Origin of the sequence: Methylocaldum sp. (assembly GCF_035627495.1) — a bacterium.
GTDB lineage: Bacteria > Pseudomonadota > Gammaproteobacteria > Methylococcales > Methylococcaceae > Methylocaldum.
Map to the genome: position 1 here is coordinate 1 of NZ_DASPLO010000159.1, position 57,671 is coordinate 57,671.

The window sequence follows — 57,671 nt, forward strand, 5'->3', positions numbered from 1 at the left end:
GGACTCGAACCTGCGACCCTCGGCTTAGAAGGCCGATGCTCTATCCGGCTGAGCTACAAGCGCTTGGTCGGGGTAGAGGGATTCGAACCCCCGACATTCTGCTCCCAAAGCAGACGCGCTACCAGACTGCGCTATACCCCGCACGACCTTCTTTAACGAGAAGCCGTTCGGCTAACCATCAAGATTCACAATAATACCCGTGCTGATTTAAATCGTCAATCAACGTGCTGGATCGCAGGTCAATGGGGATAAGCCGTCGTCTTATAGCTTGCTTTTCACGCTTTGAAAAATTTCCTCATTCAAGTCGTCCATTCCGTTCAGAATTCCGCCCAATTCATCTAAACGGGAAGATACGAACCCCTCGTCCTTGATGGCACCGGCATTAACGTAAACATTTAGTGCAGCGCTTTTCAACGCAGCATAACCTGCGACCACGGCAACGCCCGCATCGCTCACGACGTTTCGGTTTCCTTTTTCGGTCACCGCCTTGCTCAATCTGATCACTTCGGCACAGGCTTTCGCACACTCGATGGGTACATCGGTCGCTTCCCGCAATGCCGATTGTATCTGCTGGCTTCTAGCGGCTTTTTGTTCATCCGTTTCCTTGGGCAATCCGTAGGCGCCCATGACTTTATCGAATACTTCGACGTCGGCCCTGATCATATCCATCAACCGTGCGCGCAAGCTTTCTGCCTGTGTCAGTATTTCTTTCATCTCGGGTTCGACGGCCTCGTAGTTTTTCTTTCCTATAGTGAGATTGCAAACCATGCTCACCAATGCAGCACCCATGGCCCCCATGATAGCCGCTGCGCTGCCGCCGCCCGGAGTCGGCGACTTGCTGGCCAAGTCGTCCAAAAACTGATGGATTGTCTTGTCTTTGATCATGCCGATTCGCTCCATGAGTTTTGTAGTATGAAAAACGGCCGGAGAGTATAAAACACTAGACGTTGCGGGTTAAAATTTTCCAGTTTTTCAGGTATGTGCGGCTGCGGCGACCGAGGTTCAATCTTTTCGCAGGCGCAAATTCGAGAAAAAAGCCGCCAGACACGATAAAGGTTAAAGGCCATCCCAAGGACAAAGAATGAAAAAGCTGCTATTCCAGTTTGATACCGATTTTTATCCATCCGTGTTCGACACCGTTGTGGCCTATGACGGCGGTGCGGATCACGTTATCGGTCACGGCGGCCTGACGCCGGAGAATGTTGGAGCGTTAGTGGACGGTACGATCTTCACACGAGCTCCCAAGGACAAAAAAGATACGGCGATTTTCATCGGGGGCAGCGATTTGATAGCCGGACAGGAACTCCTGAAGGCGGTACAAAAGAAATTTTTTGCCGGTTTCCGGGTATCCGTGATGCTCGATAGCAACGGGAGCAATACGACCGCCGCGGCCGGGGTCGCCAAGCTCGTCTCCAGTGGAACGGTTGCCGGAAAACACGCGGTGGTTCTTGCCGGTACCGGACCGGTCGGTCAGCGTGCGGCGGTGATGCTGGCCAAAGAAGGCGCCCAGGTCTCGATCACCTCGCGTCAAATGCCTCGCGCCGAAAAAGCATGCCAAGACATGAAGCAGCGGTTCGGTGTCGACCTGACCCCCGTAGAGGCCCCCGATAGCGATGCTCGCGCGAAAGCCATACAACACGCTCAAATTGTGTTCGCGGCCGGCGCGGCCGGTGTAGAGCTGTTGGAAGCTCGCCACTGGCAGGACAATTCGTCAATCGAGCTGATGGCGGATGCGAACGCAACGCCGCCTATCGGTATCGGCGGAACGGATATGATGGATCGGGGAGCGGAGCGGAACGGAAAGATTGTTTGGGGAGCCATCGGTTTCGGCACCTTGAAATTAGCGCTACACCGCGCCTGTATCGCGAAGCTTTTCGAGAGTAACGATCAAGTTTTGGATGCCGAACAAATTTTTGAAATCGGGAAGACGATGGCCTGAAAAACTGAATCGCCGGCGTTGCCCGGCGATTTAAATGCGGGAGCAGCAAGACACCGTGGTTTGCTTTCACGGAATGCCTATATCTCCAGTACTTTTCCGGGGTCGAATTCGCTCACGAGTTGATTTGGGAAATAGCCACGGGGATTACAGAGAATTCGCGTGCCCGCGCAGCGATAGTCCGAAACGGCATGGGTGTGGCCATGGAACCAGGCAGCGATCTCAAAGCTGTGCAGAACTTCTTTCAGATCGTTGCAGTAGGCATAGCGTTTGAGATGGCCGGGATTATCCCGCCAGCTCCAAGGCGTCGGGGCATGGTGGGTAACCACCACCGTTTTCCCCGGAAACGGCTTCGCCAGTTCGTCGAAGAGCCAGTGGCGGGATTCCCGATGCAACTGAAGATAGCTCTCCGCGCTCAACGTGTCCGCGCGGTACCGGATCTTCCGGAAATCATTGACAATAGAAACCAGTTCCTGCAATTGGTCGTTATCCTCGCCACCGAGGTCGCTCCACAGGGTGCAACCCAAAAATCTCACGCCGTTATACTCCCAGGCCCTCCGTTCCAGGAATTGCACGTTGCTTCCGCCGGCGCCGCCACTTAGGTTTGCCAGGGTGGACAGGTGCTCTTGACTGTAAAACTCATGATTGCCCGCTACGTAAACGACAGGCTTTCGAAACGATTTAAGCCAATCCAAACCTTGGCGGCCGATGCCGATATCTCCGGCGGCGACGACTACGTCCGCATCCGTCGGCACGACTTCCAAAGAACCGAATTCGAGATGAATGTCCGAGAAATACTGAATACGCACGACTTTATCTGATCTTTGGCCGGAGCTTCTCCTGAGAACTCACCATTCCGGCACCTGGTTTAAGTTCCATAATTATAACTTGACACCCAAGTAAAGAACTCGGAAATTACCGCAGGCGTGCGATAGGCTCGATCTGTGTCATTGATAGAATAGCGGACTCGCGAAGTATCCCAGTAGGTTTTTAAGCATGATAAATAGAAGAAATTCGGTCGGTGTGAAAGTAGGTAAGATTCAGATCGGTGGCGATGCCCCGGTCGTCGTTCAGTCCATGACCAATACCGATACCGCGGATGTTGGAGGTACCGTCAAACAGGTGATGGATCTGGCGAAAGCCGGCTCGGAGTTGGTCCGCATTACCGTAAACAACGAAGAATCCGCACAGGCCGTACCCCAGATACGCGAACAATTGGATAGAAACGGCTGCTTTGTTCCCTTGATCGGCGACTTTCACTTTAACGGCCACAAGTTGCTGGACAAGTTCCCGGGCTGCGCCGAATCGCTGGGCAAATACCGCATCAACCCCGGCAATGTGGGCCGCGGATCGAAACGTGACCCTCAATTCGCCCAGATGATCGAATTTGCTTGCCGATACGAAAAGCCGGTGCGGATCGGGGTCAACTGGGGAAGCCTCGATCAATCCGTACTTGCCCGCTTGCTGGATGAAAATGCGCAGCTTACCGAAGCCAGACCACTCGCCGAAGTGATGCGCGAGGCGGTTATCACCTCGGCTTTGGAGAGCGCCGAACGCGCCGTGTCGTTAGGACTGCCCAAGGGCCGTATCGTGCTGTCATGCAAGATGAGCGGCGTTCAGGAGTTGATCGCCGTTTATCAAGCACTCGCCGAACGCTGCGATTACGCCTTGCATTTGGGGCTCACCGAAGCCGGCATGGGGTCCAAGGGTATCGTGGCATCCACGGCGGCTTTGGCGGTACTGCTGCAACAAGGCATCGGCGACACGATCCGTATCTCTTTGACACCGGAACCCGGCGCCGATCGTATCCACGAAGTCATCGTCGCCCAGGAAATTCTCCAAACCATGGGCATCCGCTCGTTCACGCCGATGGTTATCTCATGTCCCGGCTGCGGCCGCACAACCAGTGACTACTTTCAGAAACTGGCCCAGCAGATTCAAAGCCATCTCCGCCACAAAATGCCGGAATGGCGCAAGAAATATACGGGCGTCGAGGACATGCACGTTGCCGTGATGGGCTGTGTGGTCAACGGTCCCGGCGAAAGCAAGAACGCCAATATCGGGATCAGCCTGCCCGGCACGGGTGAGCAACCGGTCGCGCCGGTATTCGAGGACGGGGTAAAAACCGTAACTTTGAAGGGAGAGCACATCGCCGAGGACTTCCAGGAACTAGTCGAACGTTACGTCGTATCCCACTACGGCGCGAAGCAGGAACAGCAAGCCATCGCCGAATAAGGAACAGAAAACTCCCGGCCCGTGGCTGCTCACTCGATACGGGCCGGACTCTCCGTAGCCATCGCCTCTAAACGTTCCAGCTCGAAGTCGGTGAATCCCGCCGCTCGACGCAACTCCGTATTGAAGGGTCCGCGAACCGCACCCCGGAGATAGCGTTCAACAAGGCTGAAGTACTCCGCCATCGGATCCACTCCCTGTTCGTTGCACACGTATTGGAACCACCGGGTGCCGCGTGCAACATGACCAACTTCGTCCCTCAGGATAATTTTGAGAATGTTCGCGGTAGAGTCATCGCCCACTGCGTCCAGCTTCGCAATCATGGAGGGGGTCACATCCAAACCCCTCGCCTCCATCACTCGCGGAACCAGTGCCAAGCGGGCTTTCACATCATGTGCCGTATCCTCGGCCAATTCCCATAGTCCTCTGTGCGCCGGGAATTGGCCGTAGTCGGCATCGAAGTCCCGGAGCCGCCCGCGAAGCAAAGAAAAATGGAATGCCTCTTCGATTGCCACTTCCAGCCAGTCGTCATAAAACGCCGGCGGCATTCCGCGAAACCGATAAACCATATCCCAGGCCAACTGAATCGCGGTGAACTCGATGTGGGCAATCGCATGAAGAAAAGCAATTTGTCCCGCGGCGGTGGTTAATTTCCGCCGTGGTAGGTGCTTGGGATCGACCAGCTTCGGATGCTCCGGAAAGCAGACCTCCGAAGCCGGCTTTGGCAGCGAGTGATCGTCCACGGAAAAGCCTTTTTCTCGGTATATCCGCGCGGCCTGCTCGGTTGCTTCAAGTTTGGCTTCGACCGACGACGCGTAAAGGCATGATTCCGCAATCTCGAACAGATTGGCCGGCATGACGTTCTTAAGCCGTCTCGTCTAAGACGGCCTGTTCCGCCTTCTTCACATAATCCGGAATCCGGTCGAAGTTGAGGTAGCGATAAATGTCCGGAGCGTCCTTCTCCAACTCGCTCATGAAATTCATGTACTCTTCATGGGACGGAATCCGGTTCAATATGGAACACACGGCGGCCAGTTCCGCCGAGGCCAGGAAGACCTTGGCACCCGCGCCCATGCGGTTCGGGAAATTTCGCGTAGAGGTCGACACCACGGTGGCGTTGTCCGCCACCCGCGCCTGATTGCCCATGCACAACGAACATCCGGGCATCTCCATGCGAGCGCCCACTTTACCGTAGGTGCCGTAATAGCCTTCCTCGGTCAATTCCAATTGATCCATCCGGGTCGGCGGGGCGATCCATAACTGTCCCGGAATTTGCTTGCCGAATTTCTCCAGGATTTTACCGGCCGCGCGGAAATGGCCGATGTTCGTCATGCAGGAACCAAGAAAAACCTCGTCGACCTGCGTTCCCGCCACGACCGACAACGGCTTCACATCGTCGGGGTCGTTCGGACAGCACAAGAGCGGCTCCTTGATCTCATTCAGATCGATCTCGATTACTTCGTGATACTCCGCGTCCGCATCAGGCTCAAGCAGCACGGGATCGGCCAGCCAGGCTTCCATGGCTTTGATGCGGCGCGTAAGAGTTCGCACATCGCCATATCCTTGCTCGATCATCCATTTGAGCAGGACGATATTCGAGCGCAAATATTCTTCGATCGGTTCCTTATTCAGACGCACGGTGCAGGCGGCGGCCGATCGCTCGGCCGAAGCGTCCGCCAGCTCGAAAGCCTGTTCTATCTTGAGATTCGGCAACCCTTCGATTTCCAGAATACGTCCCGAAAAAACGTTCGTCTTGCCCTTTTTCTCAAGCGTCAAAAGCCCCCGCTGCAGCGCGACATAGGGAATGGCATGCACCAGGTCCCGCAGAGTGATACCCGGCTGCATTTCGCCCTTGAACCGGACCAGTACCGACTCCGGCATGTCCAAAGGCATCACGCCGGTGGCGGCGGCGAAGGCCACCAATCCCGAGCCGGCCGGAAACGATATGCCGATCGGGAACCGCGTATGGGAATCGCCCCCGGTCCCGACGGTATCGGGGATCAACATCCGGTTGAGCCACGAATGAATGATGCCGTCGCCGGGACGGAGCGAAACGCCGCCACGGTTCATGATGAAGTCGGGCAAGGTGTGGTGGACATCGATATCCACCGGCTTGGGATAAGCCGCCGTGTGACAGAACGACTGCATCACCAGATCCGCCGAAAATCCCAGGCAGGCCAAGTCTTTCAGCTCGTCGCGAGTCATCGGTCCCGTGGTGTCTTGGGACCCCACCGTCGTCATGTGGGGTTCGCAGTAGGTGCCGGGGCGTACACCCTTCACCCCGCAGGCTTTTCCGACCATCTTTTGCGCGAGGGTATACCCTTTTCCGCTGTCGGCTTTGGCTTCAGGACGGCGGAATACCGGGGAGATATCGAGATTCAAAGCCTTGCGGGCGCGGTCGGTGAGACCCCGTCCGATAATGAGCGAAATACGCCCCCCCGCTTGCACCTCGTCCAGCAGAATCTCGTTCTTCAAGGCGAACGTGCTGAGCGTCTCGCCGGTATCGTGATGCTTGATGATTCCTTCATAAGGATAGATATCGATGACGTCGCCGGTATTCAAATGCGCTACGTCGCACTCGATGGGCAAGGCACCGGAATCTTCCATGGTATTGAAGAAGATGGGCGCGATCTTTCCGCCGATGCACACTCCCCCGGACCGCTTGTTCGGTACGTATGGGATATCGTCGCCGACATGCCACAGCACCGAGTTGGTCGCGGATTTGCGGGAAGAGCCCGTACCCACGACGTCCCCCACGAAAGCGACCGGCCAGCCCTTTGTCTTAAGCTCCGTTATCTGGCCTTCGGCATTGGTAACGCCGTCGCGCGGCACTTTCAGCATGGCCTTGGCGTGCAGCGGGATGTCGGGCCGCGACCAGGCGTCCTGGGCGGGAGACAAATCGTCGGTGTTGATTTCGCCGGGTACCTTGAATACGGTCGCCGTAATGACTTCAGGCACTTTAGGGCGGCTGGTAAACCATTCGGCCTCCGCCCATGAACGCATGACCGCCTGGGCATTCGCGTTGCCGCTTTCGGCCTTTTCGCAAACGTCGTGAAACGCATCGAACATCAGCAAGGTTTGCGACAAGCCCTTGGCGGCTAGCGCTCCCAGGGCCGGATGATCGAGCAGATCGATGAGCGGAGCGACGTTGTATCCGCCCAGCATGGTACCGAGGAGTTCGGTTGCGCGATACGGATCGAGTATCGGCGAGACTGCCTCCCTCTTGACGACGGCCGCCAAAAAACCTGCCTTGACGTAGGCGGCTTCGTCCACACCCGCCGATACCCGGTTGGTCAGCAGGTCAAGCAAGAAGTCTTCCTCGCCTTGAGGCGGATTTTTAATAAGCGATACCAGCGCGGTGGTCATTTCCGCGCTTAGCGGTTTCGGCGCAAGCCCTTGCACCGCCCGCTCGGCAACGTGTCTGCGATATTCTTCCAGCATGGTTTCCCCTAAAGTTTGCAATTCTGCTCGAATCGAGTTCCGAGCACCATTCGAGCCGGTCTTACGTGTCGGCTAAAACGATTTCCGCTCTCTGTTTCCCGGGATAGAGCCCTTGATCTCGTGTCCCAATACCAGGGACCAATCGATCATCAAACGGTATCCGTTCTATTCCAACTTCTATACTCGGGTATTATATGGATCACCTATACGTTTATCACGCCGGACACTCGTTATGACTTCGATTTACTTCAGTCATCAGAGTTTCTTCGAGCACAATACCGGCCTTGGCCATCCGGAAGGCGCAGAACGCTTGCGTTCGATCGACCACGCGCTCAGTCAACCGGGTTTTGCCGACCTCAAGCGGCGGGAGGCACCGCGCGGCACCCGCGAACAGATCCGTTTAATCCATACCAATCGGCATATCGATTATGTATTAGGCGCCGTGCCCAGACAGGGTTTTGCCTACCTCGACGTCGACACTGTTGTCTCGCCCGGCTCGGGCGAAGCGGCTTTGCACGCCGTGGGGGCCGTATGCGCCGCCGCGGATGCCATTTTCGCCGAAGAGGCCGAAAATGCTTTCTGTGCAGTCCGGCCTCCGGGACATCATGCCGAACCCGACGCGGCCATGGGCTTCTGTTTGTTCAACAATGTCGCCATCGCGGCCGAGTATGCCCGCAAGCGCCGGGGAATCGAACGCGTCGCAATCGTCGATTTCGACGTGCATCACGGAAACGGCACCCAACGGGCCTTCGAGGCGAATCAGGACGTCCTGTATGCCTCCACTCATCAGTCTCCGTGGTATCCCGGTACTGGAGCGGCCGAAGAAACGGGAGTCGGCAACATCATCAACGTTCCGCTTCCGGCCGGAAGCGGATCCAAGGAATTTCGCCTGGCGCTAGCTGAAAAGATTCTCCCTGTCTTAGACCGATTTTCACCCGAGTTGGTTTTAATTTCCGCCGGCTTCGATGCGCATCGGGATGATCCACTGGCCGACTTGAATCTGGTTGAGGACGATTATGCGTGGGTCACATTGGAATTGGCGGCGTTGGCGAAAAAACATGCAGGCGGTAGGCTGATATCCGTTTTGGAGGGGGGATACAACCCGGAGGCTTTAGGGAAGAGCGTGGCCGCGCATGTTCGTGCGCTGATGGAGTCCTGACGGATTACAGGGTGCGCCTTGGACGCACCCTGTACGTTATCCGTAGTTAGACTAAGGACGATCCCCGTCCGATGCCGAAATAATCGAATCCCAGTGTTTTCATCCGAGCGGGATCGTAAAGATTACGGCCGTCGAAAATCACGGGATGCGACAGTTCAGACTTGATGGCGTCGAAGTTAGGACTGCGGAACACGTTCCACTCGGTGACGATGATCAAGCCGTTGGCACCCTTTAGCGTGGCTTCAGGGCTGTCGCAGAGCGTGAGGTCGGAACGGTTCCCGTACAACCGGCCGGCTTCGTGTATCGCGACCGGGTCGAAAGCCTGTACCTTAGCGCCCGCCGCCCAAAAGGCTTCAATGACGGCCCGGCTGGAAGCCTCGCGCATGTCATCGGTATTCGGCTTGAATGCCAGCCCCCAAAGAGCGAACGTCTTGCCTTTCAGATCGCCGTTAAAATAGGCGTTGACCTTATCGTAAAGTCTTAGCTTTTGCCGGTCGTTGACACCTTCGACCGCTTGCAGCAACTGCGCCTGATATCCGACGTCGCGTGCGGTGCGCTCGAGCGCTTTCACGTCCTTCGGGAAGCACGAACCGCCGTACCCGCAGCCGGGATAAATGAAGTGGTAGCCGATTCGGGGATCCGAGCCGATACCGAGCCTCACCTTTTCGATATCCGCACCCAAACATTCCGCCAGATTCGCCAATTCGTTCATGAAGCTGATTTTCGTCGCCAGCATGGCGTTGGCCGCATACTTAGTCAGTTCGGCCGAACGAATGTCCATGCATACCAATCGGTCATGATTGCGATTGAACGGCGCATACAAAGCCCGTAAAAGCTCGGTGGTGCGGGGGTTATCCGTGCCCACCACGATACGATCCGGCTTCATGAAATCCTCGATGGCCGCGCCCTCTTTCAGGAATTCCGGGTTTGAAACCACGTCGAATTCGAACGGCTTCTGTCGATCGTTGAGCACCGTTTTTATCGCCTGGCGTACCTTGTCCGCCGTACCAACCGGTACCGTGGATTTATTGATCACGACGCGATAATCCTCCATGCGTTCGCCGATGCTGCGGGCGACGGCGAGCACATACTGCAGATCGGCCGATCCATCCTCGTCCGGCGGTGTGCCGACGGCGATGAACTGAAACAAGCCGTGCCGGACCGCCAAGTCCACATCGGTGGTGAAATGCAGACGTTTAGCGGCCATGTTGCGTTCGATAATGGCATCCAAACCGGGCTCGTAAATCGGAACCTCGCCTTGGTTGAGCCGGGCGATTTTGCCTTCGTCGATATCTACGCATACCACTTCGTTGCCCACCTCGGCGAGGCAGGCGCCGGTAACGAGACCAACATAACCCGAACCAAATACCGATACTTTCATGAGTGTTCCTTCTTGTTAAGAGAGTCTGTGCTCGAACGCTGACAGAAACCGTCGAGCGATCATGAAAAGGCTCGAAGCAAATCGGCCTTGATGTCTTCGATATTTTCCAGCCCGACCGCGATACGGACCAAACCGTCGCCGATCCCGGCCGCGGCGCGCTCGCTTTCGCTTAGTCTACCGTGGGTGGTGGTCGCGGGATGCGTAATCGTCGTCTTCACATCCCCGAGGTTTGCGGTGATGGACAGCATCCGGGTCGCGTCAATCAGTTTCCAGGCCCCTTCCCGGCCTCCCTCGACTTCGAAGCTTACGATTCCACCGCCCCCAAATTGTTGCCGCACGGCCAGCTCATGCTGTGGATGGGATGGCAGACCCGGATAATACACTCGCCTTACCCAGGATCGGGTTTCCAGCCACCGTGCAAGGTTCAGCGCATTTTCGCTATGGGCGCGCATGCGTATCGACAAAGTTTCGAGACCCTTGAGAAACACCCAGGCGTTGAAAGGGCTCATGGAGGGTCCCCCCGTCCTTAGAAACGGATAAATCTCCTTATCCAATAACTCCTGCTGGCCGACGATCGCGCCTCCGATGCACCGTCCCTGCCCATCCAGGTACTTGGTTGCCGAATGAATAACGATGTCCGCCCCCAATTCCAAGGGCTTCTGTAGAGCGGGCGTGCAGAAACAGTTGTCGACCACCAAAAGACTGCCGTTTTGCTTCGCAATCGTTGCAAGACGATTAATATCCGCAATCTCGGTCAGCGGATTAGAGGGGGTCTCGAGAAAAAGAAAGCGCGTCTCGGTTCTGACAGCCGCCTCCCACGCCGAATAATCGGTCATATCCACAAAAGTGGTCGCGACACCGAATTTGCTTAGGTAATTCTGAAACAGCAAGACGGTGTTGCCGAACACGCCCCGCGAGCAGACTACATGGTCGCCGGCCTTCAACAAACCGAAGGCTGTCGTAGCGATAGCCGCCATTCCCGATGCGACCGCGATGCAGCGTTCGCCGCTTTCCAGGGCGGCAAGCCTTTCCTCGAAAGCCCGCACGGTGGGATTGGTGAAGCGCGAGTAGATATTGCCGGGAACTTTGCCGGAAAATCTGGCGGCGGCATCCTCGGCGCTGTCGAATACGTAGCTGGAGGTCGCAAAGATCGGGTCGGAATGCTCCTGCTCGGCGGTCCGTCTCTGCCCTGCACGTATGGCTTGAGTCTCGACGGCATATTGCTGCCAATCCCAGTCGGTCATAACTCGTCTATCCCCTTTAAGAAAGCGTCTCGGAACTAGCCCGCGTTGTGCAGATCGATGATCGACCCATCGGCCGAGCGTGTGGTTTTGGCCTGATCGTTCCGATGCCTGCTGAGACGATCGAGGTAATCTTGGTTGATATCCCCGGTCACATAATCACTGTTGAAACAAGAGGTGTCAAACCGTCCGACGGAAGGATTCCCTTTTTGGACCGCCTCGATCAAATCGTCCAAGTCCTGATAAATCAGCCAATCCGCGCCGAGCTCTTCCTGAACATCCCGTTCGCTACGCCCGTGGGCGATCAGCTCATGCGCCGCCGGCATGTCGATACCATAGACGTTAGGATAACGCACCGGCGGGGATGCGGAAGCGAAATAGACTTTGCGCGCTCCGGCGTCGCGCGCCATCTGGATGATCTGCATCGATGTGGTGCCCCGGACGATGGAGTCGTCGACCAGTAGCACGTTCTTATCTTTGAACTCCAGATCGATGGCATTAAGCTTTTGCCTGACCGATTTCTTGCGAAGTTGTTGGCCCGGCATGATGAACGTACGTCCGATGTAGCGATTCTTGATGAACCCTTCCCGGTATTTCACTCCCAACCCATTAGCGAGCTGCAAAGCCGCGGTCCGGCTTGTATCCGGAATGGGAATCACGACGTCGATGTCGTGATCGGGACGCAATCGCAGAATTTTTTCGGCCAATTTATCGCCCATGCGAAGCCGGGCCTTGTAGACGGAGATATTGTCGATGATGGAGTCGGGTCGTGCAAAATAGACGAACTCGAAGATACACGGCGAATAAAGCACTTTTTCGGTGCATCGGCGCGTATGCAGCGTGCCGTTCTTCTCGATGATCACCGCTTCGCCCGGCAGTACGTCCCTAATGAGTTTGAATCCCAAAACGTCCAGAGCGACGCTTTCCGAAGCGATCATGTAATCGGTGCCCTTGGCGGTTTTGCGTTCGCCGAACACCAAGGGGCGAATACCGTACGGGTCCCGAAAACCGATGATGCCGAAGCCGGTAATCATCGCAACTACCGAGTAAGCCCCCCGGCAGCGCCGGTGTACCTCAGCCACGGCACGGAACACGTCCTCGGCACCGACCCGAAGTTTTCCCAATTCCTGAAGCTCATGGGCGAAGACGTTCAGGAGAACCTCCGAGTCGGAATCGGTGTTGATATGCCGTTGGTCTTGGGCAAACAGCTCTTCCTTCAGTACCTCGGCATTGGTCAAGTTACCGTTGTGCGCCAAACTGATCCCGTAAGGAGAATTGACGTAAAACGGCTGAGCCTCGGCCGAGCTCGTGCACCCCGCGGTGGGATAACGGACATGGGCGATGCCCATCTTTCCCCTGAGATTCACCATGTGCCTGGTATGGAATACGTCCCGTACCAAACCACTGTCCTTGCGCAAGTTAAAACGATCACCTTCGCAGGTGACGATACCCGCGGCATCCTGTCCCCGATGTTGCAATACGGTCAGGGCTTCATAAAGCTCCTGATTGACTTCGTCACTGGAAACGATGCCGGCAATACCACACATAGATCAACTCACTTAACGAGGGAAAATCATCGAAACTTGACATAGCCGCCGAAATCCGAGGGAAGCTGGTCACGCAGCCACAAAGCTAAAGATTGGAACGGTGGAATCAACGCAGACTCTTTCCACCAAGGATCTTCCGGAAGAGGAGTCACTCCGGCGAGAAGAACCAGCACTGCAACGACAATCGTCCCGCGGCCGATTCCGAACACCATTCCCGCAAGACGGTCAGTACCTGTCAACCCGGTACTTTGCACCAGTTTGTACAGCAAGAAACCAATTAAGCTGGCCAATATCAAGCTGGCGAAAAAAAGCACCGCAAATGACGCGGCAATCCGGGCGGAAGGAATTGAGATTACAGAATCGAGATAAACTGAAAAATCACGGCTGAAGCGCAAGCCGATCCAAGCGGCGGAAATCCAAGCACAGAGCGAAAACACCTCGCGCATCAAGCCGCGCAATAGGCCGATGAGGGCCGATAGACCAATAATCCCGACAATACAGTAATCGATCCAAACCAGATTAGGCATGTCGTACCGATGCCGACAGTAGAATTGATTATCGTCTTGTAAAAAGTCCGGTATCCAGCCACGCCACCGATTAAGGATGCGGAACCACGAAACCTTTTATGCCGACCGTATTTTCGATCTGCTTCTGCACCTGCTCTGCCCGCGTCCGGTTCAATTCAGGGCCTACTTGGACTCGGTAGACGGAAGTTCCGGCATTGGTAACGACCTCTACAAATGCGGGAAAGTTCGATTTTCTCAGCTTGTCGGCCAGCGATCGCGCATTGCCCTCGGCAGTGAAGCTACCGGTTTGAACAACCCACGCCGCAAGATCATCGGACTCCCCCGGCTTGGGTTCCGACGCGGGGACCTGCGGTTCCGGAAGCTTGGCGGGCGCAGCTCCCATTGTCGGCCTGGTTGGATTCTCAGCAGCTTTTGCGACTGATTCAGGCTGTACAGGTCTCGCATTGTCAAAAGAGGGCCTGGTCTGCGCCGATTTTTGGAACGAGGACGAGACAGACTTAACGCCTGCAGAGGGTTCGACTGTCTTTGTCGCCTCTGGCTTCTTCGGTCCCGCTTCGGCCGACCTCGCAGGTGCCGCCTTTGCTTTCGTTTTAGGCGGTGCAACCGATTGTTCAGTCCTTCCACGCAGCTCGGACGGCGCAGAATCACTCGCAACTTCCTCGTCCGAGGTAAACGTTAGCGGCTCCGGTTCGAGCTTGCTTTTTTTGACCGGGGCTTGTTTTACTTTAGTGGCCACCGGTTTTTCGGTTTTAACCGCCTGAACGCTTTCCTGACCGGCGGATTTAGCCGCGGGTCGGCTTTGCTCGATACCGGTGTCCTCAATCACGCCATCATCGGCGGTTATCGAATCGCTGTTCGCCGCAGGGTCCTCGCGATTTCCGGATTTTTCGCCGGAGTCGGCTACAGCCGTCCGCTCGCTCTCCGCCGTCTTGGAGTCTCCATCCGTCAAAGGAATAATCCGATAACCCGTGTCGGCATTTTCTTGTTCGTCCGACGGAGCAGCCTCGGCTGCCGATTTCGGCAGCTCGATGGATCTTTCCTCAATCTCCCTGGGAAGCGCCGGAATATCGCCCGCGCCGACGGTGCTTTGATCTCCCTGCCGGTCCTCGAACAGCATGGGCACGAAAATAACCACCAGAGAGGCGATGATGGTGGCGCCGATGAGACGTTGTTTCAGTTGTTGATCCATGTACACCTCGGACTCAGAGGTTGTGAAAAAATCTACTACGCAGCCCAAGTCCGCTCCTGCTCGCCGTACCCCTTTGTACGCCTGCGCTTCTCGGAACGGACTCGGGCCGCTCGCGACGGCTTTTTCACAACCTCTCAGTTCATATGAGCCAAATACTCGGAAACCAAAAAGAAGGAGCCAAACACAAGCAGAAGGTGATCGCTCTCCGCGCTCCGTCTAGCGGCATCAAATGCCGCCGCGGCATCGGGGAAACCCGAGCGGACCGCTGAGACACCAAGACTGTCAAAAACAGCCAAAAGTTGATCGGCAGTCGCCGCTCGGGGCATTTTGAGGGGCGCCAAATACCAATGTTCAACCAGGTCTTTTATATTATTGATTATCCCGGAAATGTCCTTGTCCCGCATAACGGCAAAGACCGCGTGTATGGTTTTCCCGCTAAACTGGCGGCGCAGATGATCCGCCAATACCCTTACGGCCTGGGGATTGTGCGCCACATCCAATAATACAGGAATGCTTCCGGGGATGTATTGAAACCGTCCGGCCAAAGTGACATTTCTCAATGCCTCACGAATCGCTGCTGGCGATACGGGCAAGCGGCTTTCAACTCTATGCAAGGTCTCCAGCACAGCCGATGCATTTATTAACTGGTGATCGCCTTTTAGTGCCGGAAACGGCAAATCCGTGAGTTCGGCATTCCGTCCGAGCCAGTCCCAACTGCCACTGAGCATTTCATATCTAAAATCCCGTCCCAGATACGAAAGTGGAACGTCATGCTCCTCAGCGTATTGAACCACGGCCGCCGGCACGTCGATATCTCCGACTACCGCAGGTCTCCCAGATCTAAAAATGCCCGCTTTCTCCAATCCTATGGCCGTGCGGGTATCACCCAACCAATCCTGGTGATCCAGGTCGATGCTGGCAATCAAGGCCACATCTGCGTCGATGATGTTCACGGCGTCCAGACGCCCGCCCAAACCGACTTCGAGCACCTGGACGTCCAGATCGGCAGCGTCGAAGATATCGAGCGCCGCCAATGTACCGAACTCGAAAAAACTAAGGGTAATCTCCTCACGCACACGTTCTATACGCTCGAACGCACCGCAAATTCGGTCGTCGCTGCTGGGTTGCCCGTCAATGCAAATTCGCTCGTTATAGCGAAGAAGATGCGGCGAAGTATAGGTGCCCACCCGGTATCCCTCGCTGCGCAAAATGGCGTCCAGCATTGCCACGCAGGAACCTTTTCCGTTGGTACCGCCAACGGTGATAGTGAAGGGCGGCTTTCCGCTATTGCCAAGCCGCCCGTAGACTTCTTTAACGCGGGACAAACCAAGATCAATGGACTTCGGGTGCAGGGTCTCCTGCCAGGCCAGCCACTCGGCCAGCGTGTTGAAACGCATGGACTTATTCGTCGCCCGTGATTTCGTCGGCAGAAAGAGCCGTATAGGCCGCGGCAACCGTTTCGGCTCTTTCGGCGCGTTTCTCCACGATTACAGCCTCGGCGCTTGCAGCCGCGGGCCTTTCGCATGTCAACATGGCGAGCAGCGATGCGATCTTCTCACGCATTTCCCGACGATCGACAATCATATCCAAAGCGCCGTGTTCGAGCAGGAATTCGCTGTGCTGAAATCCTTCCGGCAGCTTTTCACGGACGGTCTGTTCGATGACGCGCGGCCCGGCAAAACCGATCAAAGCGCCTGGCTCACCGATGTTGATGTCACCCAGCATGGCCAAGCTGGCAGACACGCCGCCCATCGTCGGGTCCGTCATCACGGAAATAAAAGGAATGCCTGCATCGGCCAGCCGCGCCAAGGCGGCGCTGGTTTTCGCCATCTGAAATAAGGACAGTAACGACTCCTGCATACGGGCACCGCCGCTGGCGCTGAATACAACCAGTGGAATTCCCTGCTCGAGGCAGTGGTTAACTCCCCGCACGAATCGCTCCCCCACTACCGATCCCATTGAGCCGCCCATGAATTCAAAATTGAATGCGGCCGTCACCAGAGGGAGTCCCTGAAGCTGCCCGGCTACGACGATCAGCGCGTCTCTCTCACCGGTGGTCTTTTGCGCTTGGTTCAAGCGATCCTTGTATTTCTTGCTGTCCTTGAATTTAAGCGGGTCAACCGACGCGAGGCCTTCGCCGATTTCCTGCCGATTGCCGGGATCGAGGAACAAATGAAGGCGTTTGCGCCCGCTGATGCGCATGTGATGAGCGCACTTGGGGCAAACCTCCAGATTCCTTTCCACTTCCGACCTGTACAGTATTGCATTGCAGGCCGGACATTTGCTCCACAAACCCTCGGGTACCGCGCTCTTCGTGGAAGCTTCGGTGCGGATTTTCGAAGGTACTAATTTGTGAAACCAGCTCAAGGTCATAACTCTCGCGAAGGTGATGCGTCCATTGCGGCACGCATGGATTTCAACAGATCAACAATGTCGTCGAGCGCCCGTCCGAGATTACTCTGCGCGACCTCGATTTTTTCAACCAGCGCGCTACCTACCACTACCGCATCGGCAAATTTGGATATCGTGGCCGCGATTTCCGCATTCTTGACGCCGAATCCGACGCCCAGCGGCAAATCCGTGAGCGCGCGGATTTCGGAAAGCTTGCGCTCGACATCGCTCAAGTCCAAATGCGACGCGCCCGTCACGCCTTTCAGAGAAACGTAGTACAAATAGCCCCGTCCCAGCTGGCCCATCTTACATATCCGCTCATCGGTGCTATTGGGCGCGAGCAGAAAAATCGGATCGACGCCGGCTTGCTCCAGAAGCGACAACAGATCCGACGATTCTTCGGGAGGCATGTCCACGGTAAGGACGCCATCGACGCCCGCACTTTTCGCTCTGTCGGCGAACGCGCGGTAACCCATGCACTCGATCGGGTTGAGATACCCCATCAGGACGATCGGCGTCTCGCTGTCTGTCGAACGGAACTGCTCCACCATGTCCAGCACCCGGCGCAGGCTCATCTTATGCAACAGAGCGCGCTCGCTGGCTTTTTGGATTACGGGACCGTCCGCCATCGGATCGGAAAACGGCACGCCTAATTCGATGATATCGGCACCGGCCTCTACTATGGCGTGCATCGCCGGAACCGTAAAATCCGGATGGGGATCTCCCGCGGTAATAAAGGGGATGAGAGCTTTCCGGTTGGCTTGCTTTAAAGTCTGGAATTTGGCGGTCAAACGGCTCACAGGGTAATTCCTTCGCGCCTTGCAATGGTGTTGATGTCTTTGTCCCCGCGTCCCGACAAGTTGACCAGGATTCTTTGATCCTTGCTCATGGTGGGCGCGAGTTTCATGGCGTAGGCCACGGCATGGCTGGACTCCAATGCCGGGATGATCCCTTCGATCCGAGTCAGTGTGTGGAAGGCCTCCATTGCCTCGTCATCGGTGATGCTGACGTAATTCGCACGCCCGCTGTCCTTCAACCAGGAATGTTCCGGGCCTACGCCGGGATAATCAAGGCCGGCGGAAATCGAATGGGTTTCAATGATCTCGCCATCCTCATCCTCCATGAGATAGGTGCGATTGCCGTGCAAAACGCCCGGCCTGCCGGCGCTCAGAGGCGCCGAGTGGCGACCGGTCGCGATGCCCTCGCCCGCCGCCTCGACGCCATACATCGCAACGCCTTGCTCGTCGATAAAGGGATAGAACAAGCCGATGGCGTTCGAACCGCCTCCAACGCAAGCAACCAGCGCATCCGGCAGGCTTCCGGCCAAATCCTTCATCTGCTGTTTGGCTTCGCGGCCGATGATCGCCTGAAAATCGCGAACCATCGCCGGATAAGGATGAGGTCCCGCCACGGTACCGATGATATAGAAGGTATTGTCGACATTCGTAACCCAGTCGCGCATAGCCTCGTTCAGCGCGTCCTTGAGGGTTTTCGAACCGGACTCCACCGGCACGACGGTTGCCCCGAGCAATTTCATCCGAAACACGTTGAGTGCCTGACGCTCGACGTCGACCGCTCCCATGTAGACCACGCATTCCATTCCCAAGCGAGCCGCGACCGTGGCGGTAGCCACTCCGTGCTGCCCGGCGCCGGTTTCAGCAATGACGCGCTGTTTGCCCATACGCTTGGCCAGCAGCGCTTGTCCTACGGTGTTGTTGACCTTATGGGCCCCGGTATGATTGAGATCTTCGCGTTTCAGGAATATTTGCGCGCCGCCCAGCGTCGAACTGAGTCGTTCCGCGTAATAAATCGGCGAAGGACGTCCCACGTAATGCTTGAGATCGTAGTCCAATTCGGCGAGGAACTCGGGATCCTTCATATAGCGCTGATACGCTTCCCTTAGCTCTTGAATCGGATGCATCAAGGTTTCGGCAACGAATACGCCGCCGTAAGGCCCGAAGTGTCCTCTCTCGTCGGGCAAGTTGTACGGTTTAGTCGATGTGTGCTGTATGGTCATATTCGTGTACCTGTTTTAGAAACGCCGCCATTTTACCGGCATCCTTGATGCCCTTACCGCTCTCCACGCCGCTGGAAACGTCAACGGCGTAAGGCCGCACCGTCCGCAAGGCTTCCCCGACGTTATCGGGCGCAAGCCCTCCGGCCAACACCACCGATTGGCGGAGTTCCTTCGGGATCAATTCCCAATCGAAGCGATGCCCGGTGCCCCCCTTGGCATCTGCATGCCACGCATCCAATAGAAAACCGGCGGCATCCGGGTATGCGTTCACAACCGTCGCCAAGTCCATTCCGGACCGCATTCTCACGGCCTTGATATAGGGTTTGCCGAAACAGCCGCAGTAATCCGGCGTCTCCTCACCGTGAAACTGGATCAAATCGATACGCACCTGTTCCAGAACTTCACGGACGACGATTTCGTCTTCATCGACGAACAGCCCGACCACCGTGGCAAACGGCGGCAAAGCAGACACAATTCTTCGCGCGGTCTCGATGTCGAGATTCCGTGGGCTCTGCGGATAAAAAACTAAGCCGATGGCGTCAGCGCCCAGTCGAATAGCGGTTAACGCGTCGTCGGGGCGAGTGAAGCCGCAAATTTTAACGCGAGTTCTACGGAAGGGATACGGGAATTTCACTCGTTTTCCGAAGGAATATAACGGCTGGCGTTTTCTGGCAGGTGATCAAATACCGGGTGACGGGGTAGACCGAAATGTTCCGGATAATAAACTCCGCCTAAGTATAACCCGTCAGCCGGTGCCGTAACACCGGCGCACTTTCGGTCCCGAGCATCGAGAACCTCGGCGGTCCGGTTTGGACGCTGCTTGCCCGATCCGACCTCCGTCAGCACTCCGACGATGTTGCGCACCATATGATGCAAGAAGGCATTTGCGCACAACTCGATGATTACCCTGTCGCTTTCCCTGCGCACATGGATGAAATGCATCCGGCGTATGGGACTCTTGGACTGGCAATCCTGAGCTCGAAAAGAGGAAAAATCATGTTCGCCGATAAGATGGTTCGCCGCTTCCTGCATGGATTCCTCATCGAGCGGATGAAAATGCCAGGTGACCTGACGCCTGAGCAGTGCGGACTTCATCGGACGATTCAGGATGACGTACCGATAGAATCGAGCTATGGCACTGTAGCGCGCATGGAAATCCTCGGACGTCTCCTGGACCCAGAGGATACGCACCTCTTCGGGAAGCGCCGTATTCGTTCCCATGAGCCAGGAATATGGCGTCCGGTACACGTTGGTATCGAAATGGACGACTTGCTCGAAGGCATGCACGCCTGCGTCCGTTCGGCCAGCGCATGTCACGCGGATCGGCTCCGCGGCAACACGGCTCAGAGCGTCTTCGACCGCGGCTTGGACGGTGCGCCTCCCCTTCTGCCACTGCCAGCCCGCAAAGGCTTGGCCGTCATACTCGATACCCAAGGCGATACGCATTAGAGATGTTTGAGAAATTATTTATTTAACAAAGCAATAGAAAGAGCGTTCCATTGTCGCCCCAATGTTACCATTTTGTGACATTGTGACCGAGTCGACAGTTTTAAAAAGCTATGAAGCCTACCCGGCATTCCTTGACGTAGGGTAGCGTTAGGCGACCGGTTGTCGTTACACTGAAACCGAAACGAGTATACCCAAGCGTCATTCAAGGTTTTTTAGCGTTATGGCAGAAACAGCAAAGCTCGAACTGGACGGAAACCTCTTCGATATCCCCGTCGTTACCGGTACGGAGAATGAAAAAGGACTGGATATCACCCGCCTCCAGGCATCGACAGGTTATATCACCCTCGATCCCGGCTATGCCAACACAGGCTCCTGCACATCCGCCATCACCTACATCGATGGCGAAAAAGGGATTCTTCGCTACCGCGGGATCGACATCGCCGAGCTCTGTGAAAAGTCGACGTTCATGGAAGTTTGCTACTTGCTCATTTACGGCGAGTTGCCGACGGCCGAGCAGTATACGAAATTCAAGGATAAGGTACTCTTCCACTCGCTTATTCACGAGGACATGAAGAGCTTCTTCACCTCGTATCCCGGCCATGCACATCCCATGGCCATTCTTTCGGCGATGGTGTGCTCTCTCTCGGTTTATCATCCGGAGCTGTTGAAGCCGGATCAGTCGCTACACGAGCGGGACCAAACGATTACCCGCCTCCTTTCCAAAGTGCGCGTGCTCGCCGCCTTCGCCTACAAGCGGTCGGTTGGCGAAGCCTTCGTCTATAGCCGGCCGGAGTTGGACTACCTCTCCAACTTCCTGCACATGATGTTCACGACGCCCGTCAAACTGTACGAACCGGATGAGGTGACGCGCAAGGCGCTGGACGTATTGTTCATTCTGCATGCCGATCACGAGCAGAACTGCTCCACCTCTACCGTCCGAATGGTCGGCTCTTCCAAGGCCAATCTCTTTGCGTCCATTTCGGCCGGGATCTGTGCCTTGTGGGGACCGCTACACGGCGGCGCCAACCAAGCGGTTATCGAAATGCTGGAGGCGATCGCCGCCGACGGCGGAAATTACAAGAAATTCATCGACAAAGCCAAGGACAAAAACGATCCTTTTCGACTTATGGGGTTCGGGCACCGGGTCTACAAAAACTACGATCCCCGGGCGCAGATCATCAAAAAGCACTGCGACGAAGTGCTCGGAAAACTGGGCATTCACGACCCAATCCTCGAGATCGCCAAAGGCCTTGAGGAAGTGGCGCTCACCGACTCCTACTTCATCGAACGAAAGCTTTATCCCAATGTCGATTTCTACTCGGGAATCCTGTACCGCGCCATGAGGATTCCGACGAATATGTTTACGGTGATGTTCGCCCTGGGAAGGCTGCCGGGCTGGATTGCCCATTGGAAAGAAATGATCGAGGAACCCGGCATGAAGATTGCCAGACCCCGCCAGATTTATATTGGAGAGGCGCAACGCGCCTACAAACCCATCCATAATCGATAAAAACCGTCTTCAAGCCATGCTCGGCGCCTGATGAATGACAAAACGGCTTCCGAAGTCACCCGATCGAGAAGCCGGGTCGGCCGGGGGGAAACGTTTTCGGCTTTCTTAATTCCTCTTTTCCATCGCCCTTAGGCAACGCGACGGCGTTTATCGAGTCGAATTCGGAACAAGGGTTGTCGTGTTGCCGTCTTGAATCCAAAAGCGGCCCTCGTTAAAGGGCTTACGTTTTTCTTTCTGTCCCTGTCTTTTATGCCGGCGCCGGTAGCCGAAGACCGTGGGTGCCGGCCTGAATTAGCCTCGGCAACCGAACCGGGCCTTGTTCGATCGCCGGCTCGCGTGTTGATTATTCCGCTGTTAAGGAAAGATCAGGATTCCGGAGAGAGCGAGCGCTGGCCGGAACAGCCGGCCGCGCAAATCGAGGCGTTCTACCGCGCCCGTTTCTCGGCACAGGTGACCCGGTTGCGAGATATCCGCGTCTGGGACGACTATCACCGGCAAGCCGGCTTATTGATGCAGCGGTCACGGCCTTTCGACCGAGTGATTCTTATCGGCCATGGCGGATTCGACGGCCCCATTCTCAACGACCGCATCCTGCGAAACACCCTAAGTCTCGAAGGAGACGAGCGTAAAGCAATCCGGGTCGTGGAGGCGCAGCCCGGAATCGAGGAAACTTTTACCGTTACCTATAATATCAACCAGAATCGGGAATTCAGCGGATTCATGGACAAACGATGGAAAGAACTGTCCCGAATGGATCCCGCCGAGGCCCGGAAAATTCTGATACGCAAAGAGCGCAAACTGCAGTCCCTGGATACCGCATGCTTCGAACGCCAATGCCCAGCCGGGATTTTGGCCGCCATTCCAAATGCTGCCGATCGCGAGACCAAGCGCGAGGTCTGTGAATCGGTATGCCGGAATCCGCTCTTCGTTTCCCGGTTATCCGACGAGCTTGCCCCGGACAGGTTCCGGAGCTTCGCCCGAAGCCTGCGTTCGCTCGTCCAGCCGAACGGTCTGATCGTGCTCGGCATGTGCAATCCGGGCAGCAGCGCACCGGAAAACGAATCGCCCTGGGACGTGGGCGCCACCCTGGTTCACTCGAATTTAGCCTCCGGTCCGCACGAAACCTATGTACACTTACTCGCCGCCGCGACGGGGCGAACCGTAGCCGGACCCATCGGCAAAACCAGCGCCGAGGATGTGGTAAATCGGATAACACTGTATGAAGAACGGCGGCCTCAGCGTTATCTGCGTATCATCGCGCCGACCTCGCACTGTGCTCCCTGAGTTCCGTGTGGTTATCGTACGGAAATCCCGTTGAGCCCTGATCGGCCCGACTCGGTGCGATAACTCCCGTCTACGCGTAAAATCCTGATTTTTTATACTCTACTTTCCGATGGCTCTAATTACCTTCCGCAATATACACGTCAGTTTCGGTCAGCCTCTGCTGGACGGTATCAGTTTCTCCCTGGACAAAGGCGAGCGGGTTTGCCTCGTCGGCCGCAACGGAACGGGAAAATCAACGCTGCTCAAGCTCTTGGCCGGCGATTTGATCCCGGATGACGGCGAGGTCGTCACGTCCGAAGGCTTGCGGGTAGCCCGGCTCGATCAGGAGGTTCCGCTCGACGCGACCGGCAGCGTATTCGACGTCGTAGCGGGTGGACTCGGCGATACCGGCGAGCTGATTCGGCGGTTCCATGACGTATCCCATCGTGTTGCAACGCACTCGGATCCGGCGGTATTGGCGGAACTGGAGCAATATCAGCACGCCATCGATGCCATTGGGGGCTGGGACATCCACCGAAAGGTTGAATCCCTGCTTCACAGGCTTGATCTTCCGATGGACGTCGATGTCGAGTCCCTGTCGGGGGGGCTGAAACGCCGGGTGCTGCTGGCAAGAGCCCTGGTCAGCGAGCCGGACGTACTATTGCTCGACGAGCCTACCAACCACCTGGATCTCGCGGCCATCCTGTGGCTGGAGGAGTTCCTGCTCGGTTGGCCGGGAACCTTGATCTTCATCACCCACGACCGGATGTTCCTGCAAAAGCTGGCAACTCGGATTATCGAACTAGATCGGGGCAAGCTGTTCGACTGGCCTGGCGACTACGCCACCTATCTGAAGCGCAAGGAAGAACAATTGGACGCCGAGGCCAAGGCTCAATCGGAATTCGACAAAAGGCTGGCTCAGGAAGAGGCCTGGATTCGCGAAGGCATCAAGGCGCGCCGCACGCGCAACATGGGCCGGGTACGCCGCTTGGTCGACATGCGCCAAGAGCGCGCCGAACGGCGGGGACGCACGGGCCAAGTCAGCATGCTGCTCCAGCAAGCGGAAAAATCCGGGCGGCTCGTGGTGGAAGCCGAGGACGTTCGATTCGACTACGGGAATCAACCGATCGTGCGCAAGCTCTCCACCACGATCCTGCGCGGCGACAAAATCGGCATCATCGGCCCTAACGGCTGCGGAAAAACCACCCTGCTCCGCCTGATGCTCGGGGATTTGCAGCCGACCTCCGGCCGTATCCGCCTGGGAACCAATCTGCAGATTGCCTACTTCGACCAGTACCGATCGCAACTCGAAGAAGAGAAATCAGTTATTGAAAATGTCGCTCAAGGCAGCGACCGGGTGACCGTCAACGGCCGCAACGTTCACGCCATCGGCTATCTCAAGGACTTTCTCTTCAGTCCCGAGCGGGCGCGCCAGCCGGTAAAGTCGCTGTCCGGGGGCGAACGCAACCGACTGCTGCTCGCCCGGCTGTTTACTCAGCCCGCGAACCTATTGGTACTTGACGAACCGACCAACGACCTGGACGCCGACACGCTGGAATTGCTGGAAGAGCTGTTGACCGATTACGACGGCACGGTGCTGGTGGTAAGCCACGACCGCGCTTTCCTGAACAATCTCGTCACCAGCGTTCTGGCGTTCGAGGGCGACGGCGTGGTCAACGATTACGTGGGCGGCTACGACGACTGGCTCAGGCAGCGTCCCGCACCTGAGCCAGTCGCTCAGGGCAAGCCAACCGACGTAAAGCCCGCTCTCCAAAAATCGGTTAAGGAAAAACCCAGAAAACTCGGATTCAAGGAACAGCGCGAATTGGAGAAGCTGCCTCAACAGATCGAGGACTTGGAGGCCGAAATTAACGCATTGAACGAGGCCATGACTCGGCCGGAATTCTATCAGCAAGGCAAGGAGGCGGTTACCGCAACCCAAGCGCGCCTGGCTGAGCGGCAAGAGGTTTTGGACTCGGCCTATGTACGTTGGGAGGAATTGGAATCGCTGCGGGAAGCAGCGGGTTCCTGAATCAAGCTTCCGCCTCAATACGACGCACAATCCATGACGACGCCCTAAATGTGAGCATTTCTTCACTTTTGGTGCAATTAGCGCCGGATTACTGCTTACAGGCAATGAATCTTCCCGCACCGATGGCCTCTTCATCACGACATTTTCCCGGCCTTAGAACATGGCACTAAACGTGCTTTAGAGACAAGCAAACCCAACGCGCCAATGGCGGCGCGAGAACCTTGGACAACGGCGTCTTGCTACCCTCCCTCGATGGCAGCCAGGCGTTTTTTTTTGCCCAACAATAACTGCGTTACAGCCGGAGAACTGACAATGAACGTAAGAAAATGCAAGCACGGGAGCGGTCGTGATCCAGTCGCCGATAAATAGTTATTTCACGATGTCGCGCGGAGTTAATTTCTTTTCAGCGTATTAGCGTCCATCCCGACGAAAGCGGCTTCACCCCTCGCCGGGGACTGCCGTTGCATCGGAATCGGCGCATTTTTGTTTTTCCATCAACTTTAAATCTGGAGCATGACGATGCGAGACAAGAAGGCTGTACTAGGAGAGGGGGTCCAAAAGGACGGCGTCCGTAGACGCCGGTTTCTGCAACGGGTGGCCGGCGTTGCGGTGGCAGTTGGGCTCTGCGGGTTGATACCCATTGGTTCGCATGACGCACAGGCGGACGTCGGCAAACCGGAAAAAACCTCGCTCAAGTTCGGCTTCATTAAGCTGACCGACATGGTGCCATTGGCGATTGCCTACGAGAATGGCTACTTCGAGGACGAGGGCCTGTCCGTCACGCTGGAGGCGCAGGCCAACTGGAAAGTGCTGCTCGACCGGGTGATCTCGGGTGAACTGGACGGCGCCCACATGCTGGCCGGGCAACCCATCGGCGCCACCATCGGTTTCGGCACCCAGGCCGACGTCATCACCGCCTTCAGCATGGATCTCAACGGCAACGGCATCACCGTTTCCAATACGGTGTGGGACGAACTCAAGAAGAAGCTGCCGATGAAGGATGGCAAGCCGGTGCATCCGATCGACCCCAAATACCTCAAGGCCGTCGTCGACGGTTACAAGAAGACAGGCAAGTCGTTCAAAATGGGCGTGGTGTTCCCGGTGTCGACCCACAATTACGAGCTGCGCTATTGGCTCGCGGCCGGCGGCATGAATCCGGGCTATTACTCTCCGACCAAGGGCGACATCAGCGGCACGCTCAAGGCAGATGTGTTGTTGTCCGTGACGCCGCCGCCACAGATGCCGGCCACCATGGAAGCGGGCACCATCGATGGCTATTGCGTGGGCGAACCGTGGAACCAGCAGGCGGTGTTCAAGGGCATAGGCGTGCCGGTGGCCACCGACTACGAAGTGCAGGAGAACAATCCGGAGAAGGTGTTCGGCGTGACCAAAGCCTGGGCGGAAGCCAACCCGAACACCCACATCCGCGTGGTCAAGGCGCTGATCCGCGCCGGGTATTGGCTGGACGCGGAGAACAACAAGAACCGCGCCGAGGCGGTGAAGATCATCTCGCGTCCGAATTACGTGGGCGCGGACGAGGCGGTGATCGCCAACAGCATGACCGGCACCTTCGAGTACCAGAAGGGCGACAAGCGCGAGGCACCCGATTTCAACGTGTTCTTCCGCTATAACGCGACCTATCCATACTACTCCGACGCCATCTGGTATCTCACCCAGATGCGCCGCTGGGGCCAGATTCCCGAACCCAAGCCCGATTCCTGGTACATGGAGATGGCGAAGAAAATCTACCGTCCGGACATTTACGCCATCGCGGCCAAGGAACTGATCGCCGAAGGCAAGCTTAGCCCTCAGGATTTCCCGGATTTCGCCAAGGAGACCGGCTTCAAGGGTCCGCAGAAGGGCTTCATCGACGGCATCGTCTACGATGGACGCAAACCCAACGATTACCTGAAACAGTTCAAGATCGGCCTCAAAGGCAACGAGAAGCCGTAACCGGCGAGTCGTTCTTCATTCAGTCACGTCGGCGGGCCCTTGCGCTACACGGGCTCTCCGACAGGGAGGATCAACATGACGGCACAAACATTACTGCAACGATTGAGCACTCTGACACAGGCCAACGGCACCGGGGATTCGAAACTGTCGGCTATCTTTCACGACAACTGGCCGTCCTTGTTCGGTATCGCCATTTTTCTGGTGCTCTGGCACGTTGGCGCCGGTGGGATCAAAACTTCGCTCGGGGAATTGCCGGGTCCCGCGGCGGTGTGGGAGCAGGCCGGCAACCTGTATCAGGAGCACGTCGCGGAGCGAGAGCGAGAGGCGGCGTTCTACGAACGCCAGGAACGGCGCAAGGAGCGGTTTCTAGCGGAAAATCCAGGCCAGGAGTTTACACCTCTGCCGTACACGGGCAAACCGACTTACCTGGATCAGATCTTCACCAGTCTTTATACGGTGTTCGCCGGATTTACCATGGCGACCCTGGTCGCCGTGCCGTTGGGAATTTTGTGCGGGCTGAGCAAATCCTTCCAGAACGCGATCAATCCGCTGATCCAAATCTTCCGGCCGGTATCACCACTGGCCTGGCTACCGATCGTGACGCTGGTGGTGAGTGCGCTGTACGTGACCACCGGCACGCCGATGTTCGAGAAATCCTTCATCATTTCGGCCATCACCGTGACCCTGTGCTCACTTTGGCCGACCCTGATCAACACCGCCGTGGGCGTCGCCTCCATCGACAAGGACCTCATCAACGTGTCCAAGGTGCTGCGGCTTTCGACCCGCACCAAGGTCATGAAGATCGTCATTCCATCCTCGCTCAAGCTCATCTTTACCGGGCTGCGCCTATCGCTTGGGGTGGGCTGGATGGTGCTGATCGCGGCGGAAATGCTGGCGCAGAATCCCGGTCTCGGAAAATTCGTGTGGGATGAGTTCCAGAACGGCAGTTCGCAGTCGCTGGGGCGCATCATGGTGGCCGTATTCACCATCGGCTTCGTCGGCTTCCTGCTCGACCGCATCATGCAAACCCTGCAGCAACTGGTCAGCTTCGGCGAACGCTCGAGTTGAGGAGATCGACATGCTAAGTCAGCAACGCATCTACACCAACGACTTCGAGAACCAACCGCCCGAGGTACGGGCGCCCCGTGCGCTCTCGCTGGAACTGAAAGGCGTCGGCAAGGGTTACGGCACCGGTGCGCAGCGGACCGAAGTGCTGAAGGACATCAACCTTCGGATCGAGGAAGGGGAGTTCGTCGCTATCGTCGGGTTTTCCGGCAGCGGCAAGACCACCCTGATTTCGCTCATGGCCGGTCTCCTTGAGGGCGATGCCGGCGAACTGCTGTGCAACGGCAAGCCGATCGACGGGCCGGGCCCAGACCGCGGCGTGGTGTTCCAGAGCTATTCGCTGATGCCCTGGATGACCGTGCGCCAAAACGTGGCGCTGGCGGTCGATCAGGTATTTAAGGATGCGCCCAAAGCGGAACGGGCGGCGCGGGTCGAGAAATATGTCGCCATGGTGAATCTCACCCCTGCCATGGACAAGCGTCCCGCCGAACTCTCCGGCGGCATGCGTCAGCGGGTGTCGGTGGCGCGCGCGCTGGCGGCCTCGCCGGAGATTCTGCTGCTCGACGAACCGTTGAGCGCTTTGGATGCGCTGACGCGCTCCAAGCTCCAGGACGAAATCATCCGCATCTGGAGCCAGGAAAAGAAGACCGTCGTGCTCATCACCAACGATGTGGACGAAGGCATCATCATGGCGGATCGCATCATTCCGCTGAAGCCCGGCCCGAATGCGACCTTGGGACCGGAATTCAAGGTTGCCCTGCCCCGTCCGCGCGACCGCCAGGCCATCAACCACTCGCCGGAATTCAAGCGTATCCGGAGAGAAGTGACCCAATATCTCATGCAGATCAGCCATGAGCGGGATATTGCCGCCTCCGACAATATCGTCAGCCTGCCGCCGGTCCTCCCCAACACCGCACGCGAGCACCAGGCGGCCAACGTCAAGGCGGTTCCGGCAAAAGCCAATTTGGAGCGCTACGTGGAGTTCTCCCGCGTCTCCAAGATTTATCCTAGCCGCAAAGGTCCCATCAAGGTTGTCGACGGCTTCGATCTCAAAATCCGCAAAGGCGAGTTCATTTCCATCATCGGCCACTCCGGCTGCGGCAAATCGACCGTGCTGTCCATGGTGGCAGGTCTCAACGATATCAGCGAGGGCGGCATCGTCCTGGACGGGCGGGAAGTCGTCACCGCCGGCCCCGATCGCGGCATCGTGTTCCAGGCCCCGAGCCTGGTGCCTTGGCTCACCGCTTTCGAGAACGTCTGTCTCGGCGTCGAACAGGTCTATCCCCACGCCAGCAAGAAGGAACGCATCGACATCGTCGAGCATTATCTCAGCCGCGTCGATCTATCCGACGCCAGAGACAAGAAAGCCAGCGAACTTTCCAACGGCATGAAACAGCGGGTCGGCATCGCCCGGGCGTTCGCGCTCTCGCCCAAGCTGCTGCTGCTGGACGAGCCCTTCGGCATGCTCGATTCGCTCACGCGATGGGATTTGCAGGAAGTGCTGATGGATGTGTGGACCCGCACCAAGCTGACGGCCATCATGGTGACCCACGATGTGGACGAGGCGATTCTGCTCGCCGACCGCGTGGTGATGATGACCAACGGGCCGAACGCGAAAGTCGGCAAGATCCTCGAGATCGATCTGCCGCGTCCACGCACCCGCAAGATGCTGCTGGAACATCCGAACTACTACGAGTTGCGCGAGCAGTTGCTCACTTTCCTGGCGGAATGCGATCACGATTGATGAAATAGGTCATGCTGAGGGACCGCCACGCCGGACACTGCAAGGGCGGTGAGTAGCTCGCACGGAGCGCAACGCGATGACGTTGCCGAATAGCCTTTTCGCTCGTTCCCAGACGGATGGGAACGGGAAAGCCGAAGGTTGAAAACCCGCGCAAAAGGAAAGCGGCGGCTCAAGGTGCCGCTTTCCTTCCCCTTCCCGACCCCGCCGGCTCAGGCGTAGGCCACCTCTTTATATAACCGAGGCCAGCAGCCGCAGGCCCCCCATTCTGCTCCAGGGCATGTTGGAATGTGGGACCAGCCCCATATGCACCCGCGATCAAGCGGTGAGCCTCGAGAAAACAAGGCTGTCGAGGATGGTCAGGCGAAATTCCTGAGAGCAGACCCCGTATGCCCCCCTGTTCCGCTGTGCACCATGTTAGTTCACACGATATCTTTTGTTCTATTCCAAGCCGCACAAAATAAGGCAATCACCAATATTTATCAAAAACTTAGCCAGAATAACGAAACTTGGCACAAAATACGCTTATATCGAGCTGAGGTTTATTAAGCAACGGCGCTTTAACCCCTTTAGGGTTATGGCGCTTTTTTTTTTGCCTCAGTAGTTCTTCATTGAGCGACCTGTACTAATAATTGAGCTAGAGGAAAAAAATATGTCTTATTTAGTCCCGTCAGAATTTGTCACCAAGATGGTAGATGCAGGTGAATCGAAAGTATTCATGTCAACCAGGGATACGGTGATCAGAGCGTATATGGCCGGCGCCATCCTGGCATTGGCTGCGGTGTTTGCGGTTGCAATGACCGTACAGACGGGCTCTCCGCTCATTGGCGCCATGTTGTTCCCCGTCGGTTTTTCCATGCTGTATTTGTTGGGCTTCGATCTACTGACCGGGGTGTTTGTCTTGACGCCGCTTGCATGGCTCGATAAACGCCCGGGGGTGACAATTGGCGGTATTTTAAGGAACTGGGGGTTGGTCTTCATCGGCAATTTCTTGGGGGCGTTTACCGTGGCGGTGATGATGTCGATCGTTTTCACGTTCGGTTTCTCGACAGACCCTAATGAAGTAGGTCAAAAAATTGCCGGTATCGGGGAAGCGCGTACGCTAGGTTATGCAAAGTACGGCGCGGCAGGCATGCTGACGCTCTTTATCAGAGGCATGCTTTGCAACTGGATGGTCTCTACCGGTGTCGTCGGGGCGATGATTTCCACTTCGGTGAGCGGTAAGGTGATCGCCATGTGGATGCCAATCATGCTCTTCTTTGCGATGACCTTCGAACATTCGATCGTCAATATGTTCTTGTTTCCGTCAGGTTTGATCATGGGCGGAAAGTTTTCGATCATGGATTACCTTATCTGGAATGAAATTCCGACCGTTGTGGGAAATCTGGTTGGCGGGCTCGCGTTCACCGGACTGACTTTGTATTCCACGCATATAAAAACGGCGCCCAAACGGGTCAGTAAGGAACGTATCTCGGTAGGAAGAGCAGCCTGACGCGTGACCTCTCATGCCGAAAAGTTGGTGAAGAGGGACCAGCGAGACTGGTGATAAAGGACGATGGCTGGCGGATTCCGGATGAGTTGTGGGAGCGGAACGGTGGGTCGGGAGGCAGACCTATGGCCGGCTTAATCGGTTTAGCCGTATTTTGATCCGCTTGGAAAAACGGGCGATAACGATCTTGCCATGCTCTACTTGGCCTGCAGCATCATCGCCTGGCGTGCAACCAGCCCACTGGGATCGGCTCCAAATAATTTGCAATAAAATGAAAGAGCTTCAGCTGTCTACACGGTTGAAGCTCCCTAAATCTCGTTATTGATCCGGCCCCGTGAGGCGTGAAACCGTTTGTGCTGAGCTTGCCGAAGCTGTGTAGTCTTTCCACGAGCTCAAGGCGGGTGGCTTTAAAGCTTTACCAGGTCGGATCTATAAAAACAAAAATGCCCAGTCAATTAAGAATCTCCGTAGGACAGCACTCTGACAAAGGCCGTAAGGAAACCAATCAGGATTTTCACGGTGTTTGCATACCAAAAGAGCCCCAGTTGAGCTTTAAAGGAATTGCGATTGCGCTGGCCGACGGGATCAGCAGTAGCGATGTGAGCCAGATTGCCAGCGAAGCCGCTGTTAGGAGTTTTCTTGAGGATTATTTCTGCACTTCAGACGCTTGGTCTGTCAGGAAGTCAGCACAGCGGGTTTTGATCGCGACCAACTCCTGGTTACATTCACAGACCCAGCAAAGCCAGTATCGTTACGATAAAGACAGAGGTTATGTGTGCACCTTAAGCGGCATGGTGATCAAGTCAACCACCGCACATATTTTTCACGTCGGCGATACGCGCATCTATCGATTGCATGATAACTCCTTAGAGCAATTGACCAACGATCATCGGTTTTGGGTATCGCAGGACAAAAGCTATCTTGGTCGGGCTTTGGGGATTAATCCTCAGCTCGAAATTGATTATCAAGCATTGCAAGTGGAAGAAGGCGACATTTTTTTGTTCGCGACAGACGGCGTTTATGAATATGCCAGTCCTCATTTCATCATCAATGCGATCAAAGACCATGAAAACGATCTGGATACCGCTGCGAAAGCGATCGTGGACGAGGCCTACCAGCAAGGCAGTCCGGATAACCTCACGGCTCAGCTCGTTAAAATCGAGAACTTGCCCAAGCAGGATGTAGATGAGCTCTATCAGCAGTTAACCGAACTGCCGTTCCCTCCGATATTAGAAGCCAGAATGGTTTTTGATGGCTACAAGATCGTCAGGGAGGTGCATGCCAGCAGTCGCAGCCACGTTTATCTGGCGGTGGATAATGAAACCAGCGCGCCAGTCGTCATCAAAACGCCATCGATCGATCTTCGGGGTGACCCGGCTTATTTGGAAAGATTTTTGATGGAAGAGTGGATCGCTCGGCGCATCAACAGTGCGTATGTACTGAAGCCCTGCACACAGACGCGGAAACGCAACTATCTCTATCTCGTTACCGAATTTATCGATGGTCAGACATTGACGCAGTGGATGATCGACAATGCAAAACCGGACCTGGAAACCGTGCGTGGCATCGTTGAACAAATTGCCAAAGGATTACGCGCTTTTCACCGGCTGGAAATGCTGCATCAGGACCTGAGACCGGACAATATCATGATCGACAGCACCGGCACAGTGAAGATCATTGATTTCGGTTCGACGAAAGTTGCCGGCCTGATGGAGATGACAACAGCCATCGAGCGAAGTCATCTGCTAGGTACTGCACAATATACCGCGCCGGAATATTTTCTAGGCGAAAGCGGGACAACATATTCCGATATGTTTTCGCTGGGCGTTATAGCTTATCAAATGCTGTCGGGGAAACTTCCTTATGGCGCCGAAGTCTCCAAAGCCAGAACCAGAGCCGCACAAAAGAAATTGGCCTATCACTCTGTACTCGATGACGATCGGGAAATCCCGGCCTGGATCGATGATGTGCTCAGGAAGGCAGTACATCCGAACCCGTATCAGCGTTACGAGGAATTATCCGAGTTTATCTATGATCTGCGCCATCCGAACCAAGCGTTTCTGAATAAGACCCGTCCACCGCTCATCGAACGTAATCCGGTAGTTTTCTGGAAAAGCGTTTCCTTCATTCTGACAATTATCGTTTTTACCTTGTTATTTAAGTTAACAAATAGAGGTATCTAAAATGAAAACAACACCGATACAAACACCGTCATCTTGCAAAGCCGATTCTCTGCTAACCAAAGAACAAATGACGGACCGCATTATTACTGCAAAAGTAAAAAAACAACTCACTTGGACCGCCATTGCCGAACAGATTGGCGTCGATGAAGTTTGGCTGGCCTCGGCTTGTCTTGGCATGAATAGCATGAAACACGACATTGCCGAAAAACTCTGCGCCATTCTGGAACTGCCGATTGAAGTTCAAGCCGCCTTGGAAATGTTTCCTTACAAACAATGGCCTTTCGAAATACCCCAAGATCCGCTTATTTATCGGCTTTATGAAATCGTCGGCGTTTACGGAGAAACCTTGAAAGAAATCATTCATGAAAAATTCGGAGACGGTATCATGAGCGCGATAGATTTCAGCATGACAGTCGGCAAAGAAGAAAACCCTGCCGGCGATCGCGTCGTCATCACCATGAACGGTAAATTTTTGCCTTACAAATCCTGGTAAAAAGGATAGGAAATTCAATGGGCTTGGCTGCCCATTTCAGGGGGACGACGCCTCTCGGGTGAGCCTCGAGAAAACGAGGCTGTCGAGGATAGTCAGGCGAAATTCGCGGGTACTCGTGGCGTCAAAAGGGCCTATGCTGATGGCCGTCCGGCGTTTTCGGTAAAGGACAACTCTGCTGGGCTCGACGGGACGAGTCGGCAACCGGGTGAAAGGGTACGCTCGAGTGAGAGCGGCTATTAGCTCACCGCCCGGTCAAATTCGAACTCCGGCGCCGGTTCGCCCTGCTCCGAATCGTTGGCGGAGGTTGAGTCCCAGTCGAATACACTCTATCACTACTTCGCCAGATTCATGGTCCAACCATCCGGTTGTTCCGAGGTATGATTATGGATACGAATTGGGAACAGGAACTGGCGGAGTGGCTGGATCCCTTTTTGGAGGGGCTAGGGCATAAATCCCGGCAGCGCTGGGCACCGGTTTATCTGCGCGGTCTGATTGGACCCGGGGAGCGCAAGAGCGTCCAGCCGATGTCCGCACGTCTGGCGTCGGCGGACCACGAGCAGTTACATCACTTTCGGCTGAAAGCCGCCGGCCGGGAAAAAAAAGCGCGGCACCGCACACAGGCCGCCGCCCCAGCCTGACGATGGTGCGGCGCCGGCTACTGATCGCCCTTGAGCCGCTCCTGATCTTAAGATGTCCTGTCTGCCATCATCGCTTCCGGCGTAAGCTCACCAGATAAGTGGCGAAGTAGTGCTAAGTTCCCCCACCGCGTTTCCCCGGCCAAGGCCGAAGACAGACGAACACGATAGTAAAGAGACCAGCGCTCGGCGCCGTAGATCACAATCGGACGCTCTGGATCGCGGCGGCAAAGTTCGTTCACGAGATGCACCCCGACCGGTCCCGCGCCCACGACAACGATGGGTGTGACCGAACTCCAGGCTTTATGGCTGTATTCAGGTAATGCCGACATTCCTCTTCCGAAATCCAAAAAAAGCGCCCATGCTCGGTGCGAAACCGAGCATGGGCGCCTTTGTCCTCGAAACAACGAATGCCGCTGTTCGTGCTCCTCGAGTTTTAGAGAAAATTCCTCGTCGTCGATAGCATTATGCGTACCATAGACAATAAATAGATATTTATCATCTACTTGCCGCATAAACGAGGCAATGATGCGGCCTATGGATACGTTTTCCGCACCACAACGGTCCCGCTACGCAGCAAGGCGCACGATCTCAGGAACTGAAGCGCTTAAATGCGAATTACGAGCTAACTGAGAAGGAACCAGCCCAATGGTGTCTCTAGGAGTATTCCGCAACACTCCGCCGGGAGACAACCATGGACTGGCAATCACAACTTATCACGCTGTATCTGACCGTGTGCCAGCTCTACCGCCAGGAGCTCTGGGTCCATGTCTAGCGCTTTGCGCCCTATGCCGATATGAGCTTTACGGACGAAGGCGTCATCACGCTCTATCGGTTCGGCATTGTCGATAAGAAACACGCGATTAAGACACTCTATACTCATGCCGAGCGCTATTGGCGCGATTGGTTTCCCCATCTGCCGAGCTATACGGCTTACGTACAGCGTCTGAATCGACTGGCGGACGATGCGGCCGACCGGCTGTTCTCAACGGCTGTGTCGCGGATTCACCAACCTATCGAAGAGCTATTCCACTGGCTTCAGGAGAAAACCGGGATCGAGGCTGCCAGCAAGGTCCGCTCCTACCGGGGACTCCTCGTTCATGTCTTCGGCCGGCCAGCCGCCGCTATACTTCTGTTGAACGGCCTGCCGCAAAGCGCTTAATTCGCATTTAAGTCACGCCGAGCACAAGCATCCTCACGAGATATCCGGCGGGATGAAGCAGCGCGTCGGGATCGCCCGCGCCCTGGCCATGGAGCCCAAAGTTCTGTTGCTCGACGAGCCGTTCGGCGCCTTGGATGCCCTCACCCGCGCCAATTTGCAGGACGAGCTGATGCGCATCCTTCAAGAGAAAGGCAGCACCGCGCTGATGGTGACCCACGATGTGGACGAAGCCGTGCTGCTCGCCGACCGCATCGTCATGATGACCAACGGTCCGGCCGCCACCGTAGGCGAAATCCTGAAGGTCGATCTGCCGCGTCCCCGTAACCGCCTGGACTTGGCGGATGACCCGAAATACAACCATCTCCGCGCCGAGGTGCTGAAGTTCCTGCACGAGCGCCATGCACGGAAGGCAGCATAACAACTGGATCCCAACGGGCGGCTCCAATCCTGTGCGGTGCTCCGCTCAGCCGCCCGATGAACTGCACGGAAATACGCCTATCCACGAGACGGCCCGCTCGGTATTCGCGCATCCGCACCAGCCATGTGCACCTTATTTTCCGAATTGGTGCAATCTCGGGTTGACGGCTTCGTCCTTCCCGCGACGAGACATTCGAGAGATCAAAAAATCAGTAGCTTGCACTATGCGATAGCATTGGCATCATCCGTGCACAGTTAGATACAACTGTTTTGGTGCGCCAACGACGGCACACCAAAATTCGACAACGGCGTCTTGCGCTCATCGTCTTCGGACAATGAGCGCCAGGCGCTTTTTTTTTGCACCGGATTAACGCGGAAGATGCTTCAAGGACTTTTCCATGAACGTTAAAGAATTTACCAAGGCGGGCCACTGGCCGACCCTGCTGTCCGCATTCCTTTATTTCGACGTCTCCTTCATGGTCTGGGTGATGCTCGGTCCCCTGTCCCTGTATATCACCCAGGACCTGGCGCTGCCGGTGGGCGAGAAGTTCACCATCGTCGCCATTCCCATACTGTCCGGCGCCGTGTTCCGCATCGTCCTCGGCTCCATGGCCGACCACCTCGGGCCCAAGCTGACCGGAATCCTGGCCCAGGTGCTGGTAATTCTGGGACTGGGCTATGTCTTCATATTCGGCCTCCACTCCAAGCTGGAAGTGGAGCTGCTGGGCTTGCTCCTAGGGGTAGCCGGAGCCAGCTTCGCCGTGGCCCTGCCCCAGGCCAGCCGCTGGTATCCGCCCCAGTATCAGGGTGTGGTCATGGGCATCGCCGGGGCCGGCAACATGGGCGTAGTGCTGGATTCCATGATCGTTCCGTGGCTGGCGGAACACTTCGGCTGGCAAGCCGTGTTCGGTTTCCTGCTCATTCCTTTAGGTGTCGTGCTCATCGTCTACGCCGTTCTGGTCAAGGACGCCCCTGACAAGCGCGCACCGGTCACCCTGGCCAATTACGCCGCGGTGATGAAAGACCCGGACACCTGGTGGTTCATGTTCTTCTATTCCATCACCTTCGGCGGCTTCGTCGGTCTCGGCAATGCCCTGCCCCTTTATTTCGCCAACTGGTATCACGTCTCCGGCGTCGCCGCCGGCATGATGGTGGCGCTCGTGGTGTTCGCCGGCTCGATGTTCCGTCCCGTGGGTGGCTATCTGGCCGACCGGGTGGGCGGCATCCGCGCTCTGCAGTTCCTGTTCGTCGTGGTGTCCTTGAGCTATCTCGCCATCTCGTTCATGCCGGAAGGGCCGGCGCCGGCCCAAGCCGCGAATGCGAAAGTCGCCGGCTGGGGTTTGTTCGAACTGCCCGCGATCGCCTGGGGCGCCGTCGCCATATTCTTCGTGGGCACCCTGGCCTTAGGGATGGGCAACGGGTCCGTGTTCCAACTGGTGCCCCTGCGCTTTCGCAAGGAAATCGGCGTTATCACCGGGCTGGTAGGCTGCGCCGGCGGCGTGGGCGGATTCTTCCTGGCCAAGACCCTGGGATGGTCCTGGGATATGCAGCACGGGTTTGCTCTGGGCTTCAGCGTGTTCGCGGGGCTGCCGCTCCTGGGACTCTTCGGCTTGATCATGGTGAAAAAGCGCTGGCGCACCACCTGGGGCGCGGTATCGGGTGCGCGGGTTTGAGCTTGATGCGAGAAGTTCAGAGTAAGGAAACACCAGTGACTACGAACGGACAACTCTCCCTGCGCGCCGCCTTCGCGTCCCTCCAGGGGCGGCGCGAAGACAACCAGGACTACGTGGGTATCGCCCAGCCTTCACCGCAAGATCTAGCCTGTCGCGGCGTCGTCACGGCGGTGGCGGACGGCATGGGTGGGGCCAAGGGTGGCCGCGTGGCCGCGGAACTCTGCGTGCACAGCTTTATGGAAGCCTATTACAGCCTGGCGGAAACCTTAGGCATGGAACAATTGCTGGATCGATGTCTGGATGCCGCCAATCGCTGGATACACGCCATGGGCCGGCGCGACCCGAATCTCGCCCACATGGCCACGACCTTTAGCGCGCTGATCCTCCGGGGCCGCCGCGCCCATCTGGTGCACGTCGGCGACTCCCGCGTCTACCGGCTGCGCGGCGAGCGGCTGGAACTTCTGACGGCGGACCACACCCTGAATGGCCCCGAACTGGATCACATCCTGTACCGAGCCGTGGGCCTGGAACCTCTGCTCCGGACCGACTACGCCGTGCACACTCTGGAAGCCCACGACCGCTTCCTGCTGTGCAGCGACGGTCTTTACGGCGCACTGAGACAAGCGGAGATCGCCCGCATCCTGCTGGAACGGGCCACGCCCCAAAGCAGTGCGGACACTCTGGTCGAACTGGCGTTCGAACACGGCAGCAACGACAACATCACCGCTCTGGTGATGGATGTCATCGCCCTGCCCAAGGCCGACCGGCAATCGCTGCGGGAAACCATCGAGGCCCTGCCCATCCTGGAGCTGCCCACCCCCGGCGAGACGGTGGACGACTTTCAACTGGAACGGTCATTGTCTTCCGGGCGCTACAGTGCCTTGTTCCTGGCCATCGACCGGCGCAACGGCAACCCTGTGGTGGTCAAATTCCCGCATCCGCGGGTGGCCAGCGAGCGGGAATACCACGACGCCTTTCTCCGGGAGGCCTGGATCGGCGCGCGGGTCAAGAGCCCGTGGGTGGCCGAGATTCTGGAGCAGCCGCCGGGACGGCAGAGCCGCCTCTATTCGGTCATGCCTTATTATCCCGGCACGACGCTCGAGCAATACCTGGGGCGGAAAGCCCGTATCGGCCTGGAGCCGGGCATCGACCTCGCCCTTAAGCTGTGCAAGGCGGTGCACGCCCTGCACCGCCAACAGATCGTGCACCGCGATATCAAGCCGGACAATATCCTGCTTCCGGATGGCGGCGGCTTGAAACTGCTGGACCTGGGAATAGCGCGGCTGCCGGCTTGGGACGAGGACCAGGCCGATCCGATGCCGGGCACCGCCAGCTACATGGCGCCGGAATTGTTCCACGGAGAGCGGGGCAGCGTCGCCAGCGACGTATTTGCCCTAGGCGTCACGCTTTATCGCCTGTTCTCCGGCGGCGCCTATCCCTACGGCGAAATTGAACCCTTCAGCACCCCCCGATTCGGAAAGCCCAGGCCCCTGACCGGCCGCCGCCCGGATCTGCCGGTCTGGCTGGACGCGGCTTTGGCCCGCGCCGTCGCGGTTGACCCCGACGAGCGCTATGCCGACGCCATAGAACTGGCCTTCGAATTGGAGTCGGGATTGTCCAAGGGCGGCGGCAAGCGCATCTCCAGCCGCCCCATCCCCCTGTACCAACGCAATCCGGTCCTGTTCTGGCAATTGACGGCATTGCTTCTGTTCGGGTTGCTGATGGCGTGCCTGTTTCAGGCTCACGGGAGGGTTTAGGCGTTTATAGACGGTATTGCACGTGAATGATGCGGTTCCTTAGATCACCGCATCCTACAAAAAATTTGATTTGACGAGTGGGATTTATCCCGGAGGTAGGTAAGCCATGAAAAAACAGAAACTCATCGTCATCGGCAACGGCATGGCCGGCATTCGTACAGTGGAAGAGCTGCTGAAAATCGCCCCCGATACATACGACATCACCGTGTTCGGTGCCGAACCGCACTGCAACTACAATCGCATCCTGTTGTCCCCGGTCCTGGCCGGCGAAAAAAAGCTGGACGACATCATCCTCAACGACGACTCCTGGTACGAGTCCAACGGCATCACCCTGCATAAAGGGCGGAAGGTCACGGAAATCAACCGTCGCCGGCGCCTGGTGCGCACCGAGGACGGTATGGAAGCTTCCTACGACCGGCTGCTGCTGGCGACGGGCTCCATGCCTTTCATACTGCCGGTGCCGGGCAAGGAACTGCCGGGGGTGGTCGGTTTCCGCGACATCCGCGACGTGGATCTGATGCTGGAATCTTCCGAGAAATACCGGCATGCCGTGGTCATCGGCGGTGGCTTGCTGGGTTTGGAAGCGGCTAACGGCCTCAAGAAACGGGGGATGACGGTGACCGTGGTGCATCTCCTCGACACGCTGATGGAGCGGCAGTTGGACAAGCCCGCCGCCGATCTCCTAAAACGCGCCTTGCAGGAAAGCGGCCTCGATTTCCGGATGGAAGCGCAGACCGAAGCCATCCTCGGCAGCGACCGCGTCACCGCCGTGCGCTTCAAGGACGGCTCGGAAGTCCCGGCCGACCTGGTGGTCATGGCGGTGGGCATCCGTCCCAACATCGAGCTGGCCAAGAGCGCCGGCATCCATTGCGAGCGCGGCATCCTGGTCAGCGACACGATGCAGACCTTCGATCCGCGCATTTATGCCGTGGGCGAATGCGTGCAACACCGGAGACAGTTATTCGGCCTCGTGGCCCCGCTGTTCGAGCAGGCCAAGGTTTGTGCGAATCACCTGGCCGAATACGGCATCGCCCGCTACGAGGGCTCGGTAACCTCCACAAAACTGAAAGTGACCGGCATCGATCTTTTTTCCGCCGGCGAGTTCCAGGGCGGCAACGGTTACGAAGAGCTGTTGTTCCAGGACCCCTCGCGGGGCATCTACAAGAAGTTGGTGGTCGAGTCCAACCGCATCAAAGGCGCGGTGCTCTATGGAGACACCGGGGACGGCGCCTGGTATTTCCAGATGATGCGCGACGGCACCGATATCGCCGCCTTCCGGGAAAACATCCTGTTCGGCCAGGCGCATTTGGGCGACTCCGGCCACGGAGCGGAAAACCGCGCGGCACTCATGCCGGACACGGCCGAAGTCTGCGGCTGCAACGGGGTGTGCAAGAAAACGATCGTCGACGCCATCGTTCAGAAAAAGCTGTTCACCCTGGAGGAGGTACGGTCCCACACCAAGGCCTCCGCCTCCTGCGGCTCATGCACCGGGCTGGTCGAGCAGATTCTGCAAAGCACTTTGGGCAGCGATTACTCGGTCAGCTCTGCCAAGAAGCCGCTGTGCAAATGCACCGACCATACCCACGAAGAGGTGCGGGAGACCATTCGCGCGGAAGGCCTGAAGACAATCCTCGAGGTCATGCGCTTACTGAATTGGAAAACCCCCGATGGCTGTCATTCCTGCCGGCCCGCGGTCAATTATTACCTGCTCTGCCAGTGGCCCGACGAGTACCGGGATGACCCGCAATCGCGCTTCATCAACGAGCGGGCCCACGCCAATATCCAGAAAGACGGCACCTATTCCGTGATTCCGCGCATTTGGGGCGGCGTCACCAATCCGCAGGAACTTCGGGCAATCGCGGACGTGGCGGAGAAGTTCGCCGTTCCTACGGTCAAGATCACCGGTGGCCAGCGGATCGACCTCCTGGGCGTGCCGAAAGAGCAGTTACCCGCGATTTGGGCGGAGCTCGGCAAGCACGGGCTGGTCTCCGGCCATGCCTACGGCAAATCCCTGCGTACCGTCAAAACCTGCGTCGGCAAGGAGTGGTGCCGCTTCGGCACGCAAGATTCGACCAAGATGGGCATCGACCTCGAGAAGATGACCTGGGGTTCCTGGACCCCGGCCAAGGTGAAACTGGCCGTGTCCGGCTGCCCGCGCAACTGCGCCGAAGCCACGATCAAGGATTTCGGCGTGGTGGCGGTGGATTCCGGCTGGGAACTGCACGTGGGTGGCAACGGCGGGGTCAAGGTACGGGCGACGGACTTCCTCTGCAAGGTCGAGACCGAGGAGGAGGTCAAGGAATACTGCGGCGCCTATATGCAACTGTACCGCGAGGAAGCCCGCTATCTCGAACGCACCGCCCACTGGATCGAGCGGGTGGGGCTCGCCTACGTCAAGCAGCGCATCGTCGACGATGCGGAAGGCCGGAAGGCGCTGCATCAACGGTTCCTGGAATCCCAGAAGAACGCGCAGGTCGACCCCTGGGCGGAACTGGCCAAAGAATCCGAGCGCGGGCAATTCATGCCGCTGAGAAAGGTAGGGTGAAGCACATGAGCGAATGGATAGAAATCGGCCAAGTCGAGGACGTCCCGCTTCAGGGTTCCCGCATCGTCGAAACCGCCTTCGGCAATATCGCGGTGTTCCGCACCGTGGAAGACGAGTTCTTCGCCGTCCGCGACCGCTGTCCCCACAAGGGCGGCCCGCTGTCCCAAGGCATCGTGCACGGCAAGCACGTCGCCTGCCCCTTGCACAACTGGGTGATTTCCCTCGAAACCGGCGAGGCGGTCGCCCCCGACACAGGCTGCACGCGCACCTATGCCGTGAAGGTGGAAGCCGGCCGGGTGTATCTCGGCCGGCCCTCCGAAGCGGCGGGAGACTGAGCCATGCTGTTCGGACGTCATCAGAAAAATCCCATCAAAATCGCCGACAAAGGCGTCGTGGACTGGCGCTACACCACCTGCGGCTACTGCTCCACCGGCTGCTCCATCGAGGTCGGCGTCAACGCCGCGGGCAAGGGGGTGGCCGCGCGGGGCGTGGGCGACGCCCGCGTGAATCAGGGCAAGCTGTGCATCAAGGGGATTTTCGAATACGAGCTGTTCGACAGCGCCAACCGCGGCCGGGTCCCCCTGCTGCGGGAAAACATCGCCGAACCATTCCGCGCCACCGACTGGGACCCCGCGCTGGACCGGGTGGCCGGCGAAATCAAGCGCATCCAGGAAACCTACGGGCGGGACAGCTTCGCCGTGCTCTCCACCGGCCAGATCCTCACCGAGGAGTTCTATACCCTGGGAAAGCTCACCCGCGGCGTCCTCGGCACCAACAACTACGACGGCAACACCACCCTGTGCATGTCCTCGGCGGTATCCGGCTACAAGCGCTCCTTCGGCAGCGACGGCCCGCCCGGCTGCTACGACGATTTCGCCCACACCGAATGCCTCCTGGCCTTCGGCTCCAATCTCCCCGAGCAGCACCCCATCATCTTCTGGCGCCTCAAGCAGGCCCTGGAAAAACGCCGGTTCCCGGTGGTCGTGGTGGACCCGCGGGTCACCATGTTCGCCCAGATGGCGGATTTTCACCTGACCATCGAACCAGGCACCGACGTGGTGCTGCTGAACGCGCTGGCCCATGTGATTCTGGAGGAAGGACTGGAGGACAAACCCTATATCGAGGCGCACACCAGCGGCTTCGTGGAGTTCGCCGAACTGGTCAAGAAGTATGATCCAGTCTCGGCTTCGCGCGTCTGCGGCATTCCCGCGGATACCATCCGCCAGGTGGCCCGGCTGTATGCCAGGGCGGGCGCCGCCATGAGCATCTGGACCATGGGCATCAACCAGAGCACCCATGGCAGCGACGGTGTGGTGGGCATCAACAATCTCAACCTCATCACCGGCAACATCGGAAGGCCCGGCGGCACCAGCCTCTCCATCACCGGCCAGTGCAACGCCATGGGTACCCGCGAATGGTCCTCCTGCTCGGGGCTGCCGGGCTACCGGGCACTGGAAAAGGAGAAGGACCGGGAAACCATCGCCAAATACTGGGGCCTGAATAAGGAATTCTTTCCCGAGAAGCGGGGCCTCTTCATGACCGACATCTTCCCGGCCATCGAGCGCGGAGAGGTCAAGGGACTGTGGATCATCGCCACCAATCCCCTGACCTCCATGCCGAATAGCCAGCGCATCCGCAAGAACCTAGAGCAGCTGGAGTTCGTGGTGGTGCAGGACGCCTACAGCGACGTGGAAACCGCCCAGTACGCCCACGTTTACCTCCCGGCGGCGCTGTGGGGCGAGAAGGAGGGCGTGTTCACCAACACCGAGCGGCGCGTCAACCTGGTACGCAAGGTCACGGAACCGCCGGGGGAGGCCAAACCGGACCTCTGGATTTTCAACCAGATGGCCAAACGCTTCGAGCAGGGTCGGAACCTCCGCTTTCCGGAAACGCCGGCCGAGGTGTTCGAGGAAATGCGGGAGCTTTCCAGGGGACGCTTCCTGGATTATTCCGGAATGGATTACGACAAGATCGAGGCCGGCCGGGGCCTGCAGTGGCCCTGCTCGGAAGGGTCGGAACAGGGCGCCGCGCGCCTTTACGCCGACGGCGTATTCCAATATCCCGACGGCAGGGCCAAGCTCATTCCGCTGCCCTTCGAGGATGACAACGAACGTCCGGACGGCGACTATCCCTTCTGGCTCAACAGCGGGCGGGTGGTGGAGCATTTCCACACCCGCACCCGCACCGGCAAGATCGGCAACGTCAACAAGTTCAGCCCCACCCCTTACATGGAGATGAACCCCGATGCGGCGCGGGAACTGGGCATAGGGCACATGAGCTATGCCCGCCTGGTCTCCCGTCGGGGGGAAACGGTGGTGCTGGTCCAGCTCACCCAGCGGGTCCCGCCCAATATGGTGTTTATCCCCTTTCACTTCCACGAATGCGTGAACCGCCTGACCCTGGGGCTCCTGGACCCCCATTCGCGCCAACCCGCCTTCAAGCAGTGCGCGGTGCGCATCGAACCGGCGGCGGATCAGAAGGCGGCGGCGGCGGCTAACGTGGCGGCGCGAAGTTTTTAAGCGAGCAGCAAGGTAAGCCGTAGGGTGCGGTGAGTACCCGAACCGCACCGATCGATCGCGAGCGATGCGGTTCCTACGTCACCGCATCCTACGACATTACGGCACCGTGCAGAACATGCACTTTGCGGTATGAGGTAAATCAAATCATGTTCATCAAGGTACGCGAAGAAGAACCGGCCTATGCCTTCGTCCCGCCCGCCAACGGCGCGGCAATCAACCAACACGGCAAGCCCATCCAGTTGGTGGAGGAAGATCATCCGCTGGCTGGCCAAAGCCTTAACATCAACAACAATCCAGGCGTAGGTACCAATCCGAACCGCTATAAGCAGCACGGCTTCCACTTCACCGCCGACAACTGCATCGGCTGCCATGCCTGTGAGGCGGCGTGCAGCGAGAAGAACGACCTGCCCGCCCACCTCAGCTTCCGCTCGGTAGGCTATCTGGAGGGCGGTACCTTCCCCGATTACCGGCGCCTCAACATCTCCATGGCTTGCAACCACTGCGACGACCCGGTATGCCTCAAGGGCTGTCCGACCCGAGCTTACACCAAGTTCGCCGAATACGGCGCGGTGCTCCAGGACCCGGACATCTGCTTCGGCTGCGGCTACTGCACCTGGGTCTGCCCCTACAACGCGCCCCAGCTCGATCCCGTCAAAGGGCAGGTGTCCAAGTGCAATATGTGCGTGGACCGCCTCGAAGTGGGGCTTAAACCCGCCTGCGCGGCGGCGTGTCTGGGGGGCGCGCTGGATTTCGGGGTGATCGAAACGCCCCCGGAAAACCGCGAAGAGGTGAAGCTCGCCATCCCCGGCTTTCCTGACCCGTCCATCACCCATCCCAACATCCGCTTTCAGCAGACCCAGCCACTCCCTTCCGAGATGACGCGTCCGGACAGCATGCCTCTCCGCTACGTTCGGGCAGCGGAAGCTCAAGACACCTACCGGACCCAAGCTGCGGAACGGATGCCGGAGCCCGAATGGAATCTGCGCAAACTGAGTTCGCGCGAGGACCCGTTGGTGGTCTTCACCCTCCTTTCACAGGGCGTGATCGGTGCCTTCCTGATCCTCTACCTGGGTCCTCGGTTCGGATTCGAGGCCCTGGCGCCCTCGGCTCATCCGGCAACTTTCAAGGTCCTGCTGTTCATCCTCCTAGGCCTTCAAACCTTCGCCCTGGCCCTCTCGACGATGCACCTGGGCAAGCCGCACCGCTTTTACCGCGCCTTCAACAACCTCAAGTACTCGCCGGTAAGCCGCGAGGTCGCGTCGCTGGCGGTGTTCTACGGCGCCTTGTCGGGCTACGCGCTGCTCACAGTGATACCCGCCTTCTCTTTTCTGAGGGGGCTGTGCGGCTTTGTCGCCGCCGTCGCGGGACCGGCGGCGCTCTATGCCATGTACCGCATCTACCGAATTCCGGCGCGTCCTTTCTGGGACCACTGGCAGGTCGCCACCAGCTTCTACGGCAATATGCTTACCCTGGGCGCGCTGATGGTGGGGCTCTTCTATGCCCTGAGCCTCGCCGTGCAGGGCCAGACTTTTAGCGGACTCCTGGCGGGTCTCGCTTGGCCGATGGCCTTGGGGATTGCTATCGAGGGACTGGGTCTGATCGCCCACCGGCGTTATCTCGTCCGGCGCGGCGGCGAGGCGGCCGCCTCCGACTTGGAGCAGCGCACCACCTTTGGAAAGACTTATCTGGCCAGAAACGGCGGGCTGGCGCTGGGATTCGTCCTTGTTGCGGTGCTGGGAAGCACTGGCCCCGATGGCGCCGCCGGCCTTCTGGCCTGGCTGACGGCGGCACTGGCGATCACGGCGACGGCAGTGGCGGGCCGCGCCCTCTTTTACGTGCTGGTGATTCCCACAACCATGCCGGGAGCCTTCTTCTGGCGCAACCGGGCTTTCCAAGAGCATGCCCGCGAAACCGGCTTGGCCAACATGCCGCAGGTGGGCGTGCTGCCGGATGATCATTGAGTAGGTTTGGCATGAGTACATGCCAAACCTATTTTGCTTAAAATTGTTTTTTAAGGTCGATTAGGGCATTTTCCGGTTTGGTGTAGCACCCCCAGACCGATTTATCGCCAAAGGATTGCCAACCTACGACTGCTCAGATCACGGATGGTAGACCGAGATAAGCCTGTCCTGAGCCCTGTCGAAGGGGCGCCAGCCGTTCCCGGCGCTCGACGGACGAAAACGCCGGAAACGCGGAGCCTGTCCTGAGCGAAGTCGAAGGGCTTATTCCGGCCTACATTTGGGTGTACGAGCGACGTCCCAATCCACGCCGCTAAATCGTGATGAAAACCGCTTAGCGGAGACGAACATTTATCTCTGTTGATTCCCAAGCTGGAGTTTGGGAACCAGCAAAAATACCTCCGCCGTTGTCGCGCAATACGATTAAGGATCACCCAATGAACACAAGCAATCCTCCCACCCGCACCACCTGTCCTTACTGCGGCGTCGGCTGCGGCGTGCTGGCGGTGCCGACGGGTCGCCAGTCGGCGGACATCAAGGGCGATCCGGAACATCCGGCCAATTTCGGACGGCTATGCTCGAAGGGTTCGGCGCTGGGCGAAACCCTGTCGCTGGAAACCCGGCTGCTTTTCCCCAAAATCGGCGATCGTCGGGCCAGCTGGGACGAAGCCTTGGACACGGTAGCCGACGCCTTCCGACGCGTCATCAAAACCCACGGTCCCGACGCCATCGCGTTCTATGTCTCCGGCCAACTGACAACCGAGGATTACTACGTCGCGAACAAGCTCATGAAGGGCTATTTCGGCTCGGGCAATATCGACACCAACTCCCGCCTCTGCATGTCTTCCACAGTCGCTGGCCAGAAGCGGGCGTTCGGCGAGGATGCGGTGCCCGGCTGCTACGAAGACCTGGAACTCGCCGATCTTATCGTGCTGGTCGGCTCCAACGCGGCCTGGTGCCATCCCGTGCTGTCTCAGCGCATGGTTAAAGCCAAACAGCAAAATCCCCGGCTGAAGATCGTTAACATCGATCCCCGCCGAACCGCGACCAGTCAATCCGCCGATCTGCACCTGGCGATCCGGCCGGGCACCGATGTGATTCTGTTCAACGGGCTCCTGAATTATCTGCGTCGACACGACAGGATCGATTTCGGTTTCCTGGAAAACCATCTCAGCCATTACGCCGGGGCATTCGCATCCGCACGCGAAACCGCCGGATCTCTGCCCGCCGTCGCTCAAGCCTGTGGCGTTCCCGAGGCGGACTTGGCGACTTTTTACCACTGGTTCGCTCGCACCGAAAAAGTCGTTACCGCCTGGTCGCAGGGCGTCAACCAGTCCTCCAGCGGCACGGACAAGGTCAACAGCATTATCAATGTGCATCTTGCCACGGGGCGGATCGGCAAACCGGGCATGGGCCCATTCTCCTTGACCGGTCAGCCCAATGCCATGGGCGGACGGGAGGTCGGAGGGCTCGCCAACCAGCTCGCGGCACACCTCGAGATCGAGAACGCCGAACACCGCGGGATCGTGCAGGAATTCTGGAACGCTCCGCGGATACCGGAGAAGCCCGGACTCAAGGCGGTGGAGCTGTTTCAAGCGGTCGCCGACGGACGCGTGAAAGCGGTTTGGATCATGGCTACCAATCCGGCGGTCAGCTTGCCGGATGCGAACGCCGTGCGGGATGCCCTCAGCCGCTGCGAATTCGTCGTGGTTTCGGAATGCGAGTCCGGCACTGATCTGGGCGGCTACGCCCATGTGAACTTGCCCGCACTGGCTTGGGGCGAGAAGGACGGCACCGTGACCAATTCGGAGCGACGCATTTCGCGCCAGCGGCCGTTTCTCGCGCCGCCCGGCGAAGCGAAGCCGGATTGGTGGATCGTTAGCCGGCTTGCGCAACGCATGGGGTATGACGAAGGCTTTCGCTACGAATCGCCTTGGGAAATCTTCGTCGAGCACGCACGGCTTTCCGGCTTTCGGAACGATGGCGAGCGCGTGTTCGACATTTCGGGTTTGGCGAAACTCGACCTAGCCGGCTACGACGCCTTGAAGCCGATGCAATGGCCTGTCAACGAGCTTCATCCCGAGGGCGTCCCGCGCCTGTTCGACGGAGGCGGATTTTCAACCGCCGGCCGCCACGCCAGAATGGTGCCGGTTGTCCCTAGAGCGCCGGCCAACACGCCCGATGCGGTTTATCCTCTCGTGCTCAATACCGGACGTATCCGCGACCAATGGCACACGATGACCCGCACCGGCAAAACCGCCCGGCTGACGAATCATGCCCCCGAACCCTACGCCGAGTTGAATCCGCACGATGCGACCCACTTCGCCATTCAGGACGGCGCGCTGGTTCGGCTGGAGAGCCGCTTTGGCCACGCTTTGGCCCGGGCCCGCGTCACCGAAGATCAGCAACCCGGCTCGGTATTCGTACCGATGCATTGGAGCGGCCTAAATACGACCAAGGGATTGGTCAATGCTTTGGTGAATCCGGCGACCGACCCTTTATCCGGCGAGCCCGAATCCAAGCACACGCCCGTTCGGATCGCGCCCTACCGACCGGCGTGGCATGGTTTCTTGCTGTCACGCGAACCGCTCGGTCCCTTTGAGGTCGAGTACCGCGTCACGACACGCGGAGACGGCTATTGGCTTTACGAGCTGGCGGGTCCCGAATCGCCCCCCGATTGGCCTGCCTGGGTACGCGGACTGACCGGCTTGCCTTCACCGCATCAACCCTCTCCCGCGATACCGGAGCAAGGCAAGGAGGAATGGCTGGAGTTCGCCGATTCGCACTCGGGCCGCTACCGTTGCGCGCTTCTGCACGATGGACAACTGCAGCTTTGCATGTTCGTCAATCGAAGCTTCGAATTGCCGCCCCGCAGTTGGCTGGCCGGTTTATTCGCTTTGGATGAAGTGCCCGATCGAACTCGCATGAGTCTTCTGGCCGGAAAACCCGCTTCGGCGGAGGACGATCAGGGGCGCATCGTCTGCTCGTGTTTCGGCGTAGGCATCAACACCTTGAAACGCGCCATTCAGAAGCAGAATCTATCCACTCCGGAACAAATTGGTGCAGCGCTCAAAGCGGGAACGAATTGTGGTTCCTGCATTCCCGAGCTCAAATCTTTGTTGCCAGGCATTAACGCTTAAGTATTTCTAGGAAGCAACAACGCGCCGATGTTGCTTCGTGTTTGTGCGCATCAAATTCCGTATGCCCAGCCTGAGGCATTGTGTAGGCTCGAATAAGAGGCCCTTCGACTTGGCTCAGGACTGGCTCCGCGTTTCATACGGCACATCCGTGTGCCGTACCCTTCAGGCGCTATGCGTGCAAATCGGCCTCGCCACGCTACGCCGTCCCGCTTCACTCGCGAGTCTGAGGCAAGCCTTCCGTGGCCTGCCCGCTCGCCGCGTTGCGCCTCGCCCTACCGATTTGTCATACGGCACCCGAGCGCCGGGAACGGCTGACGCCCCTTCGACGGGGCTCAGGACAGGCTTATCCCGGCCTACCATTACGGATGCACTCTGTAGGTATCGGCTCGCCGCCTAACTTCCCCAAATGCCGAGCACTCTATGGCTAGGTTCCGGCAGCTTCTGGCATGGTCAGTGCTAATCAACACTCGCGGCAGAGCGCTTTCGAAAGCATCGTGATCCGCTTTAGACATTCCACAAGGTTATCAACCCGATAATTCCGGACAAGGAGATCCTTAAGTCATGACCTTGGTTCCCCAATGGCTGCGGGCCGGCGTTCATGCCGGAGGCGGCGAAGGACTCGAAAAGACCAAGCTCAACTTGGGCTTCATCCCGCTAACGGACTGCGCTCCGCTCGTTATTGCTCATGAAAAAGGTTTTTTTCAAAAACACGGCCTCGAGGTAACGCTTTCCCGGGAGGTATCCTGGGCCAACGTCCGCGACAAGGTCTTTACCGGCGTGCTGGACGGCGGCCACATGCTGGCGGCAATGCCCATCGCCACGACGCTGGGCCTCGGGGAGCTGAAAAAGCCGACCATAACCGCGCTATCGCTGGATCTCAACGGCAACGCCATCACCGTTTCGCAAGACTTGTACCGGCGCATGGCGGAACTCGATCCGGCGGCCGCGGCCGAGCGGCCCATGAGCGCCCGCGCCCTGAAGCAAGCGATCGAAGCCGGTCGAAGCGCGGGGCGCGAATCCCTGTGCTTCGCCACGGTGTTTCCGTTTTCAACCCACAACTACATGCTGCGCTATTGGCTGGCCGCCGGCGGCATCGATCCGGACCGGGACGTTCGCCTGGTCGTCATCCCGCCGCCGCACATGGTGAGCTATTTGAGCTCCGGAGAGATCGACGGCTACTGCGTCGGAGAACCCTGGAACGCGCAGGCCGTGACCACCGGCGTCGGACGGACTCTGATCACCGACTACGAGATCTGGAACAACAAGCCGGAAAAGGTGCTGGGCGTGAACCGCGATTGGGCCGAGCGGCACCCCAACACTCACCGGGCCTTGCTGATGGCGCTGCTGGAGACGGCGCGATGGATCGACCAATCGGAAAACCGCATCGAAGTGGTCGACATCCTGGCCCGCGAGGACTACGTCAACGCGCCGGCGGACGTGGTGAAAATGTCCATGACCGGCTCGTTTCACTACCAGATCGACGCTGCGCCGACGCCCCTTCCCGATTTCAACGTGTTCTTCCGCTATGCAGCGACTTTTCCTTGGCGCTCGCACGCGGTTTGGTTCATCACGCAAATGTACCGTTGGGGACAGCTCCGTGCCCCGATCGACATGCGTAAGCTTGCGGAGGAGGTCTATCGCCCGGACCTTTACCGGGAAGCCGCCCAGGCTCTGGGCCTGCCCTGCCCCACTCTGGACTACAAAACTGAAGGACAGCATGACGAACCGTGGACCCTCCGGGAAGCCTCCGAGCCACTAACGCTGGGTGCGGATCGGTTCCTGGACGGACTCGTATTCGATCCGTTCCGTCCAATGGACTATCTGGAACGCTTCGAGCTGCACAACCGGCAGGTCACACTGGACGCATTGGCCAGGGTCAACCCATGAGACTGAGAATCATGCTGGTCGACCAGGATTCGGCCCGAAGCGCCATTTTGGAGCAAGCCCTGCGCGATGCGAACCATCATGTCGTCGCACGGATCAAGCACGGCCATAACTTGCTTCGAGAACTCAAGGAGTGCCAGCCGGACATCGTCATCATGGATCTGGAAGCGCCGGGTCGCGACACCCTGGAACAAATGCGGGAGATCAGCCGCGACCAGCCCAAACCGATCATCCTGTTCTCGAACAAGCGCGACAGCGACTACATCCGCCAGGCGGTGCAGGCCGGCGTTAGCGCTTACGTGGTGGACGGCCTCAGTCAGGAACGCATCATGCCGATCGTCGAGGTGGCGATGGCCCGTTTCCGCGAGTTCGAAGCCCTCAAACGCGAGTTGCAGGAAACCAAGATTCAGCTGGCCGACCGGAAAGTAGTGGATAAAGCGAAAGGCATTCTGATGCAGCGTAAAGGACTGAACGAGGAGGATGCGTATCAATTGCTGCGCAAAACGGCGATGAGCCGCAACATGCGCGTCGCGGACGTGGCCCGAACCCTACTTACCTTGGAAGGGCTGACGGATTGACTTTACGATGGATTCCGCCCGCATTTCGCGCATCGCGCACTTTTTTGTCGCACACAATGTGTGCGCTCACCGGCACCGCGCCGCCTGCCGCCTTGTCCGGTTTGCTTAGAAGCTGTCTTCAAACGTCACGAGCGACGTCAGGACAAGGCGCGAAAGGGCGAAAAACCGGAGTGTACAGAGGCGTACATGAGGATTTTGAGCCCTTGAGCAACGCGCGTATGGCGGCGCGCAGTAGTTCGAAGACAGCTTCTTAGCCCGTTAAACGGGCTTGGCACGCTTTCTGTTAAGACTATAAGCAACTAGAGTCGAGCGCCGACGGTGGCGCCCGGCTTTCGGACAAAGGCGTCCGCCCGCGGTATCGATATCGCGGACGACGCCTTTTTTATTATCTAATTTTAATCAGAACAAGTGGGGGTTCGGTCATGCAGGTTATCAGTCGGCCGCTGAGCAGCGGCGGTTTTGTGCGGCTTTTCATGTTGGGGCTTAGCGCCACCAGCCCCGCCTTTGCGGAGGGCTTTAACGAGAGTATCGAGAAAGCGATGAATGTGGGGGGCGGCAAGTTCAACGTCGACATCCGGTATCGGTTCGAATACGTGGATCAACAAAACCTGTCCGAGGTGGCCAAGGCCGACATGATCCGGACGCGCATCGGCTATCTGACTCCGGAATTCCACGGTTTCAAGGCATTCGCCGAATACGAAGGCAACCAGGACATCTTCACCAACGACTACAACAGCACCCGCAACGACAAAATACGCCATCCCGTCATCGCCGATCCCCAGGAGAACGAGGTCAACCAGTTATGGGTGAATTACGGCGGCCTGCCTCAAACCAACGTGAAAGTCGGCCGTCAGCGGATCATCTTCGACAACCACCGCTTCATCGGCAACGTCATCTGGCGGCAACTGGAACAGACCTATGACGCCGTGGCCATCACCAACGCCAGCTTGCCCGACACTACCATCACCGCCGGTTACATTTGGAAGGTGCAGGACATCACCTCCCGCACCATCGGCATGAATTCGCCCGTCTTCAATATCGCCTATACCGGATTACCCTATGGGAAGTTCGTCGTTCACGGCGAATGGCTGGATTACGACAACAGAAACGAAAGCTTTCCGACCCGGACGTTCAATACCTTCACCAATTCCACCCAAACCGTAGGCGTCCGTTTTGACGGCGCGACGCCGATCACCGACAAGATCAAGGCCCTTTACACAGCCGAATACGCCTGGCAGGAGGACTACGCCGAAAACCCGAGAGACTTCAAGGTCGATTACTGGATGGCCGAAGGCGGCGTCGATCTGTGGGGCTTCGTCTTCAAAGGCTCATTCGAGGAACTGGGCTCGGACAACGGCCAGGGCTTCCGCACGCCGCTCGCGACGCTGCACGCCTTTCAGGGCTGGGCGGACAAATTCCTGGTGACGCCCGCCGACGGCATCCGTGATGTGTACGGCACGTTCAAAACCAATCTTTATGGCGTGGATCTCTGGTTCGTCTACCACGATTTCCGGGACGACACCGGCAACATCCGTTACGGCGAGGAATTCGACGTCCAAGTGGAGAAGAAATTCGGCAAGCATTATTCCCTGCTCTTCAAGTTCGCCGACTACAACTCGTCCAATCCCAGGGCGTTCGCCGGCAACGTCGATACCCAGAAATGGTGGTTGCAGGCGGGCGTCAGTTTCTGATTCAACGTCTCGTTACACAAGGCAACAATCCGCCGCAGAACTCGACAACCGGCGGTTTTGTCTACTGAGAATAAGGCGCCTTAATACTCCTTTTCCCGCAAGGAAAGAGCCGAGGTTGTGATTCGACTACGGCTTTACTTTGGAAAATTCAGGGACGAACCATGAGTCTTAGGCTAGGTTCTCGACAAGATGGGTACGGTTTAACCACGACTTGGCATCTCGGAGCACCCAGGGAAACCGTCTGGGATGCCATGTTCGATACTCGGCTTAGTCCTCAATGGTGGCCGTTTATAGAAAACGTCACCGAAATCGCACCCGGAGAACCCTCCGGTGTCGGCTTGGTGCTCCGCTATGTCTGGCGCACCAAGCTTCCATACAAACTATGCATAGACATGGAGGTAACACGCATCGAACGCCCGGTCCTGCTCGAAGCTCGCGCTCTGGGAGAACTCGAAGGGTACAGTCGATGGGAGTTTCGGCCGAATGGCCGCAACGCGAAAGTAAACCACGACTGGAATGTCCACACGAAAAAGGCTTGGATGAATGCCCTGGCACCGATTCTAAGACCGGTATTCGCCTGGAATCATCGCGAAGTCATGAAAGCCGGCGGCGAAGGGTTGGCGCGGTTTTTGGGGGTTCCGCTGCTGGATTTCGGCCACGCTGTCCTCAGTTACGACCGACATGGCGGGTAGTCTCGGCCAGGGATCATTCCGTTCGGACAGGTAAACGCCACGGAAAAAGCGCAACCCGACGCCGTTTTCGACTTCGAGAGTTAGAGCGTTTTTCATTTCGGTCTAGCGAGATCGATATCCCGAAGCGCTGCCCAAGGTGCCGCCGAAGGCGGCCACTCGTTTGGGAGCGGGGAGCCGCCCCGCACGCGGGTTCCTTTCTTTTGCTTGGCCAAAAGAAAGGAACCAAAGAAAAGGCCACCCGGCGGACGCCCTGCTCCTGCGCGTCTCGTCCGGCACCGGGGCCGACCGAAGGCACGTCCGTGTGCCTCGGTCGCAGCGCGGCTTCCTGCCGCGCCCCGTTGGGCGATTCCGGTGCCGGACTCCGATGCTCGGGGCGTCCGAACGGGGCTAAGACCTGTAGCGCCCGCGATAACGGGCGCTACACCAGACCAGAAAATGCTCTAACAGGTCCGAGTAAACATCTATTTCCCGCTTAGAATCCCGACTCCCGAATCAACACTGCAACCGTTTGCCGCCACACCCGCTCCAGGAGACTTCGGGCGACGCCTTCCACCCGCGCCGCGCCACGGATCACCGGTTGAACGCCGGTTGGCGAAAAATCACCCTCGTCGGGCTTGAGGATCAATCGGTAGACCGCCGTTTCTGGAACTAGGGAGGAACCGGATCGGCTGACGGGACGGACCGGCAGCGGACCCTCGTAGAGCGAGGCGAAATAAGGGGGCAGTGCGGCGGCGCTGGCGTGATCGACCCGGATCACATGGCAGTTCACCGGCGGGAGGCTAGGATCATCCGGATAGAAACGCGCCGGCGCCCCCTCCTTGATCAGCAGCAATTCGTCTTCGGCGATATAGGCTTCGAGCATCGGGCGATCGGGATCGACCACCACCATCAAGCGTTCCCCTTCGCCCAGCCATTGCCCGATATCCGCCTGATCGCTCACATCCCGGATGACTCCCGCCATCGGAGCCTGGACGGTCAATTCCCGACGCTGTTCCTGAAAACCGGACAGCTTCGCCGTGGATGTCTCCAGTTGTTTAAGCAGCACCTGGCGTTGCTCCATCAATTTCAGCTCCAGCCCGAAATAGGCCAGTTGCCATTGGAGCAGATCGACCTCTTGGCGCGCTTCGTCAAGCTTGTAGTCGAGGTCCGCGGAACTCAGGACCGCCAGCGGCTGCCCGGCTGTGACGCGTTGGTTATCGCCGGCCAGAAGAGCGTCCAAACGGGCGCCGTGCCGAACAAAGATTTCGGCATAGTTTTCGACCTTCAGCAGCGCGGGAACTTGAACGCCGGTGCGCCAGGGCACGAGCAGCAAGCCCGATAGAAAGACCGCGCAGGCCCAGGTGATCCGGGTCCGACGGGCGTTGAAGGCGTGGGCCGGCAGCCGGCGCCAGACCAGCAGTTCCCGTGCCACGGGCAGTGCGACGAACCAACCGACTTCCACCAGCATGAGCAACAATCCGGCGAGCTTGAAAAAGAAGTGATAGACCAGCAGGGCGATGCCGAGGAACAGAAAAAACCGGTACAGCCAGGTGCACCAGGCATAAACGATGAAGAAACGCGCCCTTCGCGCCGGCAGTCTTTCCGGCGGGGCGTCGGCAATACCGAACAGCAGGCGGCGCAAGTGCCAGCGCGTATACGCGAAAGAGCGCGGCTGTAAATTGTCCACGCCCAGCCAATCGGCCAAGAGGTAATAGCCGTCCAGACGCATGAAGGGGTTCAGATTGATGCCCAAGGTCAACAGCCAACCGGAGGTGGCCAACAAAAACGCGGCGCTCCGCACCGGACCGTCAGGCAGGAAACTCCACAATAAGGTGCAGACGGCCGCGAGTCCCGTTTCCGCGGCGACGCCGGCCCCGGCGATGGCGAGCCGGGGCCGGCGCGCGACAATCTGCCAGGCGTCGCCGACATCGGTGTAGAGCATGGGCCACATGACCATGAAGGCCACGCCCATGGTGGGAATGCGGCAACCGTAGCGGAACGCAGTGAACGCATGCCCCAGCTCGTGGACGATTTTGGCCGCACTGATGGCGGCGGCGTAATAGACCAAACCGGACCAGTCGAAAAAATGCAGGAAGGTACCGATGAACCGCTCCCATTGCCGCGATATCAGATAAAGGCCGATCAGCGCGAGCAGCGCCAGCGTCAGGGCGACGTATCCGGAGTAGATCCAGGCGATGCGGGGGTAAATCCGGGCCAGAAAGCGATGGGGATGGAACAGCGGAACGCGGAAGAATAAATAATTGTGCAACAGCGTGGCCCACGGGCTCCGGCGGGCTTTTTGCGCCTGCTCCAGGAAGCGGCGGCTATCGACGCCGGGCATGCGCAATAAGCTGTGTCGTCCGAGAAATTCCGCAAAGCCGCCGATGTCGTTCGCGCTCACCGTCAGTGTCGTCTGCGTGTTTACGGCCTCGGCGATAGCGGACGGCTCGCCCAGATGCCAACGGGACAGAACCTCGAACTCCCGCCAACCGATACGAAAAAACCGGTTGCTCGCCGGATCGTGCAGGGTCCAGGTCGGCGCGCCATCGACCTGGCGCGGACCGGGAAGGAGCGTGAGTTCCTCGCGCAGCGGCGGCAAACCTTGAGGCTGTCCCGCTATAACCCGAGCCATTGCCGGAGAGCCGCCAGGGGGCGGCGAAACACGTAATAAAACAAAGTAACCCGCTGGCCGTACAGTTTGGCGGTTCCCCTCAAGCCAATTCGGGGCAGGGCCTGGTTTTTCAAGTAGCGTGCTTTAAGGCGGTAGGCCAGGACGTCGTCGGTCGTCACTTCGGCCTGATA

General features: G+C 58.0%; 42 protein-coding genes, 1 tRNA gene and 2 pseudogenes (1 of these 45 running past the window's edge). 26 read left to right on the forward strand and 19 right to left on the reverse strand.

What is annotated here, in order from left to right; translation table 11 throughout:
- Positions 1-64: 64 nt before the first annotated feature.
- Positions 65-141, reverse strand: a tRNA-Pro gene (locus VEB01_RS13785).
- 120 nt (positions 142-261) lie between these two features.
- Positions 262-885 carry a methenyltetrahydrofolate cyclohydrolase gene (gene fchA / locus VEB01_RS13790; RefSeq protein WP_414675478.1) on the reverse strand — a complete coding sequence of 208 codons (624 nt, stop codon included), beginning with the start codon at positions 883-885 and terminating at the stop codon, positions 262-264.
- Between the two features lie 196 nt (positions 886-1,081).
- Between fchA and VEB01_RS13795 the strand changes: the two genes are divergently transcribed.
- Complete coding sequence (locus tag VEB01_RS13795; RefSeq protein ID WP_324876369.1) at positions 1,082-1,939, forward strand: NADP-dependent methylenetetrahydromethanopterin/methylenetetrahydrofolate dehydrogenase; 858 nt, start codon at positions 1,082-1,084, stop codon at positions 1,937-1,939.
- A gap of 77 nt (positions 1,940-2,016) precedes the next feature.
- On the opposite strand, the gene VEB01_RS13800 is transcribed toward VEB01_RS13795, so the two are convergent.
- Positions 2,017-2,745, reverse strand: a complete 729-nt coding sequence (locus VEB01_RS13800) for a metallophosphoesterase (RefSeq protein WP_324876371.1) — start codon at positions 2,743-2,745, stop codon at positions 2,017-2,019.
- Positions 2,746-2,932: 187 nt separating this feature from the next.
- Between VEB01_RS13800 and ispG the strand changes: the two genes are divergently transcribed.
- Positions 2,933-4,171, forward strand: a complete 1,239-nt coding sequence (ispG, locus tag VEB01_RS13805; RefSeq protein ID WP_324876373.1) for a flavodoxin-dependent (E)-4-hydroxy-3-methylbut-2-enyl-diphosphate synthase — start codon at positions 2,933-2,935, stop codon at positions 4,169-4,171.
- Between the two features lie 29 nt (positions 4,172-4,200).
- Here the strand turns inward: ispG and VEB01_RS13810 are convergent, their stop codons facing one another.
- Both VEB01_RS13810 and acnB read right to left on the reverse strand, forming a co-directional pair.
- On the reverse strand, positions 4,201-5,025 hold the full coding sequence (locus tag VEB01_RS13810; RefSeq protein WP_324876375.1) for a ferritin-like domain-containing protein: 825 nt from the start codon (positions 5,023-5,025) through the stop codon (positions 4,201-4,203).
- A 7-nt stretch (positions 5,026-5,032) separates the two neighbouring features.
- A complete protein-coding gene (gene acnB, locus VEB01_RS13815; RefSeq protein ID WP_324876376.1) occupies positions 5,033-7,609 on the reverse strand; it encodes a bifunctional aconitate hydratase 2/2-methylisocitrate dehydratase in 2,577 nt (858 codons plus the stop codon).
- 232 nt (positions 7,610-7,841) lie between these two features.
- Between acnB and VEB01_RS13820 the strand changes: the two genes are divergently transcribed.
- The gene (locus VEB01_RS13820; RefSeq protein WP_324876378.1) at positions 7,842-8,768 is read left to right on the forward strand and encodes a histone deacetylase family protein; all 927 of its coding nucleotides are present in this window, start codon (positions 7,842-7,844) and stop codon (positions 8,766-8,768) included.
- Positions 8,769-8,814: 46 nt separating this feature from the next.
- On the opposite strand, the gene VEB01_RS13825 is transcribed toward VEB01_RS13820, so the two are convergent.
- The 11 genes from VEB01_RS13825 to truA form a co-directional block, all read right to left on the reverse strand.
- Positions 8,815-10,149 (reverse strand): UDP-glucose dehydrogenase family protein, encoded by a 1,335-nt coding sequence (locus VEB01_RS13825; RefSeq protein WP_324876380.1) that lies wholly within the window; start codon positions 10,147-10,149, stop codon positions 8,815-8,817.
- A 59-nt stretch (positions 10,150-10,208) separates the two neighbouring features.
- Positions 10,209-11,393 (reverse strand): O-succinylhomoserine sulfhydrylase, encoded by a 1,185-nt coding sequence (locus VEB01_RS13830; protein ID WP_324876382.1) that lies wholly within the window; start codon positions 11,391-11,393, stop codon positions 10,209-10,211.
- Positions 11,394-11,428: 35 nt separating this feature from the next.
- A complete protein-coding gene (gene purF / locus VEB01_RS13835; protein ID WP_324876384.1) occupies positions 11,429-12,937 on the reverse strand; it encodes an amidophosphoribosyltransferase in 1,509 nt (502 codons plus the stop codon).
- A 26-nt stretch (positions 12,938-12,963) separates the two neighbouring features.
- Positions 12,964-13,464 (reverse strand): CvpA family protein, encoded by a 501-nt coding sequence (locus tag VEB01_RS13840; protein WP_324876386.1) that lies wholly within the window; start codon positions 13,462-13,464, stop codon positions 12,964-12,966.
- A gap of 70 nt (positions 13,465-13,534) precedes the next feature.
- Positions 13,535-14,653 carry an SPOR domain-containing protein gene (locus tag VEB01_RS13845; RefSeq protein WP_324876388.1) on the reverse strand — a complete coding sequence of 373 codons (1,119 nt, stop codon included), beginning with the start codon at positions 14,651-14,653 and terminating at the stop codon, positions 13,535-13,537.
- A 134-nt stretch (positions 14,654-14,787) separates the two neighbouring features.
- Entirely contained in the window at positions 14,788-16,050 is a 1,263-nt protein-coding gene (gene folC, locus VEB01_RS13850; RefSeq protein ID WP_324876390.1) for a bifunctional tetrahydrofolate synthase/dihydrofolate synthase, read from the reverse strand.
- Between the two features lie 4 nt (positions 16,051-16,054).
- On the reverse strand, positions 16,055-17,026 hold the full coding sequence (gene accD, locus VEB01_RS13855; RefSeq protein WP_414675479.1) for an acetyl-CoA carboxylase, carboxyltransferase subunit beta: 972 nt from the start codon (positions 17,024-17,026) through the stop codon (positions 16,055-16,057).
- Positions 17,023-17,844, reverse strand: coding sequence for a tryptophan synthase subunit alpha (gene trpA / locus VEB01_RS13860; RefSeq protein WP_324876392.1), 822 nt, complete (start codon positions 17,842-17,844; stop codon positions 17,023-17,025). Before trpA ends, accD begins: the two co-directional genes overlap by 4 nt.
- Positions 17,841-19,061: a tryptophan synthase subunit beta gene (gene trpB, locus VEB01_RS13865; protein ID WP_324876394.1), complete on the reverse strand. Its 1,221-nt coding sequence runs from the start codon at positions 19,059-19,061 to the stop codon at positions 17,841-17,843. The genes trpA and trpB overlap by 4 nt, the downstream gene beginning before the upstream one ends.
- Positions 19,036-19,695 carry a phosphoribosylanthranilate isomerase gene (locus VEB01_RS13870; protein WP_324876396.1) on the reverse strand — a complete coding sequence of 220 codons (660 nt, stop codon included), beginning with the start codon at positions 19,693-19,695 and terminating at the stop codon, positions 19,036-19,038. The genes trpB and VEB01_RS13870 overlap by 26 nt, the downstream gene beginning before the upstream one ends.
- A complete protein-coding gene (gene truA / locus VEB01_RS13875) occupies positions 19,692-20,507 on the reverse strand; it encodes a tRNA pseudouridine(38-40) synthase TruA (RefSeq protein WP_324876397.1) in 816 nt (271 codons plus the stop codon). The genes VEB01_RS13870 and truA overlap by 4 nt, the downstream gene beginning before the upstream one ends.
- A 223-nt stretch (positions 20,508-20,730) precedes the next feature.
- Between truA and VEB01_RS13880 the strand changes: the two genes are divergently transcribed.
- The 10 genes and pseudogenes from VEB01_RS13880 to VEB01_RS13925 all read left to right on the forward strand — a co-directional run.
- Positions 20,731-22,020, forward strand: coding sequence for a citrate synthase (locus VEB01_RS13880; protein WP_324876399.1), 1,290 nt, complete (start codon positions 20,731-20,733; stop codon positions 22,018-22,020).
- Between the two features lie 336 nt (positions 22,021-22,356).
- Entirely contained in the window at positions 22,357-23,304 is a 948-nt protein-coding gene (locus VEB01_RS13885; protein WP_324876401.1) for a hypothetical protein, read from the forward strand.
- 109 nt (positions 23,305-23,413) lie between these two features.
- Complete coding sequence (locus VEB01_RS13890) at positions 23,414-25,315, forward strand: ATP-binding cassette domain-containing protein (RefSeq protein WP_324876403.1); 1,902 nt, start codon at positions 23,414-23,416, stop codon at positions 25,313-25,315.
- Between the two features lie 519 nt (positions 25,316-25,834).
- A complete protein-coding gene (locus VEB01_RS13895; RefSeq protein WP_324876405.1) occupies positions 25,835-27,268 on the forward strand; it encodes a CmpA/NrtA family ABC transporter substrate-binding protein in 1,434 nt (477 codons plus the stop codon).
- 75 nt (positions 27,269-27,343) lie between these two features.
- Positions 27,344-28,336 carry an ABC transporter permease gene (locus VEB01_RS13900; protein ID WP_324876407.1) on the forward strand — a complete coding sequence of 331 codons (993 nt, stop codon included), beginning with the start codon at positions 27,344-27,346 and terminating at the stop codon, positions 28,334-28,336.
- A 10-nt stretch (positions 28,337-28,346) separates the two neighbouring features.
- Entirely contained in the window at positions 28,347-30,077 is a 1,731-nt protein-coding gene (locus tag VEB01_RS13905) for an ABC transporter ATP-binding protein (protein ID WP_324876408.1), read from the forward strand.
- 649 nt (positions 30,078-30,726) lie between these two features.
- Complete coding sequence (locus tag VEB01_RS13910; RefSeq protein ID WP_324876410.1) at positions 30,727-31,566, forward strand: formate/nitrite transporter family protein; 840 nt, start codon at positions 30,727-30,729, stop codon at positions 31,564-31,566.
- A gap of 440 nt (positions 31,567-32,006) precedes the next feature.
- On the forward strand, positions 32,007-33,746 hold the full coding sequence (locus VEB01_RS13915) for a bifunctional protein-serine/threonine kinase/phosphatase (protein ID WP_324876454.1): 1,740 nt from the start codon (positions 32,007-32,009) through the stop codon (positions 33,744-33,746).
- A gap of 1 nt (position 33,747) precedes the next feature.
- Complete coding sequence (cynS, locus tag VEB01_RS13920; RefSeq protein WP_324876412.1) at positions 33,748-34,239, forward strand: cyanase; 492 nt, start codon at positions 33,748-33,750, stop codon at positions 34,237-34,239.
- A 377-nt stretch (positions 34,240-34,616) separates the two neighbouring features.
- A pseudogene (locus tag VEB01_RS13925) lies at positions 34,617-34,811 on the forward strand (transposase); the annotation flags it as partial.
- 113 nt (positions 34,812-34,924) lie between these two features.
- On the opposite strand, the gene VEB01_RS13930 reads toward VEB01_RS13925, so the two are convergent.
- On the reverse strand, positions 34,925-35,389 hold the full coding sequence (locus tag VEB01_RS13930) for a hypothetical protein (RefSeq protein ID WP_324876414.1): 465 nt from the start codon (positions 35,387-35,389) through the stop codon (positions 34,925-34,927).
- 281 nt (positions 35,390-35,670) lie between these two features.
- Between VEB01_RS13930 and VEB01_RS13935 the strand changes: the two genes are divergently transcribed.
- The 13 genes and pseudogenes from VEB01_RS13935 to VEB01_RS13995 all read left to right on the forward strand — a co-directional run bounded on the left by VEB01_RS13935 (position 35,671) and on the right by VEB01_RS13995 (position 54,890).
- Positions 35,671-36,036 (forward strand): hypothetical protein, encoded by a 366-nt coding sequence (locus tag VEB01_RS13935; protein ID WP_324876416.1) that lies wholly within the window; start codon positions 35,671-35,673, stop codon positions 36,034-36,036.
- A 25-nt stretch (positions 36,037-36,061) separates the two neighbouring features.
- Positions 36,062-36,454, forward strand: a pseudogene (locus VEB01_RS13940) (ABC transporter ATP-binding protein); the annotation flags it as partial.
- A 397-nt stretch (positions 36,455-36,851) separates the two neighbouring features.
- Complete coding sequence (locus tag VEB01_RS13945; RefSeq protein WP_324876417.1) at positions 36,852-38,126, forward strand: MFS transporter; 1,275 nt, start codon at positions 36,852-36,854, stop codon at positions 38,124-38,126.
- A gap of 35 nt (positions 38,127-38,161) precedes the next feature.
- Positions 38,162-39,883: a bifunctional protein-serine/threonine kinase/phosphatase gene (locus VEB01_RS13950; RefSeq protein ID WP_324876419.1), complete on the forward strand. Its 1,722-nt coding sequence runs from the start codon at positions 38,162-38,164 to the stop codon at positions 39,881-39,883.
- 106 nt (positions 39,884-39,989) lie between these two features.
- Positions 39,990-42,428 (forward strand): nitrite reductase large subunit NirB, encoded by a 2,439-nt coding sequence (nirB, locus tag VEB01_RS13955; RefSeq protein ID WP_324876421.1) that lies wholly within the window; start codon positions 39,990-39,992, stop codon positions 42,426-42,428.
- Positions 42,429-42,433: 5 nt separating this feature from the next.
- The gene (gene nirD, locus VEB01_RS13960; RefSeq protein WP_324876423.1) at positions 42,434-42,763 is read left to right on the forward strand and encodes a nitrite reductase small subunit NirD; all 330 of its coding nucleotides are present in this window, start codon (positions 42,434-42,436) and stop codon (positions 42,761-42,763) included.
- A gap of 3 nt (positions 42,764-42,766) precedes the next feature.
- Positions 42,767-44,947 (forward strand): molybdopterin oxidoreductase family protein, encoded by a 2,181-nt coding sequence (locus VEB01_RS13965; protein ID WP_324876425.1) that lies wholly within the window; start codon positions 42,767-42,769, stop codon positions 44,945-44,947.
- A gap of 146 nt (positions 44,948-45,093) precedes the next feature.
- Positions 45,094-46,908: a DmsC/YnfH family molybdoenzyme membrane anchor subunit gene (locus VEB01_RS13970; RefSeq protein WP_324876427.1), complete on the forward strand. Its 1,815-nt coding sequence runs from the start codon at positions 45,094-45,096 to the stop codon at positions 46,906-46,908.
- A 434-nt stretch (positions 46,909-47,342) separates the two neighbouring features.
- Complete coding sequence (locus VEB01_RS13975; protein WP_324876429.1) at positions 47,343-50,045, forward strand: nitrate reductase; 2,703 nt, start codon at positions 47,343-47,345, stop codon at positions 50,043-50,045.
- A 561-nt stretch (positions 50,046-50,606) separates the two neighbouring features.
- Complete coding sequence (locus VEB01_RS13980) at positions 50,607-51,932, forward strand: CmpA/NrtA family ABC transporter substrate-binding protein (RefSeq protein WP_324876431.1); 1,326 nt, start codon at positions 50,607-50,609, stop codon at positions 51,930-51,932.
- Positions 51,929-52,507, forward strand: a complete 579-nt coding sequence (locus VEB01_RS13985) for an ANTAR domain-containing response regulator (protein WP_324876434.1) — start codon at positions 51,929-51,931, stop codon at positions 52,505-52,507. Before VEB01_RS13980 ends, VEB01_RS13985 begins: the two co-directional genes overlap by 4 nt.
- A 422-nt stretch (positions 52,508-52,929) precedes the next feature.
- Positions 52,930-54,198 carry an alginate export family protein gene (locus VEB01_RS13990; protein WP_324876436.1) on the forward strand — a complete coding sequence of 423 codons (1,269 nt, stop codon included), beginning with the start codon at positions 52,930-52,932 and terminating at the stop codon, positions 54,196-54,198.
- A gap of 161 nt (positions 54,199-54,359) precedes the next feature.
- Positions 54,360-54,890: an SRPBCC family protein gene (locus VEB01_RS13995; protein ID WP_324876438.1), complete on the forward strand. Its 531-nt coding sequence runs from the start codon at positions 54,360-54,362 to the stop codon at positions 54,888-54,890.
- 472 nt (positions 54,891-55,362) lie between these two features.
- Here VEB01_RS13995 and VEB01_RS14000 read toward each other — a convergent pair whose 3' ends face one another.
- Together VEB01_RS14000 and VEB01_RS14005 are read right to left on the reverse strand one after the other, a co-directional pair.
- Positions 55,363-57,501: an HlyD family efflux transporter periplasmic adaptor subunit gene (locus tag VEB01_RS14000; RefSeq protein ID WP_324876440.1), complete on the reverse strand. Its 2,139-nt coding sequence runs from the start codon at positions 57,499-57,501 to the stop codon at positions 55,363-55,365.
- Positions 57,486-57,671, reverse strand: partial view of an efflux RND transporter periplasmic adaptor subunit gene (locus tag VEB01_RS14005; protein ID WP_324876441.1) — the final stretch only. The gene runs 1,152 nt beyond the window's last position; the window shows 186 of its 1,338 coding nt (coding positions 1,153-1,338); its start codon lies off the right edge, out of view; it ends in the stop codon at positions 57,486-57,488. Before VEB01_RS14005 ends, VEB01_RS14000 begins: the two co-directional genes overlap by 16 nt.

What these genes read in the sequence shown, in the direction of transcription:
- fchA (WP_414675478.1), bottom strand. Translation starts at nt 885, where the DNA reads ATGATCAAAGACAAGACAATCCATCAGTTTTTGGACGACTTGGCCAGC.
- VEB01_RS13795 (WP_324876369.1), top strand. Translation starts at nt 1,082, where the DNA reads ATGAAAAAGCTGCTATTCCAGTTTGATACCGATTTTTATCCATCCGTG.
- ispG (WP_324876373.1), top strand. Translation starts at nt 2,933, where the DNA reads ATGATAAATAGAAGAAATTCGGTCGGTGTGAAAGTAGGTAAGATTCAG.
- VEB01_RS13810 (WP_324876375.1), bottom strand. Translation starts at nt 5,025, where the DNA reads ATGCCGGCCAATCTGTTCGAGATTGCGGAATCATGCCTTTACGCGTCG.
- acnB (WP_324876376.1), bottom strand. Translation starts at nt 7,609, where the DNA reads ATGCTGGAAGAATATCGCAGACACGTTGCCGAGCGGGCGGTGCAAGGG.
- VEB01_RS13820 (WP_324876378.1), top strand. Translation starts at nt 7,842, where the DNA reads ATGACTTCGATTTACTTCAGTCATCAGAGTTTCTTCGAGCACAATACC.
- VEB01_RS13825 (WP_324876380.1), bottom strand. Translation starts at nt 10,149, where the DNA reads ATGAAAGTATCGGTATTTGGTTCGGGTTATGTTGGTCTCGTTACCGGC.
- VEB01_RS13830 (WP_324876382.1), bottom strand. Translation starts at nt 11,393, where the DNA reads ATGACCGACTGGGATTGGCAGCAATATGCCGTCGAGACTCAAGCCATA.
- purF (WP_324876384.1), bottom strand. Translation starts at nt 12,937, where the DNA reads ATGTGTGGTATTGCCGGCATCGTTTCCAGTGACGAAGTCAATCAGGAG.
- VEB01_RS13840 (WP_324876386.1), bottom strand. Translation starts at nt 13,464, where the DNA reads ATGCCTAATCTGGTTTGGATCGATTACTGTATTGTCGGGATTATTGGT.
- VEB01_RS13845 (WP_324876388.1), bottom strand. Translation starts at nt 14,653, where the DNA reads ATGGATCAACAACTGAAACAACGTCTCATCGGCGCCACCATCATCGCC.
- folC (WP_324876390.1), bottom strand. Translation starts at nt 16,050, where the DNA reads ATGCGTTTCAACACGCTGGCCGAGTGGCTGGCCTGGCAGGAGACCCTG.
- accD (WP_414675479.1), bottom strand. Translation starts at nt 17,026, where the DNA reads ATGACCTTGAGCTGGTTTCACAAATTAGTACCTTCGAAAATCCGCACC.
- trpB (WP_324876394.1), bottom strand. Translation starts at nt 19,061, where the DNA reads ATGACCATACAGCACACATCGACTAAACCGTACAACTTGCCCGACGAG.
- truA (WP_324876397.1), bottom strand. Translation starts at nt 20,507, where the DNA reads ATGCGTATCGCCTTGGGTATCGAGTATGACGGCCAAGCCTTTGCGGGC.
- VEB01_RS13880 (WP_324876399.1), top strand. Translation starts at nt 20,731, where the DNA reads ATGGCAGAAACAGCAAAGCTCGAACTGGACGGAAACCTCTTCGATATC.
- VEB01_RS13890 (WP_324876403.1), top strand. Translation starts at nt 23,414, where the DNA reads ATGGCTCTAATTACCTTCCGCAATATACACGTCAGTTTCGGTCAGCCT.
- VEB01_RS13895 (WP_324876405.1), top strand. Translation starts at nt 25,835, where the DNA reads ATGCGAGACAAGAAGGCTGTACTAGGAGAGGGGGTCCAAAAGGACGGC.
- VEB01_RS13900 (WP_324876407.1), top strand. Translation starts at nt 27,344, where the DNA reads ATGACGGCACAAACATTACTGCAACGATTGAGCACTCTGACACAGGCC.
- VEB01_RS13905 (WP_324876408.1), top strand. Translation starts at nt 28,347, where the DNA reads ATGCTAAGTCAGCAACGCATCTACACCAACGACTTCGAGAACCAACCG.
- VEB01_RS13910 (WP_324876410.1), top strand. Translation starts at nt 30,727, where the DNA reads ATGTCTTATTTAGTCCCGTCAGAATTTGTCACCAAGATGGTAGATGCA.
- VEB01_RS13915 (WP_324876454.1), top strand. Translation starts at nt 32,007, where the DNA reads ATGCCCAGTCAATTAAGAATCTCCGTAGGACAGCACTCTGACAAAGGC.
- cynS (WP_324876412.1), top strand. Translation starts at nt 33,748, where the DNA reads ATGAAAACAACACCGATACAAACACCGTCATCTTGCAAAGCCGATTCT.
- VEB01_RS13930 (WP_324876414.1), bottom strand. Translation starts at nt 35,389, where the DNA reads ATGCGGCAAGTAGATGATAAATATCTATTTATTGTCTATGGTACGCAT.
- VEB01_RS13935 (WP_324876416.1), top strand. Translation starts at nt 35,671, where the DNA reads ATGAGCTTTACGGACGAAGGCGTCATCACGCTCTATCGGTTCGGCATT.
- VEB01_RS13945 (WP_324876417.1), top strand. Translation starts at nt 36,852, where the DNA reads ATGAACGTTAAAGAATTTACCAAGGCGGGCCACTGGCCGACCCTGCTG.
- nirB (WP_324876421.1), top strand. Translation starts at nt 39,990, where the DNA reads ATGAAAAAACAGAAACTCATCGTCATCGGCAACGGCATGGCCGGCATT.
- nirD (WP_324876423.1), top strand. Translation starts at nt 42,434, where the DNA reads ATGAGCGAATGGATAGAAATCGGCCAAGTCGAGGACGTCCCGCTTCAG.
- VEB01_RS13965 (WP_324876425.1), top strand. Translation starts at nt 42,767, where the DNA reads ATGCTGTTCGGACGTCATCAGAAAAATCCCATCAAAATCGCCGACAAA.
- VEB01_RS13970 (WP_324876427.1), top strand. Translation starts at nt 45,094, where the DNA reads ATGTTCATCAAGGTACGCGAAGAAGAACCGGCCTATGCCTTCGTCCCG.
- VEB01_RS13975 (WP_324876429.1), top strand. Translation starts at nt 47,343, where the DNA reads ATGAACACAAGCAATCCTCCCACCCGCACCACCTGTCCTTACTGCGGC.
- VEB01_RS13980 (WP_324876431.1), top strand. Translation starts at nt 50,607, where the DNA reads ATGACCTTGGTTCCCCAATGGCTGCGGGCCGGCGTTCATGCCGGAGGC.
- VEB01_RS13985 (WP_324876434.1), top strand. Translation starts at nt 51,929, where the DNA reads ATGAGACTGAGAATCATGCTGGTCGACCAGGATTCGGCCCGAAGCGCC.
- VEB01_RS13990 (WP_324876436.1), top strand. Translation starts at nt 52,930, where the DNA reads ATGCAGGTTATCAGTCGGCCGCTGAGCAGCGGCGGTTTTGTGCGGCTT.
- VEB01_RS13995 (WP_324876438.1), top strand. Translation starts at nt 54,360, where the DNA reads ATGAGTCTTAGGCTAGGTTCTCGACAAGATGGGTACGGTTTAACCACG.
- VEB01_RS14000 (WP_324876440.1), bottom strand. Translation starts at nt 57,501, where the DNA reads ATGGCTCGGGTTATAGCGGGACAGCCTCAAGGTTTGCCGCCGCTGCGC.